The 41,933-nt window shown below is 51.9% G+C and carries 42 protein-coding genes (1 of these 42 cut by a window edge); 14 read left to right on the top strand and 28 right to left on the bottom strand.

The annotated features are described in order from the left end of the window. The 13 genes from ABSB80_RS06105 to ABSB80_RS06045 form a co-directional block, all read right to left on the bottom strand. Positions 1 to 401: tetrahydromethanopterin S-methyltransferase subunit A (locus ABSB80_RS06105; RefSeq protein ID WP_428369184.1), on the bottom strand; the 401-nt coding region annotated here is incomplete at its 3' end. Between the two features lie 2 nt (positions 402 to 403). Continuing rightward, the gene (gene mtrB, locus ABSB80_RS06100) at positions 404 to 697 is read right to left on the bottom strand and encodes a tetrahydromethanopterin S-methyltransferase subunit MtrB (RefSeq protein ID WP_428369182.1); all 294 of its coding nucleotides are present in this window, start codon (positions 695 to 697) and stop codon (positions 404 to 406) included. A 1-nt stretch (position 698) separates the two neighbouring features. Next, on the bottom strand, positions 699 to 1,547 hold the full coding sequence (gene mtrC / locus ABSB80_RS06095) for a tetrahydromethanopterin S-methyltransferase subunit MtrC (RefSeq protein ID WP_428369180.1): 849 nt from the start codon (positions 1,545 to 1,547) through the stop codon (positions 699 to 701). Positions 1,548 to 1,557: 10 nt separating this feature from the next. Beyond that, on the bottom strand, positions 1,558 to 2,397 hold the full coding sequence (gene mtrD / locus ABSB80_RS06090; protein ID WP_428369178.1) for a tetrahydromethanopterin S-methyltransferase subunit D: 840 nt from the start codon (positions 2,395 to 2,397) through the stop codon (positions 1,558 to 1,560). Next, on the bottom strand, positions 2,394 to 3,293 hold the full coding sequence (gene mtrE, locus ABSB80_RS06085; protein WP_428369176.1) for a tetrahydromethanopterin S-methyltransferase subunit E: 900 nt from the start codon (positions 3,291 to 3,293) through the stop codon (positions 2,394 to 2,396). Before mtrE ends, mtrD begins: the two co-directional genes overlap by 4 nt. A 494-nt stretch (positions 3,294 to 3,787) precedes the next feature. Continuing rightward, positions 3,788 to 4,291 carry a hypothetical protein gene (locus ABSB80_RS06080; protein WP_428369174.1) on the bottom strand — a complete coding sequence of 168 codons (504 nt, stop codon included), beginning with the start codon at positions 4,289 to 4,291 and terminating at the stop codon, positions 3,788 to 3,790. 182 nt (positions 4,292 to 4,473) lie between these two features. Further along, positions 4,474 to 5,049, bottom strand: a complete 576-nt coding sequence (locus tag ABSB80_RS06075; RefSeq protein WP_428369172.1) for a hypothetical protein — start codon at positions 5,047 to 5,049, stop codon at positions 4,474 to 4,476. Between the two features lie 574 nt (positions 5,050 to 5,623). After that, a complete protein-coding gene (locus ABSB80_RS06070; RefSeq protein ID WP_428369170.1) occupies positions 5,624 to 7,981 on the bottom strand; it encodes a hypothetical protein in 2,358 nt (785 codons plus the stop codon). Beyond that, positions 7,978 to 8,991, bottom strand: a complete 1,014-nt coding sequence (locus ABSB80_RS06065) for a hypothetical protein (RefSeq protein ID WP_428369168.1) — start codon at positions 8,989 to 8,991, stop codon at positions 7,978 to 7,980. Before ABSB80_RS06065 ends, ABSB80_RS06070 begins: the two co-directional genes overlap by 4 nt. Before the next feature lie 889 nt (positions 8,992 to 9,880). After that, positions 9,881 to 10,702, bottom strand: a complete 822-nt coding sequence (locus ABSB80_RS06060) for a hypothetical protein (RefSeq protein WP_428369166.1) — start codon at positions 10,700 to 10,702, stop codon at positions 9,881 to 9,883. After that, complete coding sequence (locus tag ABSB80_RS06055) at positions 10,671 to 11,906, bottom strand: hypothetical protein (RefSeq protein WP_490356196.1); 1,236 nt, start codon at positions 11,904 to 11,906, stop codon at positions 10,671 to 10,673. Before ABSB80_RS06055 ends, ABSB80_RS06060 begins: the two co-directional genes overlap by 32 nt. Then, positions 11,887 to 12,084 carry a ribbon-helix-helix domain-containing protein gene (locus ABSB80_RS06050; protein WP_428369162.1) on the bottom strand — a complete coding sequence of 66 codons (198 nt, stop codon included), beginning with the start codon at positions 12,082 to 12,084 and terminating at the stop codon, positions 11,887 to 11,889. Before ABSB80_RS06050 ends, ABSB80_RS06055 begins: the two co-directional genes overlap by 20 nt. Positions 12,085 to 12,209: 125 nt before the next feature. Continuing rightward, positions 12,210 to 13,187 (bottom strand): DDE-type integrase/transposase/recombinase, encoded by a 978-nt coding sequence (locus ABSB80_RS06045; RefSeq protein ID WP_428369160.1) that lies wholly within the window; start codon positions 13,185 to 13,187, stop codon positions 12,210 to 12,212. 163 nt (positions 13,188 to 13,350) lie between these two features. Between ABSB80_RS06045 and ABSB80_RS06040 the strand changes: the two genes are divergently transcribed. Both ABSB80_RS06040 and ABSB80_RS06030 read left to right on the top strand, forming a co-directional pair. Next, on the top strand, positions 13,351 to 13,515 hold the full coding sequence (locus tag ABSB80_RS06040; RefSeq protein WP_428369158.1) for a DUF2080 family transposase-associated protein: 165 nt from the start codon (positions 13,351 to 13,353) through the stop codon (positions 13,513 to 13,515). Between the two features lie 714 nt (positions 13,516 to 14,229). Next, positions 14,230 to 14,391, top strand: a complete 162-nt coding sequence (locus tag ABSB80_RS06030; protein ID WP_428369157.1) for a DUF2080 family transposase-associated protein — start codon at positions 14,230 to 14,232, stop codon at positions 14,389 to 14,391. On the opposite strand, the gene ABSB80_RS06025 is transcribed toward ABSB80_RS06030, so the two are convergent. Beyond that, positions 14,388 to 15,023 (bottom strand): hypothetical protein, encoded by a 636-nt coding sequence (locus tag ABSB80_RS06025; RefSeq protein WP_428369155.1) that lies wholly within the window; start codon positions 15,021 to 15,023, stop codon positions 14,388 to 14,390. The genes ABSB80_RS06030 and ABSB80_RS06025 overlap by 4 nt on opposite strands. Positions 15,024 to 15,571: 548 nt before the next feature. On the opposite strand from ABSB80_RS06025, the gene ABSB80_RS06020 reads away from it, so the two are divergent. From ABSB80_RS06020 to ABSB80_RS06000, 5 genes are all read left to right on the top strand, one after another. After that, positions 15,572 to 15,715, top strand: a complete 144-nt coding sequence (locus ABSB80_RS06020; protein WP_428369153.1) for a type II toxin-antitoxin system HicB family antitoxin — start codon at positions 15,572 to 15,574, stop codon at positions 15,713 to 15,715. Between the two features lie 123 nt (positions 15,716 to 15,838). After that, complete coding sequence (locus ABSB80_RS06015; RefSeq protein WP_428369151.1) at positions 15,839 to 18,067, top strand: PAS domain S-box protein; 2,229 nt, start codon at positions 15,839 to 15,841, stop codon at positions 18,065 to 18,067. Between the two features lie 140 nt (positions 18,068 to 18,207). Beyond that, positions 18,208 to 18,594, top strand: a complete 387-nt coding sequence (locus tag ABSB80_RS06010) for a VOC family protein (protein WP_428369149.1) — start codon at positions 18,208 to 18,210, stop codon at positions 18,592 to 18,594. A gap of 186 nt (positions 18,595 to 18,780) precedes the next feature. Continuing rightward, the gene (locus ABSB80_RS06005; RefSeq protein ID WP_428369147.1) at positions 18,781 to 19,020 is read left to right on the top strand and encodes a DUF7557 family protein; all 240 of its coding nucleotides are present in this window, start codon (positions 18,781 to 18,783) and stop codon (positions 19,018 to 19,020) included. Then, positions 19,021 to 19,296: a type II toxin-antitoxin system RelE family toxin gene (locus ABSB80_RS06000; RefSeq protein WP_428369145.1), complete on the top strand. Its 276-nt coding sequence runs from the start codon at positions 19,021 to 19,023 to the stop codon at positions 19,294 to 19,296. 27 nt (positions 19,297 to 19,323) lie between these two features. Here the strand turns inward: ABSB80_RS06000 and ABSB80_RS05995 are convergent, their stop codons facing one another. Continuing rightward, positions 19,324 to 20,475, bottom strand: a complete 1,152-nt coding sequence (locus ABSB80_RS05995) for a TIGR04083 family peptide-modifying radical SAM enzyme (RefSeq protein ID WP_428369143.1) — start codon at positions 20,473 to 20,475, stop codon at positions 19,324 to 19,326. 171 nt (positions 20,476 to 20,646) lie between these two features. Here ABSB80_RS05995 and ABSB80_RS05990 point away from each other — a divergent pair, with 171 nt between their 5' ends. Further along, positions 20,647 to 21,411, top strand: a complete 765-nt coding sequence (locus ABSB80_RS05990; protein WP_428369141.1) for an FHA domain-containing protein — start codon at positions 20,647 to 20,649, stop codon at positions 21,409 to 21,411. 7 nt (positions 21,412 to 21,418) lie between these two features. Then, positions 21,419 to 22,747 carry a serine/threonine-protein kinase gene (locus tag ABSB80_RS05985; protein WP_428369139.1) on the top strand — a complete coding sequence of 443 codons (1,329 nt, stop codon included), beginning with the start codon at positions 21,419 to 21,421 and terminating at the stop codon, positions 22,745 to 22,747. A 102-nt stretch (positions 22,748 to 22,849) separates the two neighbouring features. Here ABSB80_RS05985 and ABSB80_RS05980 read toward each other — a convergent pair whose 3' ends face one another. Both ABSB80_RS05980 and ABSB80_RS05975 read right to left on the bottom strand, forming a co-directional pair. Continuing rightward, the gene (locus ABSB80_RS05980; protein ID WP_428369137.1) at positions 22,850 to 23,566 is read right to left on the bottom strand and encodes a DUF169 domain-containing protein; all 717 of its coding nucleotides are present in this window, start codon (positions 23,564 to 23,566) and stop codon (positions 22,850 to 22,852) included. A 145-nt stretch (positions 23,567 to 23,711) separates the two neighbouring features. Further along, positions 23,712 to 24,974: an APC family permease gene (locus ABSB80_RS05975; protein WP_428369135.1), complete on the bottom strand. Its 1,263-nt coding sequence runs from the start codon at positions 24,972 to 24,974 to the stop codon at positions 23,712 to 23,714. A 245-nt stretch (positions 24,975 to 25,219) separates the two neighbouring features. Here ABSB80_RS05975 and ABSB80_RS05970 point away from each other — a divergent pair, with 245 nt between their 5' ends. Together ABSB80_RS05970 and ABSB80_RS05965 are read left to right on the top strand one after the other, a co-directional pair. Then, a complete protein-coding gene (locus ABSB80_RS05970; protein WP_428369201.1) occupies positions 25,220 to 27,610 on the top strand; it encodes a heavy metal translocating P-type ATPase in 2,391 nt (796 codons plus the stop codon). A gap of 8 nt (positions 27,611 to 27,618) precedes the next feature. Beyond that, on the top strand, positions 27,619 to 27,759 hold the full coding sequence (locus ABSB80_RS05965) for a YHS domain-containing protein (protein WP_428369199.1): 141 nt from the start codon (positions 27,619 to 27,621) through the stop codon (positions 27,757 to 27,759). Between the two features lie 284 nt (positions 27,760 to 28,043). On the opposite strand, the gene mcrA is transcribed toward ABSB80_RS05965, so the two are convergent. The 11 genes from mcrA to ABSB80_RS05910 all read right to left on the bottom strand — a co-directional run bounded on the left by mcrA (position 28,044) and on the right by ABSB80_RS05910 (position 38,962). After that, on the bottom strand, positions 28,044 to 29,732 hold the full coding sequence (gene mcrA, locus ABSB80_RS05960; protein WP_428369133.1) for a coenzyme-B sulfoethylthiotransferase subunit alpha: 1,689 nt from the start codon (positions 29,730 to 29,732) through the stop codon (positions 28,044 to 28,046). A 6-nt stretch (positions 29,733 to 29,738) separates the two neighbouring features. Further along, on the bottom strand, positions 29,739 to 30,503 hold the full coding sequence (gene mcrG / locus ABSB80_RS05955) for a coenzyme-B sulfoethylthiotransferase subunit gamma (protein ID WP_428369131.1): 765 nt from the start codon (positions 30,501 to 30,503) through the stop codon (positions 29,739 to 29,741). Between the two features lie 16 nt (positions 30,504 to 30,519). Beyond that, positions 30,520 to 31,146: a methyl-coenzyme M reductase I operon protein C gene (gene mcrC / locus ABSB80_RS05950; protein ID WP_428369129.1), complete on the bottom strand. Its 627-nt coding sequence runs from the start codon at positions 31,144 to 31,146 to the stop codon at positions 30,520 to 30,522. A 2-nt stretch (positions 31,147 to 31,148) separates the two neighbouring features. Further along, positions 31,149 to 31,619, bottom strand: a complete 471-nt coding sequence (mcrD, locus tag ABSB80_RS05945) for a methyl-coenzyme M reductase operon protein D (RefSeq protein WP_428369127.1) — start codon at positions 31,617 to 31,619, stop codon at positions 31,149 to 31,151. A 15-nt stretch (positions 31,620 to 31,634) separates the two neighbouring features. Then, positions 31,635 to 32,948, bottom strand: coding sequence for a coenzyme-B sulfoethylthiotransferase subunit beta (gene mcrB / locus ABSB80_RS05940; RefSeq protein ID WP_428369125.1), 1,314 nt, complete (start codon positions 32,946 to 32,948; stop codon positions 31,635 to 31,637). A 412-nt stretch (positions 32,949 to 33,360) separates the two neighbouring features. Beyond that, positions 33,361 to 33,819: a hydrogenase iron-sulfur subunit gene (locus ABSB80_RS05935; RefSeq protein ID WP_428369123.1), complete on the bottom strand. Its 459-nt coding sequence runs from the start codon at positions 33,817 to 33,819 to the stop codon at positions 33,361 to 33,363. After that, positions 33,820 to 35,970: a 4Fe-4S dicluster domain-containing protein gene (locus tag ABSB80_RS05930; protein ID WP_428369121.1), complete on the bottom strand. Its 2,151-nt coding sequence runs from the start codon at positions 35,968 to 35,970 to the stop codon at positions 33,820 to 33,822. A gap of 10 nt (positions 35,971 to 35,980) precedes the next feature. Continuing rightward, positions 35,981 to 36,904, bottom strand: coding sequence for a CoB--CoM heterodisulfide reductase subunit B (hdrB, locus tag ABSB80_RS05925; protein ID WP_428369119.1), 924 nt, complete (start codon positions 36,902 to 36,904; stop codon positions 35,981 to 35,983). 6 nt (positions 36,905 to 36,910) lie between these two features. Beyond that, positions 36,911 to 37,492, bottom strand: coding sequence for a CoB--CoM heterodisulfide reductase subunit C (gene hdrC / locus ABSB80_RS05920; RefSeq protein WP_428369117.1), 582 nt, complete (start codon positions 37,490 to 37,492; stop codon positions 36,911 to 36,913). Between the two features lie 7 nt (positions 37,493 to 37,499). Further along, positions 37,500 to 38,672 carry a 4Fe-4S binding protein gene (locus ABSB80_RS05915; RefSeq protein WP_428369115.1) on the bottom strand — a complete coding sequence of 391 codons (1,173 nt, stop codon included), beginning with the start codon at positions 38,670 to 38,672 and terminating at the stop codon, positions 37,500 to 37,502. Positions 38,673 to 38,695: 23 nt separating this feature from the next. After that, the gene (locus tag ABSB80_RS05910; protein ID WP_428369113.1) at positions 38,696 to 38,962 is read right to left on the bottom strand and encodes an NADH-quinone oxidoreductase subunit I; all 267 of its coding nucleotides are present in this window, start codon (positions 38,960 to 38,962) and stop codon (positions 38,696 to 38,698) included. 310 nt (positions 38,963 to 39,272) lie between these two features. Here ABSB80_RS05910 and fhcD point away from each other — a divergent pair, with 310 nt between their 5' ends. From fhcD to mmp11, 3 genes are all read left to right on the top strand, one after another. After that, a complete protein-coding gene (gene fhcD / locus ABSB80_RS05905; protein WP_428369111.1) occupies positions 39,273 to 40,157 on the top strand; it encodes a formylmethanofuran--tetrahydromethanopterin N-formyltransferase in 885 nt (294 codons plus the stop codon). Between the two features lie 89 nt (positions 40,158 to 40,246). Beyond that, complete coding sequence (locus ABSB80_RS05900) at positions 40,247 to 41,203, top strand: tRNA(Ile2) 2-agmatinylcytidine synthetase (RefSeq protein ID WP_428369109.1); 957 nt, start codon at positions 40,247 to 40,249, stop codon at positions 41,201 to 41,203. Next, a protein-coding gene (mmp11, locus tag ABSB80_RS05895; RefSeq protein WP_428369107.1) for a methanogenesis marker protein 11 crosses the window boundary here: on the top strand, positions 41,187 to 41,933 show its 5' portion. The gene runs 150 nt beyond the window's last position; the window shows 747 of its 897 coding nt (coding positions 1–747); its start codon is at positions 41,187 to 41,189; its stop codon lies beyond the right edge, outside the window. Before ABSB80_RS05900 ends, mmp11 begins: the two co-directional genes overlap by 17 nt.

Below are 41,933 nucleotides of genomic sequence, written 5' to 3'. Positions count from 1 at the left end.
ATGTTGACGATTTCCGTCTGTTCCTGGAAGCGCTTGATATGGGTATCGTTGAGGTTCTCGATGAAGGGGATAGCGCCTTCAGCGCCGACGACCCTGCCTTCCTTGACCCCGTTCTTGTGGAGAGCACCGAAGGTCTGGCCGGAGAGGTGGCCTTTGACTTCAGTACCGCAGAACAGAATGAACCTGATGTTGGGGTTGGAGATAACGTTGGCGATGACTTTCTCAAGGCCGAGGTTTTCCGTCTTACAGGAACCGCAGAGTGCAGCGCCTGCATCACAGATGCCCTTTTCATCGAGGTGTGAACCCATGGTGACAACAGCCACCGGGCTGTTGGCGTCACCGGAGATAAAGTCACCCTTGATGAGCGGCCACCCGCTTGCTGGTGATTTCTTGTCTGCCATAGTTAGCCCACCTTGATCAGCTGGAATGCAATGATTCCTGCAATGAATAGTCCAACGGCAAGCCCGTACCAGAACGAAGTGATCGTGCCACCGATCTTCAGCCCGTGGTCCCTGTTGGGGAACGACGCGAGGAAGTTGCCTTCTCCCGAGAGCATGTTGACGAGATCGTCACTGGTTGCTTCAAGGACTGCGACCTTCTCGATGACGGGTGAGAACGACTCGCCTGCAGAGGTTATGATTCCGACAACGGGGTCTGCGACAAGCCCGAATTCCGGGAGTACCTGAATGTATGCCATGTCAGTGTCCCTCCACGTCAGGAATCGGTTTTGCATCGAGCCATGCAGCGGCGTCGCGCTTCGATAGTATCATGTACTCCTTGTACGTGTACGCCCAGCCGACAAGTGCAATGATCAGCGAGATGATCGCCGACCCGGCACTGATCAGGGCAAAGGACATGATTGCGGCAACGACCATGCTCAGGAAACCGCATTCCGCAGTGAGCATGAGCATGCGGTCCTGTTTCCAGCCGGGCCCGAGCGTTGCGTTGAACGGGTGCTGGATTGCGATCGCACCGAGCAGGAAAGCTACGGCGATCAGGCAGCCGCCAAGGAATGACTGCTGGTTGGTGAGCAGGGTCTGCCCGAGAACAGATACTGTTCCGGTCGTCAGTCCGGCAAAGGTGAATCCGCCGGTGATGAGCGCTGCAAATCCCATGAGGGTGAATGCACCAACGACTGCCATCTCCGTGAGTGCCTGGACCATTGCCGGGATCCTCATGTTCAGGATATTGTTTGCTGTATACCCGAGGATGAACCCAATGACGGCTGCAAGGACCAATGCTACGACTGGAGCGAGGTTACCGAACTTGGTTGCCAGCAGCATTGCCATCACACCCGAACCGAATGCGATCATACCTGCGGACGGTACACCGGTACCGATACCATAGCTGCAGAGCACCTTGATGGTGTGGCTGCCCCAGATCAATGCTGCAACCACGGCAAGTCCACCGAAGAACGAGAACATCTCGGTGTTGGTGAGTACATTGAGGTACGTAAGGTAGAGACACACGAGGGTGCTCACGAGGCCCGCGATCAGGATCTTATTGTGCGGAACGCCCCCTTCAATTACTTCAACTTTTACTGTCATCTTCAACACCTCACCATGCAACGATCAGGACCGCCACGAGACCGCAGAGCGCAGACGCTACGGCGGATGCGACGATCGCCCGTGGCCAGCGCTTGAACTTCGGGTCGTGGGGACCTTCGATTGTTCCCGTGATATTGTATGCAGTGAGAACCGCGTTCACGAGGAATAAGCCCACGGCAAATATCCCTGCCATCGATACGGCGATAGGGGTCACCTGGGCTGCAGTCACGGCCATGACACCGGGGAGCGTTGCCTTGTAGAGATTGAGGAGCTCGAGGTAAATGAGTGTACCGCCGGCACCTCCGAGGATACCTCCTGTCACGCCGCCGACGAATGAGACGAAGGGAAGGCCGTGACCTTCGGTACCCTGGGACTTGTACTCTGCCTGGGTGTCACCGGTGATCGGGTCCCTGGCAACCTTACCGGATGCTGAAGGGATGCCCATGCCGTAGACATAGACGAAGTTCACCATCATACAGGTAATGGCCATCATGAGGCCGCCGCCGACTCCGCCGGATATGATCACAACGGCCATACCCTGGCCCGAGGCAGCTGCCCAAGCGCCGCCAAAGAGACCGGCGAGGCCGGCACCGGCTGCGAGCATCGCGACACCGGTTGCGATACCGGGGGCCTGTCCCATTGCTGCTGGAGCACCGCCGACCGGGACGAAGTGGGTGCCGAAACCAATCAGGACACCACCGATGACGACACCGACGAGTGCCATAAGGCCCATGCCCGGCGATACGTACCAGCAGATTGCGAGCAGGATGATGAGCAGGACAACGCCGACGCCCATTGCGGTCGGGTTCATGGCTGCGCCTGCCTGGGGTTTTGCTGCTACTGCGGTCATGCTGATGCCTCCTTGGCCTCAGTGTAGGGTCCGTAGTTCTTCCTGGCCCAGACCTCGATGTACCGGTCTACGACCGTGAAGATGAGGATGATCAGGATACCGACGATGATTGCACCCCACCCGGCGCTGACCTGCTCGAAGAGGACAGTTCGCCAGAGCTCGAGGAATACAATCAGACCGAAACAGACACCGGATGCGGAACCGCCGATCTTGGTGGTGAACCAGCCGTTGTCAATCGAGTTGCGCTCGCCTGCTTCGGCATAGCGGACGATGTTACCGGACGCCGAGATCGGGACACCTGCACCGAACTTCTGGTTCTGGTACTGGCGTTCCTTCCCGTAGTACGGGTTGCCTGTCGCAGATCCCGCTGCACCGAGAGCGATACCCCAGACCAGACCAAGCAGCGGCAGCGGGAACGGGTGTCCCAGTGCGCTGTTCATCAGGTGACAGAGTGTAACGGTAGCGAAAATTGCGATAAAGGCATGTGCCATGGTAACCGTCGTCATGGACTTCAGGATGTCCACGTAGATCGGCTGCCCGAACTTGGCGAGACTTGCTGTCCTGCCCACGTATGCTGTGGTAGCATACACGCCCTGTACAAAGACTGCGAGTACAGAGCCCAGGACAATAGCAAGGACCGCGTTCATCTGCATCGCCATGAATGCCCATGCCAGGCCTGCGCCCAGGCAGCACCAGAGACCGTATGCCGGGGGTTCACCAGCAACCGCCTTGTTAAAGATGCGGTGCAGGAATCCCATCTGCGGCGCGAGCTGAACCTGTGAGTTCGGGTCACCCTGGGACCCGATGTTGGATTCAGTATCTTCCGCAGCACCGGCTACAGTGGCAAGAGCTCCAGCCAATGCAGTAATTCCAATGCCAAATACAATATGTTCCATTTAGCCTCCTCCCTACGTGCGAATGCACGAGAGTATTCAAAATGCAATGCCACGCACAACGAGTAGATACTCTTTGTGGTTAGTGTAAAGTTGGTAGGATCTTCATTAAAAGGTTTCGAATTTATTTCGGCGATAGAAGAGTATATTAAGCCCGAATTAAAAATCGGGCGCTGTTCTGGGATTCTCTAATCATGTGGATTTGTGTTAACGAAAATTAGGTTGTGTTGGGGTAAACGGAGGTTGCGTTACCGACGGAAGGTGGCAGGTGGTTGAAATTCCTGAAAAAAAATAGGCCGGAAAAGGTGAGGAGCCCGGGGACTCCTTCTCCCAGGGCCAGACCTTGGGGGCTAGTTGAAGAACTCCGTTCGCTCGAAGGCCCTCTGCCTTCTCATGTCTCGGGCCTGACATCCCTCAACAGGTCGAAGAACTGCGTTCTTCTCCTGCTTCGGGTCTGATGACCCTCAGCATTCTCCAGCCTCCCCTTTGGGGTTCGACTAGGCCAATGCCGTCACCCCGTCAGCCCAGGTCTCGATCCGTATGCGGATCGCGTCGTCCTCGTAGGACGAGATGGTCACCTGCTGGCGGGAGAAGTTCACGAAGTAGATCTCTCCGTTGGGGTCGTGGCACCTCAGGCTCGCCGAGAAGTTGTCGGCCGCCGGGTTCCGGACGATGGTGCCGCCGTGGGCCGTGACGTTCGCGGTGTTGGCGAGCACTGCCGAGATCCCGGCAGTGAACCCGGCGAGCGAGTCATAGCTCTCGGCTCCCCTGCCGATGGTCTTTGCATCGGAGTCCTGGTACACGAATTTGGCCGTGTAGGACTCGCGGGTCTTTTCTACGGGCGGGTGGCTGGCGCCCGAGCTCATATACGATACACACCCGAATGGGTTGCTGGTGATCACCGACTGGACGATCGTGTTGAACGCCGTGATGTCGGCAATCGGGTTCGCAAGTATGCGAACCGCACTTTTTACGTTCGTGTTTTGAACGAAATCTGCCATGTTTGTTTTCTCCTTTTTGTTCTTGTCCTCGGGCGCCCTTGGACATACCAGTATAGGATGTGGAGATATATCGGATAATTTCGTGGGTGGCAAACGGGGAACGAAACGTGGCGGAACCGGTAATCCACGGCCATTATCGCTGCGGAATTGGTACCGTCAGATGAAAGAAAAAGGAAAAAAAGTTATTGGGCCGGAGCATCCGGCAGGTGCCAGGCCGGTATCAGGCCGCCCGGCAGGACTTCATAGTACTTCCAGTCGCACACGCGGGAGTAGGCCACGAGCATCTTCCGGAACTGTACCGTTGTCCCCATGCTGCGGATAGTGTCGATCTTTCCCGCATAGTTCCGGACGAGCGTTTTGGCATCCGGGATCGGCTTCTTCGACGAGATCACCTGGACGAGCAGGCGCATGTCCTTCCGGAGCGCGATGATGTCCACGGGGACTCTCGAGCAGATGATCCGGGCCGGCAGGAACTTCCACTCCTCGAGCAGTTGCATGGCCCGGTGGACGATCCCCCGGTTCCTGAGGTACTCATCGAGACCGGTCAGGGTCCCGTCATCCCTGAGTTCATGGACGATGATATCGGTCGCGGTTGTACTCTTCTCTTGTGTATCCTCCTGTGCGATCTTCCGGCGGCCGCCGGATATACCGGCAGCGTTCATCTGCAATACCTTTCTCTCGGATGGCGAGGTAATTCCGCCCTTCCCGGCACGGGAGACCCTGTGGGGTCTCCCGGTCGTTTTCTTTTTTGTGTTCATTCAATCACTCCTTTTCAGCATCACATCCTGTTCTCCTGCAATTCACTGCCGCCGGGATATTCATTCCCGGTTCTGTTACGAACGCCGGCCCAAACCAGAGGTCCCCTAGGAGTATTATCCACGGGAACGACCGGCGCCTATCGCACCGGCATTCAGAGACGCACACCACGACCCGGGGCCGGACGGGACCCAGAAGAGGAGTCCGCCCGGAGGATCGCAGCGCGACATATGCATTCCCACAATGCCCTGAGAGGTACAGCTAGTACACTGGTCACTGCCGCAATGAACACCATGCCAGGATCAGGAGGACGGCAATCCACTCCGTCTTATGCAGAGAGAACCCGGGCCCCATGATCGATGCCTGTGTCAGTGTGCAGTCTTCGTGTGGCATTTGTGATTACCTAAACGAAAGATAAAATCATATATATAATAGTTGGATGATGCAAGTTATATGAGCCTGGGTACGGAAACTGGGACATGATTCGTATTACCCGGAGGTTTCATTGATTGAACTGTGGAGAATGGGCGGTTTATATCGATTGAATAATTGATTAATCGTAAAAAAGTTGAAAAATTATGCTTGTGTTTCTTCGATCACTCCGAGTTCTTGAATCATAGGAAGGAAAAATGGAGCGATCACTTTGGTTGAATATTCGATTTTCGAGAATATATCAATCTCATTGTCACTATCAATTTTTTCACTTGATCCATTTGAAGATGCTTTGGCATGTTTTTGATTATAATTCAAAAATGCAAGTCCTATTATGACCATTCCATATTTGTAGCGCATTTCTAATTGCTCAATCTTTTTGGTATTTTTTATCTCCGTTAATAAATACTTATTATCCATATTCACCAAGAAATCCATCCCCGCCTCTCCATTATCAATTACTTTTAAAGCGGACTCTTCACTTAGCTTAAACGTATCCCATTTGTCCCATCTGATTTCACTTATATCTGGCAAAGAAAGCTTTGAGGGTTTTTTAACATCATCGCCATTTTTATCTGATGGGGTATGGGTTTTTTTCTTGTCTGTATCGTGTATAGATTTTTTTTCTTCTGGCTCTTTGACCTTTACATAGAAAGTACCATTAAATGGTTCAAATTGTGTTCGATCAGATACTATCCATTTAAAGTCCAATTTATCCCCAATATGACATTCAGATGGAATGGAAGCAATTAAATTGGCTGTACCATTCCATAAATTTAGAGAGAAATTTTCGAAAATTTCATCATTAAGGAGTAGAGTAAATTCGCCGGGATCGTTATCTCTATTGAAATAATCATTTTTAGCGTCTGTAATAAAATGCATGTAAAATCTTCTATTAATCGGGCAATCTTTCGGATTTTCCGAACCAAATTCTTTCGAGATTTCAAACATTTCAGGAAAATCTTTTCCTTTAAATTCTTCTCCTTCGGAGGCGCCACTGAAATTGAAAGGACTTGGCAATCTCAAACCTTCAACAAAGAGTTTCGATAAAACGGGAGAGCGTTTTAACATTTTATTAATTACTTCTTCAAGCGGTTTATCATCTTTCACTTTATTTTCGAAGGCTTCTCTCTTTCTTTGCTCTCTTAAACTCTTCAAACCTTGATGATCTTTAATGATAGTTTCTAATGCCTTCTCGATAGCGTACCTTAAATCTACATCACTTAGCCGGTCGCGACTGTTCATGAAAAGATCTTCTCGTGCTCTCCCTTCGATGTCATTGCAATCTACAATAACTAAAATAGAATCTTTGAGATAACCCATACCAATTTTTTCACGCGTGAAAAATCGTTTATCGAGAAAACCATGTGTTTGACCATTTATTGTAAAAATAATCCCTTCGTCTTTTTTAAAGTGGATCTCTTTACCCGGCTTGAACACATATACTGATGCTTTCATATTTTGACCATCAACGACCATAGTATGTGAGGAAGGGAAACCTCTTTCAATGTGATCTGGATTTTCTTCAAGTCTAACCATTAGACCAGATAATGTGGCTTCAGGTGATTTTCCGCCAAAGGGAGGTGTCCTTCTTTCATAAAGACGTATGGGTAATGCTAAAGAGGGTAATAATAACGCAAGCCGATTATTCAAATCAAGAATAATTTGAGTGTATAACCCCGTCATTTGATATTCGTATAATTTGATATAAGATCCCCATTCAAGAGGCTCATTGTATGCGTCTGTAGCTTCTTTACCAGGTAACAGGGGCAGTTGATCACTCTCAAATGAGAGAATTTTATCCTTTGGAGCTAGATATCGATAAACTGAACTTCTTACTCCATCCTTTGGATTGAATCTCCTAATAATTGTGAATCCCCACTTCTTTTTTGATTCATCAATTTCTTGTTCTGCGATTTTTGGATGTCGTTTTGAAATTACTAATTGAAGATTGTGATGACCGCAGAACCTGAAAACCCCTGTTCCTCCCATTTTGAATTTACCTTGAACAAATGGTATTCTCATTTTATTCGATTTTTCAAAAATTGATAAAAATGTATTGGGCATTTTGTTAGGAGTTTGACCTTCTCCGCTGTCAATTATTGCATAACACGGGTTTTTTCTGGTTCCAGTAGCCACCAAAGCGATCTTATTTGCTAACTCCGTACGAGTGAGTGGTGAAATCTTTGTCAATTTTCCATTTGGCACCTTAAAAAATAATTCAACTGCTTCAGGAATACTTTGTGGGCTGTCGGGACCTTCTGGATTAATTTTGCGTATTTCAGCTTCAGCCATTAATACTGCATCAATTGAATTAACTAATTTTTCAACAAGTGCGGCTTCGGGCTTACTTTGTTGATTGCCAATTACCGAAAAATTGTTCTCATTTTGTCCAATATTTTTCCAATTATCCGGATCATCCCAATATCTGGCTTTTTTCAAAATTGAGATTACTTCATTCTCTGTTTCGGCTTTTACCAGTTTTAAACACAATTCTTTCATGTTATGCCCACCACCGTTTTTCCGTTCTCCGTCACAATATACCTAACATTAATCCCTTCTTTCACTCGTGAAATGAAACCTAAGTCAATCATTCTAGCAAGCATCCCAGTCCGGTAGGTATTCGTCATTTTTTCAGTCCACTTTGAATCTAGAGTGGAGAATTTTGCATTCAATGTGTCGGGGGTATTAATGCCGCTTTCAATCCATTGGATAATGGTTTGAACGGCTTTCCATTCAATGGGAATATTGGTCTTAAAGTGGTTAATCAAAAATTGCTGCTCTTCCGGGCTAAATAGTGTTGGAGAAAATGGATTATCGTCAATAATTGGATTTTTTATTTTTGCAAAAGCAAGTCCATAGGGAGATAATGCTATTGAACCATTATCTATTACAATAAACCCGATATCAGATATTGATCCTACCTGATTTCCTTGGGAATCAGCATAACCAATAAAATGGTGAATAAATCTGGACCAGGATTTTTCTTCATCTTCCGGAAGTCCCGCAGAGAAACCTTCTCCCCATATTCTTCCAGCCTTCTCATCGCTTTGCTTCAAGATTTGTTTCATTTTTGAAGCGGACCGTGAGCATCTGTTCTGGAACTCAGTTAGTTTTACTGGTGCTGACTTGTTCTGTATTTGCATGTACGCCAGATATCTGACTGCAAATTTCATTGCAAAAAATTTGTTATATTGGCCCCAAATGTAATAGTTCTTAATAGGGTTTTTCAAAGGAACTTCTCTAATCTTTTCGTAATCTAGGGGTTTATTTAAAATTTCAATCTGAGCCTTAACCTCTTGGGGTTGTTTAGATTCTGGATTTTTGGGCTTAATAATTTCGGAATGTTTTTGAATTTTCTTGTTAAAATCTATAAAGTTTGTTTGTTGTTCCTTTTCAAGAGAAATTTGATTTTCAATTGCAATTAAGATAAAATTTGAAAGTGAAGAACCTTTATTAACCTCATTTATTCGATTAAACACATCCTCAGTAATATCGACTAGGACTTTCATGAACAATTATAAGCTGTTGAACTATATATAACTTTAGAGTTATTTAGAACAACACCAATGTTTTATTTTCAGGGTTCGTTTTCGAGTGGTTCTAGTAAGATTGAATAATGTTAATCTTCCAGAGCGATTGTTCAACTTTTTTTATGGAACTGAATACTAAGACATCTCCTCCCTCCCCCAACCCCCCTCCCCATAACCCGGAAGCAGGGGGGGTCACCCCCCCTTTTGAAAACCAAACGGCGGGGGGGTAGGTGTGGTGTTAAATGACATCGTGTCCTTATTAATCCAAAATAAATAATATTCAGAAAATCTATTTTGTTATTAGATGTATTGGGATTCGAAACATTGGAAAGAAGAGAGATCCAATATTTTAAGAATTTTTAAAGAGCATTTTAAGATTGATTGTTGCCAGCGGTGCGGTAGTAAAAAGAATTTAACTATTCATCATAAAACCTACAAAGAGGGTATTTTTTCACATAATATACCATTATCGGACTATCCCCGGTACTTTGAGGTTATTTGTAACAAATGCCATTATGCAGGACACTCCCATACAAACAAAAGGGATTGGAAAAAGAGTTATTCATTAAAATAATTTTTAGACGCTTAAAAAATTCTAGTATACAATAAGAGTTCACAATTTCGCTCCGCGCACAACATACTCTTTTTTAGAATAAGCAAAAATTCAGGATCATGAAAGAATTCCTATGGTGCAGTGTCAATAATTCCACAATAGAGGAGATAGAAGGAAGGTTATCGCCCGTACCTCGCGCTGGGGCATTAGTTCCTTGCAAGAAAGAGGAATGCCCTGAATGGGATAGGTACGATCATGATTGTATTCATTTGACGAGAACTAGTAGTCAAAAAAGGTAAAACGGCAAAAAATGTACTATACGGCTAAGATATCCTGATATGATTTTCTGCTTAGTTGTCTTTCAATTTGGATGCATTTTTTCTGGAAAGCTTGGTGACTTTTACCATCTAGCTTAAGATCGACATGCCATAGTTCCTCTTCTTTCCTCAAATATTTCCTTAATCCTTTGTTTTGTAACTCGACTAAGATACTGTGAGCTTTTTTTCTAAAAGTTGATTTATCATCGATAAATTTCCACATCTTGTGCGACCTTTCTAGAATGTCATCAACTGTGAATCTTTTACCAAAAAGACCATATTTTTGGAGATGTTTTAAGATTTCAATTGTGAAAATCTCGATATCGTGTTCATCAAATGGATAAAGATAATATGGGGGGACTGAAGTAGAGGTATCAATGGGGAATGCCTCATTTAATTTTAAATATCTAAATTTCCCCCTTTTCAATTGAATCTCTCGGATTTCAGAAAATGGTTTCCCAGACTCAAGCATACGTAAAAAAACCATATCAAATTCTACGATTAGATTCTCATTGGATAAATCCGAAAAAGAACATAGTGCTGGATCTATGTTTAAATGATCACTATGGACGACGGAAATCTTTCCACTAGAAATCGCGGGTTTTGGATTTTTTCTAATTTCATCATATTTTTTGATTTGTTCTCTTTTCAGCGTTTTTGACTTACAATCAATAAATATTATATGATTTGAATGATTATTCTGAAAAACAATATCTGGGTGTGACTCAGGAATATTTACTTCGATTGATGAAATTTGATAATGCTGATTTTTTAATGTATTTGGCCATTTAGGTATTGGTTTTTCTTGGCACAAACCCATCATTATATTCATTAATCTCGTGTGATTTGAAAGTTGAACCATAATTGAGGCCTTCTAAACCCTCTAATGATGCGTTAGCATCATAGTATCTTTGAAGGTTGCATATAAATCTCATTATTGTATTTCCACATGCATCTTTTGGTAGGTACATTCTCATCCAATACGGAGTAATCTCTAAATTGAAATCGTCCCCATTATGAAGATCTACTCCGGCAACAAGAGTAGTACCAGAATCTAATTTCTTTGAATAGCCAGATAGCCGAAATGGTTCTTTTGAAGAGAATACAATTTTCACAAATTCATCAATGTTTTTAATTTCACGTTTTAAGTCAATGCATGCTGGAGATCCATGAATTTTTATATTCTCTTTATTACCTGTGTATGAGAGATTAAATTCATCCTCAACAATCTTTAAAATACCCTCGTATTTTCCTTGAATGTCATCGACAACCTCAATATGTTGGTAGAAAGATGTTCCTTTAACAGTAAATTTACCCCAATAATTTACATCTTCAATTGTAATATCAATAGGCGTAGAATGGTTGTCATTTATATTACTCTCTTTTTTGAATCCAATACTTGAAACCGCAAAAAATTTTGATATTTGGGGGTTGTCTTTTATTAATTTTAAAAATTCTTCAGATGGTGCACCATGTGCTCTCATAGTAAATGTTTCTCCAACATCATCTGTCGGGAAAACATCCCCGTATCGATATTGAACACCAATACCTCTCAGATAATCTGCATGATCATGGTAGATCTGATCCAACATCTTTCGATCCAACCATAAATTATCAAGATGACTCATAATTGGCTGTATTGTTGATTTTAATAGATAATCGGAATCTTTTACATTACTTTTAGTGTGAAGTGTCCAAAATCGTGGATTGGTGGTATCAAGATAGAATATAGCTTGGCTCTCTTTTTTGGAAAGGGTTAATAAATAAAATGCCTCCTCGATCTTGTCAACACCAACTTTCAAATATTTTTGCCCATTATTTGCTATTTTCGCAAAAGAGTCCTTAAAATTAGAAACGTCCTTGTAATTGCTCTCAATTTGGTATGTTTTAACAAGATTTTTCCCCAATTCATATTGACCGTCTAGTTTTATTTTTTCATATGTTTTTGACATATGACTCTCTAATAGTTGTAAAATCTCTTTCTTGGAATCGGCTTTTATTCGACTATCTTTTATGTTGACCATTCGAATACTCTCCAAATTCCATTATATTTTTTCTAACAGCATCTTTGACAAATTCCTGAATTGAGACAAAACCTAACCTTTTTTCACCCTCGATAATCCGCTTTACTTCTTCAACCATCTCTTTAGGCATTCCTATCTTAACATATTCGGTTTTGTCTTTGTCTGGGAATGAAACCATATATACACCATATATAGTGTATAAGTAGTTAGTACTAGGCTAAGTACTTTTCGGTAATTTCTGGCGTACCCCCTTTGAAAACATGACAATATAAAATGAGGGCGGGGGAAACGTGAAAGTGAAAATTAAGAAGAGATTGTCTTTTCCTTCATGATCTGCATCGGTGTCTTGTACCCAAGTTTCTGGATCTCCCTCTCGTTGTTAAACCAATTCCTGAACTCTTCCAGCGACTCCTTAAGCGACTTCTCAGTGTTGTACCGGCGGTATGCTATCCACTCATCGAACAGAGTCTTAAACAACCTCTCGATCTTCCCGTTCTGCCACGGGCATCCCTTGTCTACCTTGTGGTGGAAGATGAGCTGAGCCTTTAAGCAGTCCTCAAAGATTTTGCTGACGAACTGGCCGCCGTTGTCCGTGTAAAGCATACGGGGCTTCTTCCCGCCGTTGTTGATGATCGCAACGTAGAGGCAATCGATTACCTCAGCAGAGGTGCAGCCGTCATAGTTCCTGACTGCCATTACCCTGCGCGTGCACGCATCGATGACACCGAAGATGTACTGGATTTTGCCCTTTGCGATTCTCTTTGGCGTCATGTCCATGTGCCAGATTGCGTCTGGTTCGGCAATCTCGATCCGCTCTGCAACGACCGGCTCTTTCTTCGGCGCGATGTCCTTCATTATCTGAACGACAGTCCCGTAAGAAATTGTCTCACCGATCTCTTTCTCAATCGTGTGAGCAATCCGGCGCGATCCATAGAAGGGGAACTTTTCCAGGATCTCCTTTACCATGTGCTGGTGAAACTGGGTGTTCTTGATTTCACGGTGGAGCGGAGCGCGGGACTTGTCGGCAATAAGATCGCCCTCGCGGTATCTGCGGAGCCACTTCTTAACGACTGATACGGAGCAGTTCAGATTTTCCGCGATCTCGTTCAGTTTTAATCCCTGTTCACGAAGAGCTAGGATCTGTTTCCGGAATTCCAGTGCAAAACCGGCGTTTGAATTCCGGTAAATGTTCTCGTAGCTGAACAGATCAACAGCCGGAGCGGGAAAAACATTAATCCCGACGGGGTTGTAAATTGTGCTTGGGAGCGTTGCAGTTTCCATACTCGTGACCTCCTAGAGCGGGGACGTTCTTGGCGGAATCCCCCGCTCTTATCACATATCTATATTATATCTATTACTACTTAAACATATCTATAAAATAGATATTAAATAGTTATGCAATGTTGATAAAATATTTATAGAATAGCGATAAATCATACATTGTATGACATCCGAATCAATGACAATACAATCACCTGCTTATGAGGTGATTGAACGAACCGTAAAAGGTCGTGGAACATCTGGCGGGGTCTATCTTCCCGTCGGTTGGATTGGAAAGCGCGTGAAAATTCTTCTTTTGGATCCGATTGAGAATGAAAAAGAGACATAATTTGTTGGAGTTCGGTATTTTTCAGGATTTAAAAATAAAGTAAATTCTGAAGAATTTTTAGCAAATTATGAACCACACCCGATTAAAAGTGGACAGGTTGTAGGATTATATCCAACTCCCAAATATGATTCCTCCCATGCACCAGTGTTTCCACAAGTTTCAAAGTAACAACCACCTATAGCACAAATAGCCCCTGTGGTGTATTGCTTGTTATTATATGTACATATTGCAGCGGCGGCAGCTTGTCCTGGTGGTCCAATCGGTCCCTGCACTCCTTGTGGCCCTTGTGGTCCTTGCACTCCCTGTGGTCCCGGTGGTCCTCGCTCTGGTAGGCATGGCAGACTTATCGTTGGAAGTCCCGATCCTAGCCATTTTGGTGTTGGGATGATTGCAGTTACTTGAATTACCATCATAGCAATCAAAATGATTGCGATAAAGACTGCAACAATTTTCGTCCTCATTCTTTATCCTCCGTTTATATGAACCAATTTCGAGCGCCGTTGCTCAGGCGCCTACATCCTAAGAAAATGAAATCATTCATTGCGGCCATCCCGACGGATAGCTCAGACTGGCTTAGGATGGCGAAATATGATGCAAATGTAATAAATAAGTATTTCGAAATAATTTTTAAATAAATACAATTTATGTTTAAAAATTCTAATATGGCACTATCAAGCCGATAAAGGATGGCAAACAGTTATAAAATACTATCCCTTGAAAGTACTGCTCGGAACGGAAGTTCATACAACGGCTTTTCAGGTAATTGACAAAACCGTGAAATCCATCGGGAACTCCGGTGGGGTACTCATACCGAAAAAATGGGTTGGGAAGAAAGTGAAGATCCTGTTATTGGAAAAAGTGGTGGAGGAAGATTAATACAACCAATTGCTACTAGAAATTTTATCATAATGATAAGACTCTTCAATCCAATTTTCAAACAACATATCGTTGGTATTACCTGCCAAAAGATCTACCGGATTAGTTGAAATGCGATCGTGTGGGAGATCGTTTGAATTAATTGGGATAATTGACTCACCGATAAAATAATAGTCTTCGTGAGATAAGATATTCCCGATATATTTTAAATGGACGTACCTCAGGGATGTTAATTTGCCTTCGTCGCCTTTGTTTTTCGCAAATGTTAAAAAATTTTGTTCGATGCCATTCATTTGATCAATATTACTTTCATTGAAATTGCTGATAGTGAATGATGCAATAAACCCTGTTCCATTAACAGAATAAATGGGCGAATTATAATAATTTTTGATAGGGATATAAAGATAATAACTTTTTTTGTCTGTTCCATTGTAGTAGGACATATTAAAATATTCCAAACTCTCCCCATAGAAATCCAATAAATTTTGGTTATTATTTGTGTTATAAATCGATATTTCTGCAATGTTAGAATTTACCGATTTATTGTAAATCCCATATGGGGTAATAGAGATGTGGGGTTGATCTCCTAGTAATGGGATACTTACAGCTAATACAGCTGCGATAATGGACACGATGAGTGCAATTACACTAATCCCAATTGCATATTTCTCGTAAATTTTGTTTCTCCCCCCAGAGTATACCACAATTAAATTGCATATTACGACTAAACTTAAACAAATTGGGACAGTCCAAAATATAGTTTCAGTCATATAAATCACTTATGACCAAAACAATTTTCTCACAGTAAAAAGGACACGATGTCATTTTACACCACAGGTAGGCGCCTGACCCCCCCTCCTCACATGCGAGTCATATCCCTTCTTCTGCACCCGCCCGCCTCTCATTTCGCTTGGAACTTCCGGCGTGAGTGTGAAAATCCACAGGGTTATCAGAAATGAGAAGGGGGGGTCAGAATGGGCTGAGGGGGTGGAGGGGTCGGATCGAGTTTGGAAGAATGTTGGAGGGGGGGTTACCCCCTGTTGAAAACCAAACGGGAGGGGGGTCGACCGTTGACCCCCCCCCTTTATTTGGGCCGGGCGGGGCCAGCGCCAGTGTATCACAAAAGCATTATTGTCATCTGTATGACAATGTAGTACATTGTAAGGCAGGGGCATTTCGTATGCTTGTCAAGTTCGAGATCTATTCAGACGATAAATTCTGGTGCGGCCGGGGTATCGGGGTCGATATCTTTACGCAGGGAAAGACCCTTGACGAGCTTGCGGCGAATATCCGGGAAGCGGTAGAACTCCATTTTGCTATCTGATTACACAAAAAAGATCTGCACGGATTATTGATCCGGTTTTCTGGGCCCCCCGCACACAATCGATACCTTAATCCCGATACACATAACCGATATTCAGTACCGCAACCATTCTCCTTGACAGAGGTGCCCGAAATCGCTCAGCAGGAAAACCGACCGGAGAAAAACCATCCCCCCGTCATTGACACCCTCGGAAAAGGGAACGATACCCGGCTCGGGGCCGTTATAGCCCTCCTCATCGTGGTCATCTTCATCTTCGATATCGTGACCCCGCTCAGCCTCGTGGTCTGGACGCTCTACCTCCTGCCGCTCTTCCTGACCGTGTACGCCCGGCAGCGGTTCGCCCCTGTGTACGTCGCATTCGCGGTGATCCTGCTCTCCATCATCGGTATTTTCCTCTCGTACCCGGATGTCCCGATCACGAATGCGCTGGTCAATCGCGTCTTCTTTTCCATGGTAATTGCCGTTATCGCCTCCTTCATCTGGAATTACCGGGAGAACGTATCGGCCCTCGGCGAAAGCAGGGAAGAGCTGCGGCAGGCCAACGCCCTGCTCACCAGCCACATGGACAACTCCCCGCTCGCGATCATCGAGTTCGATGCACAGTTCCGGATCACCCGCTGGACGGGCGAAGCCACCAGGATCTTCGGGTGGACAGCGGATGAGGTGATGGGGAAGGCCATCGGTGAGTTCCCCTGGGTCTACGAGGAGGATGTCTCCCGGGTGACCGCGATCTCTGCCGCCATGCTCGAAGGGAAGAGCCCGAGCAACATGCACGCCAACCGCAACTACCGGAAGGACGGAACGGTACTCGAGTGCGAATGGTACAACTCGGCTCTCCGGGATGTGGAAGGAAACCTCGTCTCGATCTTCTCCCAGGTACTGGATGTGACGGCGCGGAACCGTGCGGAAGCAGAAATCAGGAAGAAGAATATCGAACTGAACGCCGCCAACGAGGAGCTGACGGCTGCGCAGGAAGAACTCAGGCAGAACGTCGACGAACTTGGGAAAAAAGAGCAGGAACTGACTGAAAAGAACGAGGAGATGAATGCGCTCAACGAGGAGCTCACCTCGAACCACGAAGAACTGGTCCAGAACTTCGATGAACTCGCCCGGGTGGAGACTGCCCTCAGGGAGGCAAACGAGCGCCTTGAACAGCGCGTCGCGGAGCGGACGTTGCAGCTGGAAAAAGCCGTGAATGTTGCGGGAGCCGAACGCAAGCGGCTGTATGACGTGCTCGATACCCTGCCGGCCTACGTCTGCCTGCTCGACGAAAATTACCATATTCCCTTTGCCAACCGGTACTTCCGGGAGACGTTCGGGGAATCGCACGGCCGGTGCTGTTACGATTTCCTCTTCAATAAGACCGCGCCATGCGAAACGTGTGAGACGTACACCGTTATGAAGACACGGGCGCCCCATCACTGGTACTGGACCGGCCCGAACGGCAGGGATTACGACATCTACGACTTCCCCTTCAATGACACGGACGGTTCGTTCCTGATCCTCGAGATGGGCATCGACATCACGGAGAGGAACAAGGCAGAAAAAGCTCTCCGGGAAGCGCACGATGTCCTCGAGGCCCGGGTACAGGAACGGACAAAAGAACTCCGGCAGAAGAACGAAGACCTCAATGCGCTCAACAAAGAACTCACCGCAACGCAGGAAGAGCTCCGGCAGAACCTCGAAGAACTCACCCTCAGGGAGGAGGATCTCAGTAAAGCGCTCGCTGAAAAAGAGGTCCTCCTCTCCGAGATCCACCACCGGGTCAAGAACAACCTGACTGCATTCATCTCCCTGCTCAGCCTCGAAGGCGCCTACCAGGACACACCCGACGGGCGTGCGCTCCGCCTCGACCTGCAGAACCGGGCGCGGAGCATGGCGCTCGTCCACGAGACCCTGTACAGGACACATATGTATAATGAAGTCGATATGGGGGTCTACCTCACAAACCTCATTGACCAGATTGAAAATTCGTTCAAGACACAACGATCGGTAAAAACAGTCGTCGACGCTCACGGGATCATGCTCGATATCCCGCGGGCAACTCCTGCCGGGCTCATCATCAACGAGCTGATGACCAACGCCCTCAAGCACGCCTTCCCCGAATCCGCCACGTGCGGGACACCGGGGTCGGAACCGTGCACTTTTCGCGTCGAATTCGCCCAAAGCAACGGGTTCTATACGCTCTCGGTCAGCGACAACGGGATCGGTCTCCCGGCCTCGATTGATATCAAAACAACGAAGTCCCTCGGGCTCAAGCTCGTGCACTTCCTCGCAAAGCACCAGCTCCGGGCCTCCATTGACATTGACACGTCAGGCGGCACAAAATATACGTTCCGGTTCGAGGCGTGAAGACTTTTTCCGGAGCCGGAAGCGGCCGGATCCGGCATCTTCTTTCGGCAAATTCCCCACAACCGCCCTCATGCACCACGGTTGAAGGACCGGGTGCCACCATCCCAACCCCTAATATGATCCAGCTCACATCACTGCCCATGGCAAACATTGCATACTTCGATATCCCGGCCGACAACGTCGACCGCGCAAAGCATTTCTACCACGCCCTCCTCGGGTGGAAGATCGAACCGACCGTGGCCCCTATGGAGTCGTCGAAGATGGCAGCGATGCAGTACCAGGATATCATCACCGGCAAACCTCTGGAAGGGACCATGCATATGGGCGGGCTGTACAAGCGGCAGATGAATGAGCCGATCAAAAACTACGTGATGGTCGACGATATCGACAAGGTACTCGCCAAGGTGGAGAAACTGGGAGGGAAGATCGCCATGCCGAAGGAGGAGATCAAGGGAGTCGGGCTGGTGGCGATAATCCAGGACTCCGAAGGAAATATCATCGGGCTCTGGAAACCGGCGATGAGGTAAGCCGATAGCTGAGCGGAAAAAACCAGGCGCTCCCCGGGAGGAGCAGACGGGCAAGACCGCGAATACCACCCCCGGCCTCTTCACCGCCCATTCAATCCATTTCCGTTTTTTACATGGCGGCGTGGAACCGAGATTGCCCCCTTCTTCAGCAAAGAAGATTTTATGGTTGTTTACCTGCGTATACATATGTATATGTCATCCATGACCACCATCCGGATCTCCCACCAGACCAAGGAACTCCTCGATGACCTCAAGCATCACCCTAAAGAGAGCTACGAGGATGTCATAGGGCGCCTCGCGACCATGGCCTGCGATGATGAACCGCTCTCCGACGAAGAGATCGAGGACATGAAGGCGAGCCTGGACGATATCAAAGCCGGACGGGTAAAAACCCTCAGGACCGTCAGGAACGAGATGGGGATCTGATTGCCGTACGAGATCCTGATTCCCCGCCGTGTTGAGCGGCAGATCGGGGAAATCCCCCGGCAGTTTGTCACCCGCATCCTGGATGACCTCGAAGGATTTGCGGATGGGCTTGACTACAAGCGGTATGATGTGCGCAAGATCGCAGACTCCCCAAAGTCAGCCCCGCGGTACCGGATGCGGTCCGGGAATTACCGGGTCACGTTCTTCATCCTCCACGATCGGCTGGTTATAGAAGTGATATCGATCCGGAGAAAAAAGAGCGGCATGGATTATTGAACCGGTCTTCCGGGAATCTTCCGCTCTTTACCGCTCCACAACCGACCGCATCAGCGCCATCACGCCCGGCTTCGCCTTCTTCCGGGGCGCGCCGAACCCCATCCCCGGCACCGGCTCCTCGAACATCTCCCTGTTCAGCCGCTCGTTGAGCTCGTCAAAGATCCGCTTGTAGGCCACACAGTGGGGGTCCACCCCGTCTAGCGATCCGCCGGAGGGAGCGATCGCGTTGTAAGGGCAGCCTCCCCGGCAGTATTTGATGTGCGAACAGTCCCTGCAGGCCAGATCCACGTACTCAGAGAACGCCGTCATGCGCCGCCCGGGTCCGGACTGCATGAGGTCCTCCATCGTCGGGCGGTCCCGCACGTTTCCCATCACCCACTCCGGCATCCCGACAAAGCGGTAGCAGGGGTAGATGCTTCCGTCGGGGCCGACGGCGAACGTGTTGCCCATGCAGTTGACGAACGTGCAGACGCTCCCCCGGCGGGTGAAGACGCAGCGGCAGAGGTCGTTGATGTTCATGACTTCCATGGCGCCGATATTTTCCAGCGACTTGTCGAGGAGGTAGACGAGAAGTTCGCCGTATTCCGCCGGTTCGAGCGCCCACTCCTTCGGGTTCTCCGAGCGGAGCGACGGGAGAGCAGGGTGTAGTTTCAGGACGAACCCTTTCTCCCTGAAAAAATTAAAGATCTCTTCCCGGTGTTTCACCGATTTGTTGGTGAACGTGCAGATGAACCGGACAAAAAGACCGTGGGATCTCGCGATCCCGTAACCCTTCATGCACTTTTCATAGTACCCTGCCCCCCGCTGGGAATCCGTGATCTCCTCCGGGCCGTCGATGCTGGAGCCGATGGGCACCCGGTACTCTGCAAGGACCTCTGCGATCTCCGGGGTCATCCGCCAGAGGTTCGTCTGCATCGCAAACTCGGGGGTGAGTTCCTTCAGCTCCCCCGCGAGCAGGGGCAGGGCCTGCCGGTAAAAATCAGCTCCTGCAAGGAGCGGCTCCCCGCCGTGGAAGGTGAAGGTGACCCGGTCGGAACGGAAATTTTTGAGCCAGACGACGACTTCCTTTACCGTGTCGATGCTCATGATTGGAGATCCTTCCTCCGAGCTCCAGCAGTACCTGCACTTGGACGGGCACCCGAGCGTCGGGATGAGCATGATGTGGAAGGGGTTCTTCATCACCCAGTTTTTCCCTCCGTCAGGGTATAAGGGTTATCATCTTTCCCGTTCAGACGAAAGCGGATCCGATGGGGGACGTTACCCGCCGGTTTTTTAGCCTGCGCAACAACAGTACCTTGATACATCCAGTCACCGATTGGTCTGGAAACCGTCCGGAGATGATCACCCACGGTGGAAAAAAAGACGATATCCATCTCATCGGATCCCGTTTTCCTGGAGGAATTATCCGAATACCTCGAGGCGCTCTCAAATCCCCTGCGGCTGAAGATCCTTACGTTCATCGGGCGCAAACCCCGGGAGATCACGGCGATTGCAGAACATACCGGCATGAGCTACCAGAACACCAAAAAACACCTCGACCGTCTGGTCAGTACGGGCCTTGTGCAGAGGGCAGCCGGGTTCGGGAGGGAGACGGACCGCGGCATTGCCCCGGTCTGGAAATACTCCCTTGCAGAAGGGGGCCTTGAGAACATCACCCGCACGCTGGGCGTCTTTTCCAGTATTGTGACGCCCCTCGGGTACAGCGACATACTGGAGCGGATCCGGGCCGTGCGGTCAGCGCTCGCTGAGAACGGTGAAGAGGCAGGACCGGTTCTGTACGTTATCGGCGGTCCTGCGGACGGGAAGGCGTTCGTCCTGAAAAAAGAGCGGATCCTGATTGGGCGCGAGGACCCCGATCACCCCCCCGCCGGCGACGGGGGCATGGTCGTCCTGCCGGACGAGTACCGGGCGGTGACGAGAGTGACAAAACCCCACGCGGTCCTGATCCGGACTCATGAGTCCTGGCAGATCGAGGACAACGCAAGCACCGGCGGGACATTCGTCAACTCGCGGCGCCTGGATCTCCTGAAGGGGACGAAGCTTGCAAACGGCGATGTGATTGACCTGTCAGTTGGCGCGAACGCCGCACGGTTCCTGTTCATTTCGGATGAGTGATGGAGTAATGGCAGAAGAGAACCGGAAAAAACCTGCACGGCACAGGCCGGGCCTCGGAGTGCGGGGGATTATCGTTCTCCTGTGCTTTTCTGTGCTGCTGCTCCTGGTCGTACCGGCCGCGGCTCTCATCCCGCCCGGCGGTGCGGGTGTGGCAAAAGACCCGGTTGTTTCTTCTGGCAGCGCATCCATCAGGGACCTGGGTGCGGGGGCGTCCCGGATGACTGCAGCATCCAATACCCCCTTCAATGTGCATCCGGGCCCGACACCGCTTCCTGCCCGGCTGAACCGGACCTCCCTTCTCCAGCTGGCTGCACGAGCTGTCGCTGAACGGCCGAGAGTGGCGTTCATTCTCATCGTCGCTCTCGCCCTCATCGGGCTTGGGGCAGTCCTGTTCCTCCTCTTCCGCAGCAGGTTACGACCGTCTTGGGGAAGGGGGAAAAGCGCAAAAGGACCGCCGGGTCATGCCACCGTCATCGAGGCGCCGCCCGCTGCAAAGCCGGCGGGAGGAACTACCGCCGGGTATCCGGAGCCTGCCGTACCGTTTCCCCCGTCGCTGGAGAAACGGTTCCTCAACCCTGTCTTTATCGGGGAGGGGGGGCTTGCCCGGATCTTCCGTGCGGAGAACGCAAAGACGCATCAGACCGTTGCCGTCAAGATACCCGTACGGTTCGATGAGGTCACCGGCACCCACTTCACCCGGGACATCGTCTTCTGGCAGGGCCTTGAGCACAAAAACATCATCAGGATCTACTCCTCCAACATCCTCCCTGTCCCCTACATAGAGATGGAATACGCACCCTCATCCCTTGCAGCCCTTCCCCTTCCGCTGCCGGAGGAGAGAGCGGTCGGGATGGTACTGGAGATCGCCCACGGGCTTGCCTACGCCCACGGCAGGGGGATCGTCCACCGGGACATCAAACCGGAGAACATCCTGCTCGCTGCCGACGGGACTCCGAAGATCACCGACTGGGGCCTTGGCAGGGCTATCGGCAACACCCGCCAGTCCAGCATAATCGGCTACTCTCCAGCATATGCTGCCCCGGAACAGATCGCACCCCGGCGGTACGGCAGGCCCGGGCCGGCAACGGATATCTACCAGCTCGGCATGCTCCTCTACGAGATGCTGACCGGTTCCGTCGCATTCGACAACAGGGGGATGCATGACCTGAACCTGGCAATCCTGGATGACCCGCCGGTACTGCCTTCATGGCAGGGAACGCATGAGAAGGAGCTCGGGAAGATCATCATGAAGTGCCTTGCAAAACGACCGGAAGAGCGGTATAGTTCGGTTGCAGATCTGGTCCGGGACCTCGAAGCGATCCGCTTCCCAGCATGAACACGTACCAAAAAAGGCGGCGGCAGGGCAGCGGGTGCCCCCAACGGTTAACCGGCACCGCCGCCGGTGCTCCGGGCCCCGCACTTCCGGATTATTTCAATATTATTTTGAACCGGACGCACCGATGATGATAGGAAGAGCTTCGATAATCTCGGGGAGCATCTCGGCCGGGAACCCCATCACCATCTCGTCATCGGCAATCCCGGAGAATCTCCTCGACCCGTCACAGCCAAGCGAGAAGTTCGGTCTTCCGGTCAGGTAGGTCTGGGCTGTTGCGTCCGAGCAGACCGACTGGATGCCGGAGAATTCTGCAGAAATTCTCCCGCCGAGCCGGAAGAGGGTACTCTGCGCAAGCTTGAGCATTATCCGGGGATTTGCGATGATCAGGATGACCTGGGGAGTGAACGGGGTCTTCTCCAGCGGGGCATAGAGCGTTGCATACGTATCGCCCGGGTTGAGGTGGGAGACCTTGTCGATCGTCCGTTTGCAGGCCGCCGCACTGTCAAACTTTCCCAGTTTAAAATAAAATTCACCGCTCTTTAACGTCGGCGTTATCTCCCGGAGCCCGAGCGACCAAGCACCCCCGTTACACTCGTGCTTTCCTGAGGTCGCAGAGAAAATTTTTCCTTCGGTCCTTGCCAGGTTCACCATCGAACAGTGCCGGATGGTCTTGTCGAGTTCTTCCATCCCGGCCGGGATCTCTTCTTTTGTTGTTGCGAATTTGATTGCAACGGGGGATCCTTTGAGCCCGAGCACTCGTTTGAGTGTCGCTGCTGCTTCAGGATAATCTATGGCTATTTTCATCGGTTCGTTGCTCATATCGTTGCCTCACAGCTTCCCGTTCCGGAGAGCCACAATTACCCATATGGGTGAACATACTTAAACGTACGTGAGCGTGCAGAAATCGGTTGTATTCCGGGCGGAGAGGTCGTACCGCGGGGATTCCGGGAACCGGATTGGTACGTCATGGAGCAGTTTTCCTGCGGAAAAAGAACCACGTTCCGCCAATCAGGAGCCCGATGCACCCGATGACCCATGCGCCCGGGCTGAGGAATGCGATGAGGCCGATACAGCTCACCGCCCCCATGGCCGGGATCCATGAGGGATACCGCCGGTGCTCCTGCGGCAGCCTGAGTGCGGCGAGGTTGGCGATCAGGTAGTAGAGCAGCATGGCAAACGTGCCGACCGCGACGACCAGCGCGAGGTCAGCGAGGAGGAGGGCCGCGATCATGCAGGCGCCGGTGATCGCGATGGCGTAATGCGGCGTGCTGAACCGGGGATGGATCCTGCCAAACAGGAAGGGGAGATCCTGACTGCGGGCCATGGAGAAGACGATGCGTGATATCCCCATGATGGTCGTCAGCAGCACGCTCGCCGTTGCGATCATCGCCCCGGCTGAGATGAGGAGGACGGCCCCTGAACTTCCGGTCATCCCGATTGCATCGGCAAGGGGCGAACCGGAGTGAGCGAGGGCGGGGGCACCGGCAAGGCCGACAGCGACCATGCTCACGAGCAGATAGATGACGGTCGAGATCCCGAGCGCGAGGTAGATGGAGCGCGGGATGGTCTTCTCCGGGTCTTGTACTTCCTCGGCCATGATGGTGACCCGGGCAAAGCCGGTATAGGCAAAAAAGATGAGGGCCGCGCCGCCAAGGACCCCCATCGATCCTCCGGGGGCAAGGGGGGTGAAGTTCCCCGGCCTGAAAAATCCCAGCCCGAAGGCCACGAAGAACAGGAGGATCAGAACTTTTAGCGTGACAAGGACGTTGTTGAACAGTACCGATTCCCTGAGCCCGACGTAATTGATGAGAATGAAAAAAAAGCAGATGACAAGGGCAATGATTTTTACCGGCACGGCAGGGAAGATGGTGACAAAATAATGGGCGAAGCCCAGCGAGACCGCCGCCCCGACGAAGATGTTGGAGAAGATCCAGATCCAGCCGGCAATAAATCCGGCAAAGGGGGAGATGAGCTTTTGCGCGTATGCATACGTCCCGCCCTCTTCCGGGAGGCAGGCGCCGAGTTCGGCCACGCTCATGGCCGAGAAGACGGCGATGACCCCGGCGATGAGTACAGACAGGACCATTGCAGGGCCTGCAACACCGGCGACAATACCGGTGACGATGAAGATACCGGAGCCGATGATCGCCCCGATGCCAAGTGCTGTGGCGCCAAAGAGGCCGATCTCGCGTCTCAGAACAGGGGGTTTGACCCCGGTATCGGGCATCAATTACCCTTTTTCCTGATGGTTATTAATGATGCAGGTAGGTGAACGGCACCGGGACGCCCGGGGCAGGAAGCGGGCGCTCTGGAACTTCTGCCGGTTATTGATCTGGATCTTCCCATATACATATAACAAAAATTGAATTATATTCTCCATACAGTGGTTGTCTGAGAGTGTACTGTGAAGAAAAGAGGGGGGTAGTCGTGCCCGGGACGGAAAAGAAAAAAGCAGAATTGAAAATTTCAGGAATGAGCTGCGCGACCTGTGCTGTCAACATCGAGGATTCCCTGTCGAAGATCAAGGATGTCTCAAAGGCTCAGGTGAATTTTGGCACTGATACCGCCCATGTCGAATTCGATCCGGAAAAAGTTACGCTTGCCGAGCTGGAAAATGCGGTCAGGGACGCGGGGTATGAGATTGTCAACCGTGAAGCTGTGATCAAAGTGGGGGGGATGGTCTGCGCCACCTGTGTCCAGACCATCGAAGCAGCTCTCCGTGCACTTCCCGGGGTCGTAAGCGTCTCGGTCAATCTCGGCAACGAGAAGGCCTATGTTACCTACAACCCCTCCGTCTCCGGAATAGATGAGATCAGGAAAGCCATCGAGGACTCGGGGTACCAGTACCTTGGGCTTTCCGGAGAGGTAAGCGACGAGATGGAGAGGAAAGCACGGGAAAAGGACCTGCACGACAAGCTCGTGAGGTTCTCCATCGGGTTTGCCGTGAGCATCCCGCTCATGATCGCCATGTGGATACCTCTCCCCGTATCTATGCAGGCACTTGCGTATGTGATGCTGGTCATATCCACCCCCGTCTTTGTGTTTGTCTCGTACCCGATCTTCAGGGCTGCTCATATGGCATTGCGCAACCGCTCCCTCAATATGGATGTGATGTATGCGATGGGGATCGGTGTCGCATTCGTATCGAGTGTCATGGGCACATTCGGGATCGTGCTCACGACCGAGTTCATGTTCTATGATACGGCTATCATGCTCGCCGCGTTCCTGATGCTCGGGAGATATCTCGAAGCCCGGGCAAAAGGCAGGACTTCGGACGCGATCAAGAAACTTGCCGGACTCCAGCCAAAAACTGCGATAGTACTTCGCAACGGCAACCGGGAGGAACTATCGGTCGAGGATGTCGTCGCCAATGACATTGTCGTCATCAGGCCGGGCGACAAGGTGCCGGTGGACGGGATCGTGGTGGAAGGAGAGAGCTATGTCGATGAAGCGATGATAACCGGAGAGCCGGTCCCCCCCCTCAAAACAACCGGGAGCAAGGTCGTCGGTGGTACAATCAACCAGAACAGTGTCCTCTCGGTAAAGGCAGTAAAAGTGGGCAGAGAGACCATGCTTGCCCAGATTATCCAGCTCGTGGAAGATGCCCAGGGTTCAAAGCCCGCGGTCCAGCGGATCGCTGATACCGCTGTCACCTTCTTCATCCCTGCAGTACTCGGGATCGCGGCTGTCGCATTTGTTGTCTGGTACTTTTTCCTCGGTGCTACGCTCCTCTTTTCCCTGACCGCTCTTATCTCCGTCCTCGTGGTTGCCTGTCCCTGTGCGCTCGGACTTGCAACCCCGACCGCGGTCACCGTCGGGGTCGGGCGCGGTGCGGAACTGGGGATCCTGATCAAGAACGGTGAAGCGCTGGAGGTCTCCGAAAAAGTGACGACGGTTGTATTTGACAAGACCGGGACGCTCACCAGAGGCAGACCGGAAGTAACTGATATCCTCGCAACCGGGATTTCCGAAGCGACTCTGCTCTCCTTTGCCGCGGGAGTGGAGAAGAACTCCCGGCATCCTCTGGCCCAGGCAGTCGTACGGATGGCCGGGACCAGGAATATACCGATTGAAGGGGCGGAACGCTTCGATACGTTCGGCGGTAAAGGTGTCTCTGCTCTCATCCTCAGGGAAGAGGTACTTGTTGGTAACCGCACCTTCCTGCAGGAGAAAGGAATAGCAATCCCCGAAGGGATCGAGACCACGATCTCCCACTTTGAACAGGACGGAAAAACCGTAATTCTGGTCGCCGTCTCGGGACAGATGGCGGGAGCACTCGCTGTTGCTGATACCCTGAAGGAGACAACACAGGCAGCGGTCACCCGATTGAAAACGATGGGACTGAAGGTTGTCATGATTACCGGCGACAACAGGCGCACCGCCGATGCAATCGCCCGCCAGATCGGGATCGAAAACGTGTTCGCCGGGGTCCTTCCGCAGGATAAGGCAGCACATGTTAAAGCACTTCAGGAAAACGGGGAGGTCGTTGCCTTCGTGGGTGACGGGATCAATGATGCCCCGGCCCTCGCACAGGCCGATGTGGGCATCGCGATCGGGGGGGGAACGGATGTGGCAATCGAGAGCGCGGATATTGTGCTCATCAAGGACAACCTTCTCGATTCGGTTGCAGCTATCCAGCTCTCAAAGAAGGTCATGGGAAGGATCCGGGGCAACATCTTCTGGGCATTTGCCTATAACTCGGCCCTGATCCCGGTTGCAGCAGGAGTACTCTACCCGTCCTTTGGTATTACCTTCCGTCCGGAACTCGCCGCTCTTGCCATGGCGCTCAGCTCGGTGACCGTGGTCAGTCTCTCGCTTCTGCTCAAAACGTATATACCCGAAGCAAAAAAGGGTAATGAGTGAGGTATCGTATGGCAATCGACCCGATCTGCAAGATGACTGTGGATGAGAAGACCGCGAAGTTCACGAGCGAGTACGAGGGAAAGAGATACTACTTCTGTGCCCCGGGCTGCAAGAAGAAGTTCGACTCGGACCCGGCCAAGTACGCCTGAGCGATCCGGTGGCTCCGGAAGGGCGCTTTCCCGAGCGGAGGTTCTTTTCAGGATCCCCTTTTTTACTCCCTCTTTTCCAGCGTGTTCGTACCTGGGTATTTCCCCATCCGGGCCGGGTGTTGAGTGAAGGTATCATCCCGGGCCGGTAAAGGCCCGCAGAGCGGCTTTCCGGGTTCCGGTAACCGGAAAAGGAGTCAGATTCAAAGGAATTTTCACGTACTGTCATGGTATCAGCGGGAGCACACTTGACAGGAAAACGGAGCAAAAAAAAAGTTGGATTGATCTTACCTTGCTGGGATGATCAGTGAGCGCTCGCCGGCGGGCATAAACTCGCGGATTGCACCCTTTGCGAACTCGCGGCGGACTTCTGAGAAGTCGAACTTGAGCGACGGGTCGGCAAACGTGATCTTCATCAGCGGGGACAGGCACCAGGCATCTCCACGTGCAACGTGGGCGGCGCCGGCAATAGCGGCGTACTCTCCCTGGTGACCGACGTTCATTGCATAGTTCGGGTAGTTCGGTCCACGGAGCTCACCGAGTAATCCCTCGTCTGGGCGGATGGACATACAGTTTGCGGAACCGCACTGGTCCTGCAGGTCGTAGCCGAAGAAGCCGAGACGTGACCAGCCTTCCTTGTGCATGAGCATGGACAGGTACCAGCCGTTCAGGCCCGCGTTGGAGTTGGCGGTTGCCAGTGAACAGGTAAGACCTGATGCTGCTGCAAGGACGGAGGCACGCTGGGATCCACCGAAGTGGCTCTCGAGGGCGGTCGGGTACTGCTCGTACTGTTCCATACCGTAGAGGTTGACCTCGGTTGCGATGTCGCTGATGACATCCTGGGTACACTTTGCCTTGCCAAGGCCACCGTGGTTCTTCTTGACGTAGTCCAGACCATAGTAGCAGTAGTCATCGAGGATGTTGTCGGTGTATGCAGCGGTTGCATACTGGGTGAACCCGACACCACCGGACATGTAGCTGCCGAGCCAGATCTGGTCGAAGAGCATCGCACCTGCAGCGACGACTTCCATGTTTGCCTTGACGGGGTCGTTGGGGTACTTGCGGTCTGCCTGGATCATGTCGCAGAAGTGTCCGAACTTGATGCCACCTGGCTCGTTCGGGCCACGTGCACGGCGGGCGGGCAGGATGTCTGCCATCTGGATGACACCGGCGTGCTTTGCGGCGAATGCGAGGTCGGCGACTGCTGCTTCACCGGCGCACATCTTGTACGCACCGATGAAGGACATACCGATCTGCATCGCAGACCACCGGGAGGTGGTTCCGCCATCGCAGGTCCTGCTGACGGTGGTGGGGATGTGTATAGCCTGCCACAGCGACTTGCCGACGGCTGCCTTGAGTGCTGCTGCACTCTTTGCCGGGAAGAGCTTGTCGACGTTGAGCACGAACTGGGGCTCGAGGTCGTCTGCCATCTCGTCGTCGCCAGTGAAGACTTTCACGTAGCAGTCGTCGACGAGTCCCGGGTGGGTCTCGACCATGTGTTCCTGGACAACGGCTGCACCGGGCATTGCATGGTTCAGCACGTGGAGGTACTCGTTGATGGTCTCAGGGGTGACTTCCTTGCCGAGACGCTTCTGGAGGGTCCCGTGGGCAAGGTCAAGGCCGACGATGATCGTCCTGCGTATGTCGTCCCACATCTGCTGCATCGCAGCGTTGTTGACAAAGTGCAGGTCATCGCCTTCCACAAAGACACCGGTGGTGCTGACTTCGTAGGATGTCAGCTGGCGCTGGCCGAGCGGGATACCGCCACAGTGGCAGCGCTTGGGGTCGTACATGGAGATGCCGCGGTCCATCTCGGCCTTCTTGCCGGCCTTCATGAACTCGACTTTTCTCGGGGACTGCTCAAGACCCTTGCGCAGGTAGACGGTGGACATTGCCTGGGGGTCTTCTGCAAACTTTGTCTTCATTGCCTTCAGGAAGAGCTTCTGGGTCCTTTCAATTTTAGCTGCTTTTGCCATTCTTTATCACTCCTTGGGCATGAAGCCGTATTTCACTCTCAGTTCATGGATGCGCGTGATGTACTCAACGTACTCGGGGTCGTCGCGGAACCCGGTACCGACGACGGAGTGGAACATCGTGGTGTTTGCCTTGAGCCACTTTGCGTCCATCGGCTTGCCGACCTTGACTTCACTGTCAAGCGGTACACCGACCTGGTCCTTGACATACTTGACAACGCCTGCCTTCTTGTCCATGACAAAGCGCTGGAGCATGTCGAACATCATCCCGTTCTCATCGAGACGGAGGGAGTGCCCGTGCACGGTACAGCCGCGGACACCGGTAAGTGCTGCGTCAAAGAGCTCGGTGTTGACGAGTTCCTTTGCATATTTCTCGAGGTCGCGTTCGCGGCACTCGACGATCTGACGCCCTGACAGGGTACCCGGGTCAATGCCGCGGAAGCGGTAGGACTCGAGCCATGACCTCTGGTAAGGCTGGCAGGGTGCGTTGTACATCGAGTCGGTGAACTGGATGTAGCGGATGCGGTCGCCGGCCTTTGCGCCGTCGGTCGGGGTCACAAGCTTGCGGATCGGACAGTTGGGTTCCTGCTGCTCTGCGAGCGGCGGGTGTGCACTCTTGTAGGCTGAGCCTGGTGCACGGTGTCCCATGATCAGGACGATGTCCTTATCGGAGACATCACGAAGCTTTTCCAGCTTGTGCGTCGGGTCCATCTGCTTGCGCCTGTTCTCGGCGATTTGAGTCTGGCCGGGACAATACTGGGGTTTGTATGCCATTGTTTTATCACTCCAATTATTCCTTCTTTTTCACGATTCTCATAACTGACGAAATGACTTCTGCCATTTTCTCGCGTGTGGGGGTCTGACCCCGGGTCACGCCGCTCACGATGGCCATTACCGTACCTTTCGTACGGATTTTGTCCGTTGGCGGCATTACCACCGTTGTCTTCACGCCCTCCTTTGCGAAATCCTCGTAATCGACAGGTGACTGGGAAACGACAATCGCCTTCACATCACAGTGCTGGAGAATAAATCTGACCTTCTGCACGACATGGGAACGAACGTTCCCATGGTGAAGGATGGCGACTTTGTGTTTCTCGATCTGCGCGATCTCTTTCTCGTTAAGCCCCATGGAAGCGCCAAGGACGCCACCGGCAATTTTTGGTGCGTCCGGTGGCACGCCGCTGCCGGCATACAGCACCAGCGTACTGATGCTGTATTCGACGCCCTGTTGCCTGAGACCTGAGGTGATATCGCACACCGGCTTGGTCACGTGACGGCGTCCGGGAGACATCCCGACCACGATCACATCCGGGTACCGGCATTCGGAGATGGTGCCCCGCTGGGCAATCCCTCCTCCTTTTCCCATACCCGTCGCCTCGCGGCAGTCAACAACCTGGGTTACTCGTCCAATCGGCATGATTATTTTGTTCCCTGGAGGATTACGGGCCTGGACTTGCTGCTTGAATCAGAAAGTCCGAGCATTTCTTTGTCCGCGTTCGGGCCGTACTTGCAGTAATCGACAAGCGACGGCTCGGTCTTCATGTACCTGCCTTCCTGAATATGGAAGGTGAAATTCGTAAAAACCGGTTCGATAGCGGCTTGCAGTGCGGGGACTACGTCGCGGTTCTCGATCTCGAGCAGAATGGTGCCCACGTGAACCTGGAGATCCAGTTCCTGGTCCCCGACATGGATGGCCTTCCTCATACTATGAGGATTGGCGAGTCCTTTGGCGGGTCCGTACGTTACGGTAGCGGGAAGGCGTGGTCCATTGAGGACCATACGTCTTACTCCGGGAACGCTGACGATCTGGTTCAGCAGGCGTTCTGTTGTCTCGGGGTTGAGCAAACGCTCGGTGACAATCCTGCACTGGGGGAACGTGGCTTCGGTCATTCGTATCCGTGGGGTTTATACACCCTTTGCAACTGCCTGGATCGGCTTCTTGAATGCATCGAGCTGCCCGAAGGTGTCCTGGTAGATCTTCGAGGTTTGTTCGGGGCCGAACATCTGGGTACCTGCATCAAGACAGCATGCTGCTACGATACAGGGCATACCGACACCGGCTGCGTGCCTGGTAACGACGTGGTTGCCGTTGAACCCGCCGGGGCCGCCGCCACCGTAGATCGAGTGGCTGAAGAACGAGAAACCGACTGCGACACCCATGGTACGACCGAAGTCGGAGCCTGGGAGGCCGGTCTCGTGCTCGAGCAGGTCGTTGAAGTAGAGCAGGGTTGCAGAGACTGCCTGTGCGAACCGTCCTGCACCACAGTTGACCATGGTTGCTGCCAGGGTTCCTGCCGATGCATAGGCGTTCCACATCATCGGGTCCTTGGTCTCGTAGAAGATGTAGCCGCTCTTGCCCTTCTTGCCTGCCTTGATGACCTTGTCCTCAATGGCTTTTTCGACAAGGCTCTGCACGACAGTACCGATGGTACCGGTCTTGCCGTTTGCCTTGACGAGGTCGTAGACAAGGTTGTTTGCGTTCAGGCCCTGGTATGCATAGAGCAGGAGCTGGGCGCGCTCGAACGGGCCGATTGCCATGCCCATCTCGAACTCCCCGGCCTGTTCGAAGGTTGCACAGAGTGCTGCACCCTGCATTGCATTCCGGTGGGTCATCATTGCCGCATGGTTTGCGGGAATGTTGCGGAGTGCGTAGCCGAGACCTTCGTTGTTCTGCGGGATGGACATGATAGTGACGATGTTGCCGCCATCCATGCTCATGGTCTGCGGGTAGGTACCCCAGACTGCACTCTTGACATAGGAACCGTCGAACATGTTGACCTTGTACTGGTCAACCAGTGCATAGGTGGTGGCTGCTGCAACGGCGGTTGATGCCGCATCGTAGGTTGCTGCTGCCTCCAGACGGGAGCTCGGGACCTCGACCAGGATCATCTTGCCGCCGCCGACCTTGGTGATCTTGGTGTTGTCGCCGTCGGTGACCTGGACCATGTCCTTGATCTTGGCTGAAAGTGCGTCACAGTCCTTGACACAGCTGCAGTTCATGCCGCGGCCGAGAATCTGATTCGACTTGCCGCCAAATTTTCCGGTCTTTAATGCTTCCTCGATACCGGCGAGGTTGACTGCCACTGTCCTCTTGGTGAGGTCGATGACATTGAGTGCACCCTTGTTGACCAGCGGGCTGATCTTGTCAAGAGCTACATTGCTCTTTAAGAGCTTACCCTCATCGTCATAAAGGTCAATCGTATCTTTGTATTTTGCCATTTGAATTCCTCCAAATTTCCATTTAACCGCGATACAATACTGTCAGTGAGCGAAAGTATACCCTATAAGGGATACTGGTAATGAGTGAAAGTCGCTATTGCACGTCCCCTAAGATGGGACATTGAATACTTGCCAATTTCGCCATATAAGCATTCCCATTTTTTACCGAAACACTTTTTTATAATAACTAAAAAATAATTATTAAACATGAAGCAATGTTCAAATATTGCATAAATGTTCCAGTTCGTTGTTTTACGCAGTATTACAATTTCAAAAAATAGTAGCATTAACTGTTATATTATATGTGAAAAAATCTGATTATTGTATGCGCTCTCTATAAAAAAGGTGGGGTCGGGGACATGGTTCCTGGTGTGCCGGTGCGGCATCCCGTTCCCCGTTCATTTGCAGTGCATTATTTCTTGAATTCCGTGATGGGACTGGGTCCAAGCTCGTTGATGGTCTTGACCACATCCGTGATGACAGCGCCCCATTTTGCGCCTTCGGAAGCGGATACGAATGTCATCCTGAACCGGCGGTCATCGAGGCCGATGCTCTTCATCAGCCGCTTCACCATGAACATGCGTTTTGCCGATTTGAAGTTACCCTCAAGGTAGTGGCAGTCACCAAAGTGACAGCCGGAGACGAGCACGCCGTCTGCACCGTCGGCAAATGCTTTGAGCACGAACAGTGCATCAATACGCCCCGTGCACATGACCCGGATGACCCGGACATCGGGCGGGTACTGGATACGGCCACCGCCGGCGAGATCAGCACCGGCATAGGAACACCAGTTGCAGAGGATACCGATGATCTTCGGCTGCCAGATACCGGGCCCGCGCTGGGGGATGGGGAAATCTCCAGGTGCTGACATTTACTGCTCACCTCCGAGCAGGAATGCATCGATCTGCGCCACGATCTGCGGGGTTGCAAAGTGGTTCATCCAGATTGCACCGCCGGGACAGAAGCCCCCGCAGGTCCCGCAGCCTTTACACTTGGCTTCGGTGACCTCCATGACCGTGCGCCCGTCTTTTTCGACGAGGGCAAGAGCGCTGTACGGGCAGAGGTTTACGCACATGCCGCAGCCTGCGCATTTCTCTTCGATACAGGTGGCAAAGTACGGCTCGAGCTCGACTTCACCCTTGTGGATGGGGATGCTTGCTGCTGACGCTGCGCCTTCGGCGGATGCTACCGTGTCGGGGATATCCTTGGGTCCCTGGCAGACACCGGCGAGGAAGACCCCGGCAGTGGTTGTACCGCACGGGTTCAGCTTCGGGTGTGCCTCCAGCAGCCAGCCGTCCATCGAACAGGAGACCCCGAAGAGCTTGCGGGTCCTGTTGGTGTCTTCCTTGGGCTGGACTGCGGCTGCGAGGACCACGAGATCGACTTCCATATCGACCGGGCGGTCGAGCAGGGTGTCATCTGCCATCACGTGAAGGTTCTTGGTGCTCTTGTCTTCAAGGATGTTTGCCACACGCCCGCGGATGAACTTCGCGCCCTCGTCCTGGATGCGGTAGTAGAACTCTTCGTACATCTTGCCGAACGAACGGATATCCATGTAGAAGATGTAGGGTGTGCAACCGGGTATCTTCTCGATGATCTGGTGGGCGTGTTTCAGCGAGTACATGCAGCAGAACCGTGAACAGTACGGTTTCCCGGTACCCGTGTTGTCACGGGAACCTGCGCAGAGCACGAACCCGACTCTCTTGGGCGTCTGGCCATCGCTCGGGCGGACAAGGTGGCCGCCGGTCGGACCGGATGCACAGATGAGCCGTTCGAATTCGAGGCTCGTGATGACGTTCTCGAATCTCTTGTATCCCCACTCCTCTTTCTTCTCGATCGGGAAGATATCAAAGCCGGTTGCAAGAATAGCGGTTCCGACTTTGACCTTGACGAACTCGTCTTTGGCCTCAAGGTCGATTGCCTTCTTCTCAGGCCCGCAGGCAGTTACACACAGCCCGCACTTGATACATGAGTTGAAGTCGATCGTAAAGAGCAGGGGAACAACCTGGGGGTGGTTGATATAAATCGCCTTGCGGGGTTTCATGCCCACTTCAAAGTTGTTCGGCTTTACCACCGGGCAGACCACGTCACAGTCACCACACCCGTTACAGCCTCCACCGACGATGCCGCGTGCTTCGGCTTCCGTGGGGGTGAGGACGCCACGGGCCTTCTTGCGGATGGTGACATCGAAGTTTCCGATGTATCCTTCGACAGAATCCACTTCTGACCAGGTCATCAGTTCGATGTTTTGGGCCCTGCCGACATCCACCATCTTCGGTGTTAAGATACACTGAGAACAGTCAAGGGTCGGGAACGTCTTGTCCAGCTGGGACATACGTCCGCCGATGCTGGTATCGGCCTCAATGAGATAGGTCTTGATGCCTGCACTTGCCAGATCGAGTGCTGCCTGCATACCGGCAACCCCGGCTCCGACGACCATTGCCGCTTTTTCAACCGGCACGGACTTCGGGAACAGGTCCTGCAGGAGTGACGCCTTTGCGACTGCAATCCTGATGGCGTCCTTTGCTTTGTCCGTGGATCCTTCCTGGTCGTGCATGTGCACCCATGAGTTCTGTTCACGGATGTTTGCCATCTCGAACCGGAACGGGTTCAGGCCGCCTTCTTTTGTTGCCGTCCTGAATGTCGGTTCGTGGAGGCGTGGTGAACATGCGGCGACAACGACACCGGTGAGTTTTTGTTCCTTGATTGCCTTGTTAATCACACCCTGCCCGGGCATCGAGCACATATACTTGTAGTTGTCAACATAGGCTACATTCGGGATGGTTTTTGCATATTCCTGTACGGCAGGGATATCCATTGACCCGGCGATGTTGGTACCGCAGTGGCATATGAAGACACCGATGCGTGCCTCCTGCTTGGTGGTGGTGCCTGCTGCAGCCGGTGCCGCTGCCTGGGGTTTTGCTGCCTGTTTCTTGACTTCCTGTTTTACCGGGGCTTCCTTCTTTGCGTCCTGCTTCTTTGTCTCGGTCTTCTTGGTAGTTGTTTTCTTCTTTTCTGCCATTGTTACCACCTCACAGGACCTTCTGCAGGAACGGTTCACAGCTGATACCATGGAGGTCCAGCCCGAGGTCCTGCGGGCTCATTCCCTGTGCCAGTCCGAGGAGTTCGGCGAAGTGAAGTACGGGCAGTCCATAGGAAACGCCGAACTTCTCCTGGATCTCGATCTGGCCGCGGTCAAACTGAAGCTGACAGAACGGGCAGATGTCCGTGAGTGCGTCTACCTTCTCTTCTTTCAGGTTGATCAGCTTCTCGTTGGTGATGTCCAGTGAGTGGACGATATCGTACCCGCGGACACCGCCACCGGCACCACAGCACTGCATCTTGTTGCGGTATTCCACCGGGATTGCGCCCAGTGCGGCAACAAGCTCTTCCATCCAAGTCGGGTGCTCGGTGTTCAGCATGACTTCTTTCTCAAACTCACGGTCCTTGTGGGGCTTGACTAGGTGGCAGCCGTAGTGGACTGCGATGCGGGCACCTGTCAGGGGGTTTGTGATGCTGTCCCGGACCTTGTCGACACCGATAAACTTGTCGTTGTAGAGGAGTTCTGCCGTGTGGTACACGTTGATAGTACCTTTGTACTCCATGTCTACTTCCTTGAGGACTTCATTGACGGCATCGCGGAGATCCTTGTTGTGCTTGAGCTTATGGTTGACTTCCCAGATCGACTTGTAACAGCCGTTGCAGACAAGGGCGATATCCATCTTCATCTGCTCGGCGAGCACGAGGTTCCGGGCTGCCATTGCATAGAAGACACTGAGATCGATCGAGCCAAATGCACCCGGGGCGGGGCAGCAGCTTGCGCCCTTTAGGGGAACGAGCTCAACGCCAAGCTTTTTCATCGCTTTTATGGAGGCGGATTCGACACCAGGGTAGCGATTCGGGGCAATACATCCGAGATAGAATGCAAACTTATGGTTTGCGCCTGTTTCTGACATGGTATCTTACCCCTCCCTCTCCTTGACGATCCGGTCTGCATTCGCCTTGAGCTTGTAGTGGTCAAGGATCTTCCTGATGCCGGGGATATATTCCGGATACATGTGGGTGGTTGGCGGGTCGCGGGTGAGGCCGAGCCGCTCGCGGGCTGCACGGTTGACATCGTTGTTCGGGACACCGTGACCTGATGAGTAGATCGCCTGCACGGTCTTGAGGAAGTTGACGGGGACGATGTCTCTCTTGAATGCGAGGTTCCTCATCGCCATGATGACATCGGTAGGCAGGATGTCACGCGGGCAGCGGTCCGAGCAGCTGTAGCAGGTTGTACAGAGCCAGAGATCGGGATCTGTCAGGGACTCGTTCTCGAGCCCGAGAACAGCTCTCCTCATGAACTTGCGGATGCGGTACGTGCTGCGGGGGGCCGATGGGCATGAACCTGTGCATGTTCCGCACTGGTAGCACATGTGGGCGATGGTACGCGAGATCCCCTTCACTTTCGTAGTGAATTCGGGGTTTGAGTCCTCGCGGTAGTATCTCTGATCGTGGAGTTTCTTCTCCAACGCTTCGGGGTAACCTTTTGTTCTTGCCATAGTCCGCTCACGCCTTCTCCATCATTTTGAGGTTGACCTGCCCGGTAATCTCCTCTTTCACTTTCGAGGTTCTCCTCTCGAAAAGTTTCGCCTTGATCTTGTTGAACAGGTCGGTCTCTTTGCCTTTCATGCGGATACCGGTCCTCTGCAGGACGATGATGTCCTCGCCGGGACATGCATTGACACAGGCGCCGCACAGGATACAGTAATCCTTGTTGACGGCAATGGTGGCCTCGATCTCATGCTTCATCTCTGCCGCAGGTTTTGCTGACGGCAGATAGATTGCATTTGCCGGGCAGATCTCGACACAGGTCGAGCAGCCGCCGGGGCATTTGTCGGCATGGAATACGATATCGCCTTCAAAAAGCTTCTCGACGGTGATCGCTTCGGTCGGGCAGTTCCGGGAACACCAGGTACAGGTGCAGCAGTTGTCCTGGATAATATCGACTTTGCCGTCGACCTTGTCAGAAACGACTTCACGCTCGACGGTGATGCACTCTTCAGGGCATGCCTCTACGCATACCTTGCAGGCATCACACTTTGTCTCGTCCCAGATCACGTCACCCTCCACTTTTCCGGTCTCCGCGGTGAACCCCTTGTGTTTCACCACGAGTGCCGGGCAGAGTGCACCACACAGGCCGCAGAGAGAACATTTCTCCTTGTCTACGGTAAACGTTATCTTCGTCTTGATAGCGGTCTGCCGGTCCTTGGCGCCTGCCACGGGTCCCTTGTATGTCCCTTCAAATGCCGGGACGTTGCGGTCGATGGCGTCGCGCGGGCATACCTCTTCACAGATCGTACACCTGACGCATTTCCCGTCATCGATCTCCGCTTTCATATCATACTTCGGGAACCCTTCCTTCTCGATAATCGGGAGTCTCTCCTGTCCGTCTACCTTCAATGTCAGTGCATTGAACGGGCACATGATGACGCAGACGCCACAGTAGGAACACTTGGTCTCGTCCACGTCCACTGGAGCAGCGTAGTTGATAGCGCCACGCCTTGCCGCTCCGACAAGCCCGAGGACGATTGCATCCTCAGGACAAGCCTCGACACATATGCCGCATCCCGTGCAGGTCTCTGCATTGAGTATCAGGTTATTGACGTTCTGAAGGAGTTTCTGCTCCATCACAACGTTAACACCATCCTTCTTCTTGGAAAATTTTGGATACAATGCCATGAATTAACCCTCACGCTGTTTTCTTATTGCACGCTTGCCGCTGTTCTTGATTCCCGGGGGCCTGCAAATCTGATAAGGCCGTACGGGTTTGCCTGAATACCTACGCCGCATCCGGCAGAGAGTTTACCTATTAAATCAAGAATCACGGATCTTCCATCCCTGACTACGTAGATCTTTTCTTCTGATGCAGTATCTACTGTATGAAGCGTTACCGCATCAACAGGACATGCAACCACACAATTATTACAGCCGGTACACCTTTTCATATGTATGTGCACTGCAAATGCCATTCGATTTTCACGCACCAGCTATGATCGATTCTAAAAATCGACTAACAAAAAGTGGTAGAAGAATGTAGATAAATGTTCTGAAATTGCGTGTGAGAAAACGGATGTTTTATACGGGTTTTCATTATTTTAGTTTATATACTCTTCAGGGATGTTAATGTATAAATCCAGATGGTTAACAAGTTACCTTATACTTTTCCCCGTCTTTTTTTATTTTTTATCGTGCGCTCCCGAATTACGGGTTCTCGTCAAAATCAAATTAGAAAATTTATTCAGTCACCATCATGGTACCTTGTAGTACCGGAGGTTATTTATGGAAATCAACGGCGTTACGATCGATAATACCTACGCAGAGGCATTCCCGACATGGGTCTGCCGGATTATCATCACTGCGGTCACCAAGGAATGGGCAAAGAAAGCAGCAACGGAAGCAACCGGTTTTGCAACATCCGCGATCGGTTGTCCCTGCGAGGCAGGCATCGAGGGATATGTCCCGGCAAGCGGGACTCCGGATGGAAGACCCGGTGTAGCCATCCTGATCTGTGCCAGCAAGAAGAAGCTCAAGGAGCAGGTTGTCGAGCGCCTCGCAGAATGTGTCCTTACGGCACCGACAACCGCTGTTTTCAACGGCATCACCACGGCGGAAGAAAAGATCCCGGTCAAGCTCCACTTCTTTGGTGATGGCTACGAGTACCAGAAGGAAGTCGGCGGCCGCAAGTGCTGGGTCATCCCGATCATGAACGGCGAATATGTTGGTGAAGAGGAGTTCGGTATCGTTAAGGGGGTAGCTGGCGGCAACTTCTTTGTGATGGGAGAAAACCAGATGGCGGCCCTTATGGGTGCCGAGGCAGCTGTTGAGGCTATCGATCTGGTCCCGGGAACAATCACCAGTTTCCCCGGCGGCATTGTCGCGAGCGGCTCGAAAGTCGGCAGCCTGAAGTACAAGTTCATGCCAGCCTCAACCAATGAGAAGTACTGCCCGACACTCCGCGAGAAAGTGCCGGACTCCAAGATCCCTGCGGGCGTCAAGGCCGTCTACGAGATCGTGATCGATGGTATTGACGAAAAGTCGGTCGCGGAAGCGATGGGGGCAGGTGTGAAAGCTGCGGTTATGGTTCCCGGTGTGAAGTTTATCTCTGCCGGTAACTTTGGTGGCACGCTTGGGCCGTACAAGATCGAGCTTCACAAGGTTCTGTAAAAATCTCCTTTTTTATTTCCGTGGGTACATCGATTCATATATATAGTGTCATTACCGATTATTTTGTTAACGAAAATTTCGGCGACAATATGATCAGGCTCACCCCCGATGATGCAAAGAAGCGGTTCGGGCCGCTTTTCTCATTAAAATTCCTGGTGATGGTAGACGAAAGGAGTGGCCGGGCAGAAATAATCGAAACATGCCGGGCACGGGGAACGATTGAGTGGGACGCGATGAACCGGCGACGGGCGGGGGGCGCGGTGACCGGTTGTGTTGTGGAAGGAACAACGATGGTGATCAACGCGAAGATTGGCACGTACCCTATCAATTTCGGTGCCGCATCCAGGGCTATCGGAGGGCAGGCCCTGGAATCCGTGGAAGTAGCCGGAGACGAAGTAATCACCACGTGGGCCGGTATCGCCGGTGCCGGTGTCGGGATTGCTGCCTGCCTTTCCCAAGCCCCCGGTGTTATCCGGGCAGAGTATCCTACGGAAGATGATCTCAAGGTCGGCGGGGCACGGACCAACCGGGTCAGGATCGTCTCGCCCCGGTACGAGAAGGTCTGCATCGGGATTGATGATACCGATACAAAAACGGAAGGGGCGACATGGGTGATGGCACTGAAATGTGCAGAATCCTGTCGCATGGAAGGTGTTGAGTTTTTGAACATGCGCCTTGTCCAGCTCAACCCGGCGGTACCCCATAAGACCACGAACTGTGTCAGCTCAGCGCTGAACTTTGCCGCGAGACCGGATAAAACTCGCGGGCTCCTGGATTTTGTCCGGGCTTTTGTAGAAGAAAATACCTTTTCAAAGGACGCAGGGATCGCCTGTTACCGGGGTATCGGTTTTTCATCAGATTCTCCTTCATCTGCCGCGGTAAAGACGGAGATCTTGACCCTTGAAAAAGCGGAAGAAGAGGCAGAGGCGCTCGGTATTGAATTTATTGACCACAATGGAAGGAAGGGAAGGATCGGTGCGCTGGGTGCAGTGCTCTGGGGCAACCGGGGCATCGAGGCGGCGGGACTCTATGGTGAACATCTCTGAACCTTACATCATCCAGTACCCGAAGATCGTCGCAGTTGCCGATGAGACCGGAGAGCGGGTGGAGCTCATCGAGTTTTTTGAATGTATTGGAGGGGCTATGTGGACCCAGCACCATTACGCGAAGAGCCAGATTGTGGATGACGTCCGGTGCGTGGGTTCAACAACCCGGTACCTGATCAGCCCGGGATCGGTCGATCTCGCACTGGAAAGCTCCCGGTTCCCCGCGGGCATTTCCGGGGTTGTCGTGGATGATACCGAGATCGCGATCACCTATATTGGCATGGGGGGAGGGGGCGTTGGCGCCGCAGCCTGCAGGTCGGATGCTGTCGGTGTCCTGCGGAGCAGGAGTGATCCGGCCGGCGGGGGGAAAGTGGCCGGTGCCACCCTCTGGATCCCCCGCAGGCAGCGGGTGCTGATCGGGGTCGATGATACCGACACCCCGGAAGAGGGTGCGACATGGACCCTCGTCCATAACATTGCAAAAGCCGTGGAAGACGAACAGTCTGTCTATCTCTCCCATACGATCGTCCAGCTCTTCCCGGTACCGTACCGCACCAAGAACTGCGTGAGTCTGGTTGCGGAATTTGCATCAATGGATCCTGATGGTCTTATAGACCGGTTTCATAGTCTTCTTAAGCGGTACACCCTTTCGCAAAAAACAGGGATGGCGGCTTATGCCGGATTTTCCCCGTCTGAAGAACTGCTTGCATTCGGGAGGAAAGTCAAGCGT

Source organism: Methanoregula sp. (assembly GCF_050010295.1).
Lineage (GTDB): Archaea > Halobacteriota > Methanomicrobia > Methanomicrobiales > Methanospirillaceae > Methanoregula.
The sequence above is the reverse complement of the archived record's forward strand: the minus strand, read 5'-3'. Positions and strand labels throughout refer to the sequence as shown.

Excerpts from the sequence above, each read along its gene's own strand:
- ABSB80_RS05930 (WP_428369121.1), bottom strand. The coding sequence starts at position 35,970 with ATGGCAGAAAAGAAGAAAACAACTACCAAGAAGACCGAGACAAAGAAG.
- ABSB80_RS06060 (WP_428369166.1), bottom strand. The coding sequence starts at position 10,702 with ATGGGTTTGTGCCAAGAAAAACCAATACCTAAATGGCCAAATACATTA.
- mcrG (WP_428369131.1), bottom strand. The coding sequence starts at position 30,503 with ATGGCATACAAACCCCAGTATTGTCCCGGCCAGACTCAAATCGCCGAG.
- ABSB80_RS06045 (WP_428369160.1), bottom strand. The coding sequence starts at position 13,187 with ATGGAAACTGCAACGCTCCCAAGCACAATTTACAACCCCGTCGGGATT.
- ABSB80_RS05915 (WP_428369115.1), bottom strand. The coding sequence starts at position 38,672 with ATGGCATTGTATCCAAAATTTTCCAAGAAGAAGGATGGTGTTAACGTT.
- ABSB80_RS05970 (WP_428369201.1), top strand. The coding sequence starts at position 25,220 with ATGAGCTGCGCGACCTGTGCTGTCAACATCGAGGATTCCCTGTCGAAG.
- mcrA (WP_428369133.1), bottom strand. The coding sequence starts at position 29,732 with ATGGCAAAAGCAGCTAAAATTGAAAGGACCCAGAAGCTCTTCCTGAAG.
- ABSB80_RS06040 (WP_428369158.1), top strand. The coding sequence starts at position 13,351 with ATGACATCCGAATCAATGACAATACAATCACCTGCTTATGAGGTGATT.
- ABSB80_RS05985 (WP_428369139.1), top strand. The coding sequence starts at position 21,419 with ATGGCAGAAGAGAACCGGAAAAAACCTGCACGGCACAGGCCGGGCCTC.
- ABSB80_RS05910 (WP_428369113.1), bottom strand. The coding sequence starts at position 38,962 with ATGGCATTTGCAGTGCACATACATATGAAAAGGTGTACCGGCTGTAAT.
- hdrC (WP_428369117.1), bottom strand. The coding sequence starts at position 37,492 with ATGGCAAGAACAAAAGGTTACCCCGAAGCGTTGGAGAAGAAACTCCAC.
- ABSB80_RS06080 (WP_428369174.1), bottom strand. The coding sequence starts at position 4,291 with ATGGCAGATTTCGTTCAAAACACGAACGTAAAAAGTGCGGTTCGCATA.
- ABSB80_RS06075 (WP_428369172.1), bottom strand. The coding sequence starts at position 5,049 with ATGAACACAAAAAAGAAAACGACCGGGAGACCCCACAGGGTCTCCCGT.
- ABSB80_RS05935 (WP_428369123.1), bottom strand. The coding sequence starts at position 33,819 with ATGTCAGCACCTGGAGATTTCCCCATCCCCCAGCGCGGGCCCGGTATC.
- ABSB80_RS06005 (WP_428369147.1), top strand. The coding sequence starts at position 18,781 with ATGTATATGTCATCCATGACCACCATCCGGATCTCCCACCAGACCAAG.
- mcrC (WP_428369129.1), bottom strand. The coding sequence starts at position 31,146 with ATGCCGATTGGACGAGTAACCCAGGTTGTTGACTGCCGCGAGGCGACG.
- mcrB (WP_428369125.1), bottom strand. The coding sequence starts at position 32,948 with ATGGCAAAATACAAAGATACGATTGACCTTTATGACGATGAGGGTAAG.
- ABSB80_RS06070 (WP_428369170.1), bottom strand. The coding sequence starts at position 7,981 with ATGAAAGAATTGTGTTTAAAACTGGTAAAAGCCGAAACAGAGAATGAA.
- ABSB80_RS06020 (WP_428369153.1), top strand. The coding sequence starts at position 15,572 with ATGCTTGTCAAGTTCGAGATCTATTCAGACGATAAATTCTGGTGCGGC.
- mtrB (WP_428369182.1), bottom strand. The coding sequence starts at position 697 with ATGGCATACATTCAGGTACTCCCGGAATTCGGGCTTGTCGCAGACCCC.
- ABSB80_RS05995 (WP_428369143.1), bottom strand. The coding sequence starts at position 20,475 with ATGAAGAACCCCTTCCACATCATGCTCATCCCGACGCTCGGGTGCCCG.
- ABSB80_RS06050 (WP_428369162.1), bottom strand. The coding sequence starts at position 12,084 with ATGGTTTCATTCCCAGACAAAGACAAAACCGAATATGTTAAGATAGGA.
- ABSB80_RS05975 (WP_428369135.1), bottom strand. The coding sequence starts at position 24,974 with ATGCCCGATACCGGGGTCAAACCCCCTGTTCTGAGACGCGAGATCGGC.
- ABSB80_RS06010 (WP_428369149.1), top strand. The coding sequence starts at position 18,208 with ATGGCAAACATTGCATACTTCGATATCCCGGCCGACAACGTCGACCGC.
- ABSB80_RS05965 (WP_428369199.1), top strand. The coding sequence starts at position 27,619 with ATGGCAATCGACCCGATCTGCAAGATGACTGTGGATGAGAAGACCGCG.
- mtrE (WP_428369176.1), bottom strand. The coding sequence starts at position 3,293 with ATGGAACATATTGTATTTGGCATTGGAATTACTGCATTGGCTGGAGCT.
- fhcD (WP_428369111.1), top strand. The coding sequence starts at position 39,273 with ATGGAAATCAACGGCGTTACGATCGATAATACCTACGCAGAGGCATTC.
- hdrB (WP_428369119.1), bottom strand. The coding sequence starts at position 36,904 with ATGTCAGAAACAGGCGCAAACCATAAGTTTGCATTCTATCTCGGATGT.
- ABSB80_RS06065 (WP_428369168.1), bottom strand. The coding sequence starts at position 8,991 with ATGAAAGTCCTAGTCGATATTACTGAGGATGTGTTTAATCGAATAAAT.
- mcrD (WP_428369127.1), bottom strand. The coding sequence starts at position 31,619 with ATGACCGAAGCCACGTTCCCCCAGTGCAGGATTGTCACCGAGCGTTTG.
- ABSB80_RS06055 (WP_490356196.1), bottom strand. The coding sequence starts at position 11,906 with ATGGTCAACATAAAAGATAGTCGAATAAAAGCCGATTCCAAGAAAGAG.
- mtrC (WP_428369180.1), bottom strand. The coding sequence starts at position 1,547 with ATGACAGTAAAAGTTGAAGTAATTGAAGGGGGCGTTCCGCACAATAAG.
- mtrD (WP_428369178.1), bottom strand. The coding sequence starts at position 2,397 with ATGACCGCAGTAGCAGCAAAACCCCAGGCAGGCGCAGCCATGAACCCG.
- ABSB80_RS05900 (WP_428369109.1), top strand. The coding sequence starts at position 40,247 with ATGATCAGGCTCACCCCCGATGATGCAAAGAAGCGGTTCGGGCCGCTT.
- ABSB80_RS05980 (WP_428369137.1), bottom strand. The coding sequence starts at position 23,566 with ATGAGCAACGAACCGATGAAAATAGCCATAGATTATCCTGAAGCAGCA.